Annotated in this window: 58 protein-coding genes and 3 pseudogenes (1 of these 61 running past the window's edge); 34 read left to right on the plus strand and 27 right to left on the minus strand. The window is 55.3% G+C overall.

Annotated elements, in window-relative coordinates; translation table 11 throughout:
• The first annotated feature begins 688 nt into the window (after positions 1-688).
• The 9 genes and pseudogenes from radC (at position 689) to HA43_RS09665 (ending at position 6,254) form a co-directional block, all read left to right on the plus strand.
• Positions 689-1,330: a RadC family protein gene (gene radC, locus HA43_RS09620; protein ID WP_244555224.1), complete on the plus strand. Its 642-nt coding sequence runs from the start codon at positions 689-691 to the stop codon at positions 1,328-1,330.
• A gap of 95 nt (positions 1,331-1,425) precedes the next feature.
• Positions 1,426-1,872: a conjugation system SOS inhibitor PsiB family protein gene (locus tag HA43_RS09625; RefSeq protein WP_094111542.1), complete on the plus strand. Its 447-nt coding sequence runs from the start codon at positions 1,426-1,428 to the stop codon at positions 1,870-1,872.
• Positions 1,869-2,621 carry a plasmid SOS inhibition protein A gene (locus tag HA43_RS09630; protein WP_094111543.1) on the plus strand — a complete coding sequence of 251 codons (753 nt, stop codon included), beginning with the start codon at positions 1,869-1,871 and terminating at the stop codon, positions 2,619-2,621. Before HA43_RS09625 ends, HA43_RS09630 begins: the two co-directional genes overlap by 4 nt.
• 53 nt (positions 2,622-2,674) lie before the next feature.
• Complete coding sequence (locus tag HA43_RS09635) at positions 2,675-3,019, plus strand: toxin (protein WP_094111544.1); 345 nt, start codon at positions 2,675-2,677, stop codon at positions 3,017-3,019.
• On the plus strand, positions 3,012-3,326 hold the full coding sequence (locus HA43_RS09640; RefSeq protein ID WP_094111545.1) for a helix-turn-helix domain-containing protein: 315 nt from the start codon (positions 3,012-3,014) through the stop codon (positions 3,324-3,326). The genes HA43_RS09635 and HA43_RS09640 overlap by 8 nt, the downstream gene beginning before the upstream one ends.
• Before the next feature lie 42 nt (positions 3,327-3,368).
• Entirely contained in the window at positions 3,369-3,803 is a 435-nt protein-coding gene (locus HA43_RS09645; protein ID WP_128083803.1) for a hypothetical protein, read from the plus strand.
• Between the two features lie 705 nt (positions 3,804-4,508).
• A pseudogene (locus HA43_RS19360) lies at positions 4,509-4,724 on the plus strand (DUF905 family protein); the annotation flags it as partial.
• Positions 4,725-5,245: 521 nt separating this feature from the next.
• The gene (locus HA43_RS09660; protein ID WP_094111548.1) at positions 5,246-5,818 is read left to right on the plus strand and encodes a hypothetical protein; all 573 of its coding nucleotides are present in this window, start codon (positions 5,246-5,248) and stop codon (positions 5,816-5,818) included.
• 31 nt (positions 5,819-5,849) lie between these two features.
• Entirely contained in the window at positions 5,850-6,254 is a 405-nt protein-coding gene (locus HA43_RS09665; protein ID WP_094111549.1) for a hypothetical protein, read from the plus strand.
• Between the two features lie 143 nt (positions 6,255-6,397).
• On the opposite strand, the gene HA43_RS09670 is transcribed toward HA43_RS09665, so the two are convergent.
• Complete coding sequence (locus tag HA43_RS09670) at positions 6,398-6,721, minus strand: DUF3368 domain-containing protein (protein WP_094111550.1); 324 nt, start codon at positions 6,719-6,721, stop codon at positions 6,398-6,400.
• Between the two features lie 241 nt (positions 6,722-6,962).
• Here HA43_RS09670 and mobA point away from each other — a divergent pair, with 241 nt between their 5' ends.
• From mobA to HA43_RS19210, 3 genes are read left to right on the plus strand one after another with little or no spacing between them, the layout of a single operon-like run.
• Entirely contained in the window at positions 6,963-7,304 is a 342-nt protein-coding gene (gene mobA, locus HA43_RS09675) for a plasmid mobilization protein MobA (RefSeq protein WP_094111551.1), read from the plus strand.
• Positions 7,304-8,068: a relaxase/mobilization nuclease domain-containing protein gene (locus HA43_RS19205; protein ID WP_244555225.1), complete on the plus strand. Its 765-nt coding sequence runs from the start codon at positions 7,304-7,306 to the stop codon at positions 8,066-8,068. Before mobA ends, HA43_RS19205 begins: the two co-directional genes overlap by 1 nt.
• Positions 8,065-9,264, plus strand: a complete 1,200-nt coding sequence (locus tag HA43_RS19210; protein WP_244555226.1) for an LPD7 domain-containing protein — start codon at positions 8,065-8,067, stop codon at positions 9,262-9,264. The genes HA43_RS19205 and HA43_RS19210 overlap by 4 nt, the downstream gene beginning before the upstream one ends.
• A 942-nt stretch (positions 9,265-10,206) precedes the next feature.
• Here the strand turns inward: HA43_RS19210 and HA43_RS09685 are convergent.
• From HA43_RS09685 to HA43_RS09695, 3 genes are all read right to left on the minus strand, one after another.
• Entirely contained in the window at positions 10,207-11,136 is a 930-nt protein-coding gene (locus HA43_RS09685; protein WP_084798743.1) for a DMT family transporter, read from the minus strand.
• Positions 11,136-11,723: a TetR/AcrR family transcriptional regulator gene (locus HA43_RS09690; RefSeq protein WP_065647982.1), complete on the minus strand. Its 588-nt coding sequence runs from the start codon at positions 11,721-11,723 to the stop codon at positions 11,136-11,138. Before HA43_RS09690 ends, HA43_RS09685 begins: the two co-directional genes overlap by 1 nt.
• A 178-nt stretch (positions 11,724-11,901) precedes the next feature.
• Positions 11,902-12,141: a biofilm development regulator YmgB/AriR family protein gene (locus HA43_RS09695; protein ID WP_094111552.1), complete on the minus strand. Its 240-nt coding sequence runs from the start codon at positions 12,139-12,141 to the stop codon at positions 11,902-11,904.
• A 433-nt stretch (positions 12,142-12,574) separates the two neighbouring features.
• On the opposite strand from HA43_RS09695, the gene ycgZ reads away from it, so the two are divergent.
• From ycgZ to HA43_RS09710, 3 genes are all read left to right on the plus strand, one after another.
• Positions 12,575-12,817, plus strand: a complete 243-nt coding sequence (gene ycgZ / locus HA43_RS09700; RefSeq protein ID WP_065647984.1) for a regulatory protein YcgZ — start codon at positions 12,575-12,577, stop codon at positions 12,815-12,817.
• A gap of 107 nt (positions 12,818-12,924) precedes the next feature.
• Entirely contained in the window at positions 12,925-13,191 is a 267-nt protein-coding gene (locus HA43_RS09705) for a hypothetical protein (protein WP_065647985.1), read from the plus strand.
• A 140-nt stretch (positions 13,192-13,331) separates the two neighbouring features.
• Positions 13,332-13,589 carry a biofilm/acid-resistance regulator YmgB/AriR gene (locus HA43_RS09710; protein ID WP_065648047.1) on the plus strand — a complete coding sequence of 86 codons (258 nt, stop codon included), beginning with the start codon at positions 13,332-13,334 and terminating at the stop codon, positions 13,587-13,589.
• Positions 13,590-13,843: 254 nt separating this feature from the next.
• Here the strand turns inward: HA43_RS09710 and HA43_RS09715 are convergent, their stop codons facing one another.
• From HA43_RS09715 to HA43_RS09725, 3 genes are all read right to left on the minus strand, one after another.
• Positions 13,844-14,101 (minus strand): hypothetical protein, encoded by a 258-nt coding sequence (locus HA43_RS09715; protein WP_065647986.1) that lies wholly within the window; start codon positions 14,099-14,101, stop codon positions 13,844-13,846.
• A gap of 62 nt (positions 14,102-14,163) precedes the next feature.
• Positions 14,164-14,409, minus strand: coding sequence for a hypothetical protein (locus HA43_RS09720; protein WP_040113408.1), 246 nt, complete (start codon positions 14,407-14,409; stop codon positions 14,164-14,166).
• Positions 14,410-14,765: 356 nt separating this feature from the next.
• On the minus strand, positions 14,766-15,002 hold the full coding sequence (locus tag HA43_RS09725; RefSeq protein ID WP_065647987.1) for a DUF2171 domain-containing protein: 237 nt from the start codon (positions 15,000-15,002) through the stop codon (positions 14,766-14,768).
• A 211-nt stretch (positions 15,003-15,213) separates the two neighbouring features.
• On the opposite strand from HA43_RS09725, the gene HA43_RS09730 reads away from it, so the two are divergent.
• From HA43_RS09730 to traT, 3 genes are all read left to right on the plus strand, one after another.
• Positions 15,214-16,014 (plus strand): glucose 1-dehydrogenase, encoded by an 801-nt coding sequence (locus tag HA43_RS09730; protein ID WP_065647988.1) that lies wholly within the window; start codon positions 15,214-15,216, stop codon positions 16,012-16,014.
• 111 nt (positions 16,015-16,125) lie between these two features.
• The gene (locus HA43_RS09735; protein ID WP_094111553.1) at positions 16,126-17,664 is read left to right on the plus strand and encodes a methyl-accepting chemotaxis protein; all 1,539 of its coding nucleotides are present in this window, start codon (positions 16,126-16,128) and stop codon (positions 17,662-17,664) included.
• A 315-nt stretch (positions 17,665-17,979) separates the two neighbouring features.
• Positions 17,980-18,711: a complement resistance protein TraT gene (gene traT, locus HA43_RS09740; RefSeq protein ID WP_065647990.1), complete on the plus strand. Its 732-nt coding sequence runs from the start codon at positions 17,980-17,982 to the stop codon at positions 18,709-18,711.
• Positions 18,712-19,134: 423 nt separating this feature from the next.
• Here traT and HA43_RS09745 read toward each other — a convergent pair whose 3' ends face one another.
• Both HA43_RS09745 and amyA read right to left on the minus strand, forming a co-directional pair.
• Entirely contained in the window at positions 19,135-19,818 is a 684-nt protein-coding gene (locus HA43_RS09745; RefSeq protein WP_094111554.1) for a haloacid dehalogenase type II, read from the minus strand.
• Between the two features lie 84 nt (positions 19,819-19,902).
• Positions 19,903-21,381: an alpha-amylase gene (amyA, locus tag HA43_RS09750; RefSeq protein WP_094111555.1), complete on the minus strand. Its 1,479-nt coding sequence runs from the start codon at positions 21,379-21,381 to the stop codon at positions 19,903-19,905.
• Between the two features lie 490 nt (positions 21,382-21,871).
• Here amyA and HA43_RS09755 point away from each other — a divergent pair, with 490 nt between their 5' ends.
• Positions 21,872-22,150 carry a DsrE family protein gene (locus HA43_RS09755; RefSeq protein ID WP_128083804.1) on the plus strand — a complete coding sequence of 93 codons (279 nt, stop codon included), beginning with the start codon at positions 21,872-21,874 and terminating at the stop codon, positions 22,148-22,150.
• A gap of 48 nt (positions 22,151-22,198) precedes the next feature.
• Here the strand turns inward: HA43_RS09755 and HA43_RS09760 are convergent, their stop codons facing one another.
• The 4 genes from HA43_RS09760 to HA43_RS09775 all read right to left on the minus strand — a co-directional run bounded on the left by HA43_RS09760 (position 22,199) and on the right by HA43_RS09775 (position 26,562).
• Complete coding sequence (locus HA43_RS09760) at positions 22,199-22,636, minus strand: ASCH domain-containing protein (protein ID WP_094111557.1); 438 nt, start codon at positions 22,634-22,636, stop codon at positions 22,199-22,201.
• Complete coding sequence (locus tag HA43_RS09765; RefSeq protein ID WP_094111558.1) at positions 22,629-23,114, minus strand: DinB family protein; 486 nt, start codon at positions 23,112-23,114, stop codon at positions 22,629-22,631. Before HA43_RS09765 ends, HA43_RS09760 begins: the two co-directional genes overlap by 8 nt.
• Positions 23,115-23,214: 100 nt before the next feature.
• Positions 23,215-25,209: a BCCT family transporter gene (locus HA43_RS09770; RefSeq protein WP_094111559.1), complete on the minus strand. Its 1,995-nt coding sequence runs from the start codon at positions 25,207-25,209 to the stop codon at positions 23,215-23,217.
• 78 nt (positions 25,210-25,287) lie between these two features.
• Positions 25,288-26,562 (minus strand): DUF2254 domain-containing protein, encoded by a 1,275-nt coding sequence (locus HA43_RS09775; protein WP_094111560.1) that lies wholly within the window; start codon positions 26,560-26,562, stop codon positions 25,288-25,290.
• Between the two features lie 210 nt (positions 26,563-26,772).
• Between HA43_RS09775 and HA43_RS09780 the strand changes: the two genes are divergently transcribed.
• A complete protein-coding gene (locus HA43_RS09780; RefSeq protein ID WP_094111561.1) occupies positions 26,773-27,465 on the plus strand; it encodes an aspartate/glutamate racemase family protein in 693 nt (230 codons plus the stop codon).
• Here HA43_RS09780 and HA43_RS09785 read toward each other — a convergent pair.
• Positions 27,448-28,044, minus strand: coding sequence for a TetR/AcrR family transcriptional regulator (locus HA43_RS09785; RefSeq protein ID WP_094111562.1), 597 nt, complete (start codon positions 28,042-28,044; stop codon positions 27,448-27,450). The genes HA43_RS09780 and HA43_RS09785 overlap by 18 nt on opposite strands.
• A gap of 103 nt (positions 28,045-28,147) precedes the next feature.
• Between HA43_RS09785 and HA43_RS09790 the strand changes: the two are divergent.
• The 3 genes and pseudogenes from HA43_RS09790 to HA43_RS09795 all read left to right on the plus strand — a co-directional run.
• A pseudogene (locus tag HA43_RS09790) lies at positions 28,148-28,621 on the plus strand (FIST N-terminal domain-containing protein); the annotation flags it as partial.
• A complete protein-coding gene (locus HA43_RS18875; protein WP_158086444.1) occupies positions 28,618-28,758 on the plus strand; it encodes a hypothetical protein in 141 nt (46 codons plus the stop codon). The pseudogene HA43_RS09790 and the gene HA43_RS18875, both read left to right, overlap by 4 nt.
• Before the next feature lie 143 nt (positions 28,759-28,901).
• On the plus strand, positions 28,902-29,795 hold the full coding sequence (locus tag HA43_RS09795) for an ABC transporter six-transmembrane domain-containing protein (protein ID WP_094111563.1): 894 nt from the start codon (positions 28,902-28,904) through the stop codon (positions 29,793-29,795).
• 4 nt (positions 29,796-29,799) lie between these two features.
• Here the strand turns inward: HA43_RS09795 and HA43_RS09800 are convergent, their stop codons facing one another.
• The gene (locus HA43_RS09800; RefSeq protein ID WP_094111564.1) at positions 29,800-30,681 is read right to left on the minus strand and encodes a LysR family transcriptional regulator; all 882 of its coding nucleotides are present in this window, start codon (positions 30,679-30,681) and stop codon (positions 29,800-29,802) included.
• 104 nt (positions 30,682-30,785) lie between these two features.
• Between HA43_RS09800 and budA the strand changes: the two genes are divergently transcribed.
• From budA to HA43_RS09815, 3 genes and pseudogenes are all read left to right on the plus strand, one after another.
• The gene (budA, locus tag HA43_RS09805) at positions 30,786-31,568 is read left to right on the plus strand and encodes an acetolactate decarboxylase (protein ID WP_094111565.1); all 783 of its coding nucleotides are present in this window, start codon (positions 30,786-30,788) and stop codon (positions 31,566-31,568) included.
• Positions 31,569-31,582: 14 nt separating this feature from the next.
• On the plus strand, positions 31,583-33,262 hold the full coding sequence (alsS, locus tag HA43_RS09810) for an acetolactate synthase AlsS (protein WP_094111566.1): 1,680 nt from the start codon (positions 31,583-31,585) through the stop codon (positions 33,260-33,262).
• Positions 33,263-33,283: 21 nt separating this feature from the next.
• Positions 33,284-34,056, plus strand: a pseudogene (locus HA43_RS09815) ((S)-acetoin forming diacetyl reductase).
• A 64-nt stretch (positions 34,057-34,120) separates the two neighbouring features.
• Here the strand turns inward: HA43_RS09815 and HA43_RS09820 are convergent.
• The 4 genes from HA43_RS09820 to HA43_RS09835 form a co-directional block, all read right to left on the minus strand.
• On the minus strand, positions 34,121-35,905 hold the full coding sequence (locus HA43_RS09820; RefSeq protein ID WP_244555227.1) for an EAL domain-containing protein: 1,785 nt from the start codon (positions 35,903-35,905) through the stop codon (positions 34,121-34,123).
• Positions 35,899-37,995, minus strand: a complete 2,097-nt coding sequence (locus HA43_RS09825; protein ID WP_094111578.1) for a putative bifunctional diguanylate cyclase/phosphodiesterase — start codon at positions 37,993-37,995, stop codon at positions 35,899-35,901. The genes HA43_RS09820 and HA43_RS09825 overlap by 7 nt, the downstream gene beginning before the upstream one ends.
• A 323-nt stretch (positions 37,996-38,318) precedes the next feature.
• Positions 38,319-38,702, minus strand: coding sequence for a lysozyme inhibitor LprI family protein (locus tag HA43_RS09830; protein ID WP_094111568.1), 384 nt, complete (start codon positions 38,700-38,702; stop codon positions 38,319-38,321).
• 70 nt (positions 38,703-38,772) lie between these two features.
• The gene (locus HA43_RS09835; RefSeq protein WP_094111569.1) at positions 38,773-39,801 is read right to left on the minus strand and encodes a tyrosine-type recombinase/integrase; all 1,029 of its coding nucleotides are present in this window, start codon (positions 39,799-39,801) and stop codon (positions 38,773-38,775) included.
• A gap of 587 nt (positions 39,802-40,388) precedes the next feature.
• On the opposite strand from HA43_RS09835, the gene relB reads away from it, so the two are divergent.
• From relB to HA43_RS09860, 5 genes are all read left to right on the plus strand, one after another.
• Entirely contained in the window at positions 40,389-40,628 is a 240-nt protein-coding gene (gene relB, locus HA43_RS09840; protein WP_065648009.1) for a type II toxin-antitoxin system antitoxin RelB, read from the plus strand.
• Positions 40,628-40,915 carry a type II toxin-antitoxin system mRNA interferase RelE gene (gene relE, locus HA43_RS09845; protein WP_040113359.1) on the plus strand — a complete coding sequence of 96 codons (288 nt, stop codon included), beginning with the start codon at positions 40,628-40,630 and terminating at the stop codon, positions 40,913-40,915. Before relB ends, relE begins: the two co-directional genes overlap by 1 nt.
• A gap of 127 nt (positions 40,916-41,042) precedes the next feature.
• The gene (locus HA43_RS09850; protein WP_065648010.1) at positions 41,043-41,348 is read left to right on the plus strand and encodes a hypothetical protein; all 306 of its coding nucleotides are present in this window, start codon (positions 41,043-41,045) and stop codon (positions 41,346-41,348) included.
• A gap of 813 nt (positions 41,349-42,161) precedes the next feature.
• Positions 42,162-42,524 carry a hypothetical protein gene (locus HA43_RS09855; protein ID WP_065648011.1) on the plus strand — a complete coding sequence of 121 codons (363 nt, stop codon included), beginning with the start codon at positions 42,162-42,164 and terminating at the stop codon, positions 42,522-42,524.
• A 49-nt stretch (positions 42,525-42,573) separates the two neighbouring features.
• Entirely contained in the window at positions 42,574-44,634 is a 2,061-nt protein-coding gene (locus HA43_RS09860; protein ID WP_211049734.1) for a pyrroloquinoline quinone-dependent dehydrogenase, read from the plus strand.
• 57 nt (positions 44,635-44,691) lie between these two features.
• On the opposite strand, the gene HA43_RS09865 is transcribed toward HA43_RS09860, so the two are convergent.
• The 8 genes from HA43_RS09865 to HA43_RS09900 form a co-directional block, all read right to left on the minus strand.
• Positions 44,692-45,135 (minus strand): DUF4174 domain-containing protein, encoded by a 444-nt coding sequence (locus tag HA43_RS09865; protein ID WP_065648013.1) that lies wholly within the window; start codon positions 45,133-45,135, stop codon positions 44,692-44,694.
• A 93-nt stretch (positions 45,136-45,228) separates the two neighbouring features.
• Positions 45,229-46,782 (minus strand): GGDEF domain-containing protein, encoded by a 1,554-nt coding sequence (locus tag HA43_RS09870; RefSeq protein ID WP_065648052.1) that lies wholly within the window; start codon positions 46,780-46,782, stop codon positions 45,229-45,231.
• Between the two features lie 179 nt (positions 46,783-46,961).
• A complete protein-coding gene (locus HA43_RS09875; protein WP_065648014.1) occupies positions 46,962-47,417 on the minus strand; it encodes a hypothetical protein in 456 nt (151 codons plus the stop codon).
• 30 nt (positions 47,418-47,447) lie between these two features.
• Complete coding sequence (locus tag HA43_RS09880) at positions 47,448-48,380, minus strand: HpcH/HpaI aldolase/citrate lyase family protein (RefSeq protein ID WP_094111570.1); 933 nt, start codon at positions 48,378-48,380, stop codon at positions 47,448-47,450.
• Between the two features lies 1 nt (position 48,381).
• A complete protein-coding gene (locus tag HA43_RS09885; protein ID WP_065648016.1) occupies positions 48,382-49,467 on the minus strand; it encodes a cysteine protease StiP family protein in 1,086 nt (361 codons plus the stop codon).
• Positions 49,454-50,245, minus strand: coding sequence for an HAD family hydrolase (locus HA43_RS09890; protein ID WP_094111571.1), 792 nt, complete (start codon positions 50,243-50,245; stop codon positions 49,454-49,456). The genes HA43_RS09885 and HA43_RS09890 overlap by 14 nt, the downstream gene beginning before the upstream one ends.
• Positions 50,238-51,371 (minus strand): phosphoribosyltransferase domain-containing protein, encoded by a 1,134-nt coding sequence (locus HA43_RS09895; RefSeq protein WP_369826835.1) that lies wholly within the window; start codon positions 51,369-51,371, stop codon positions 50,238-50,240. Before HA43_RS09895 ends, HA43_RS09890 begins: the two co-directional genes overlap by 8 nt.
• Positions 51,274-52,464 (minus strand): ATP-grasp domain-containing protein, encoded by a 1,191-nt coding sequence (locus tag HA43_RS09900; RefSeq protein ID WP_094111572.1) that lies wholly within the window; start codon positions 52,462-52,464, stop codon positions 51,274-51,276. The genes HA43_RS09895 and HA43_RS09900 overlap by 98 nt, the downstream gene beginning before the upstream one ends.
• A 307-nt stretch (positions 52,465-52,771) precedes the next feature.
• Between HA43_RS09900 and HA43_RS09905 the strand changes: the two genes are divergently transcribed.
• The 3 genes in view from HA43_RS09905 to HA43_RS09915 are tightly spaced (at most 12 nt apart) and all read left to right on the plus strand, a layout consistent with a single transcriptional unit that may run on beyond the window.
• Entirely contained in the window at positions 52,772-53,350 is a 579-nt protein-coding gene (locus HA43_RS09905) for a TerD family protein (RefSeq protein ID WP_094111573.1), read from the plus strand.
• On the plus strand, positions 53,350-54,510 hold the full coding sequence (locus tag HA43_RS09910; protein ID WP_065648020.1) for a TerD family protein: 1,161 nt from the start codon (positions 53,350-53,352) through the stop codon (positions 54,508-54,510). Before HA43_RS09905 ends, HA43_RS09910 begins: the two co-directional genes overlap by 1 nt.
• 12 nt (positions 54,511-54,522) lie before the next feature.
• On the plus strand, positions 54,523-54,887 hold the 5' portion of the coding sequence (locus HA43_RS09915; RefSeq protein WP_065648021.1) for a tellurite resistance TerB family protein. The gene runs 91 nt beyond the window's last position; only the first 365 of its 456 coding nucleotides appear in the window; it begins with the start codon at positions 54,523-54,525; its stop codon lies off the right edge, out of view.

Raw genomic sequence — 54,887 nt, forward strand, 5'->3', positions numbered from 1 at the left:
CCTGCGGGAGCCCCGCGCCGGCAGGCGCTGGGCTCCCGCACCCACTGGTGAGTCTGTCTCACAGCGCTGATGATGCAGTTAAGCCGGTTTTTATGCAGCGAACCAGGTTTTTGAGTCGGTTTTTTCACAAACCGGCTGCTGTTTTCGTTTGCTGATTCAGTCAGAGAGCAAACCAGAAAACTGACTTTGCGCCCCCTTCGGCTCCCCGGCAGGCCGGGTCGTCAAGCCCTATGTCGCTAAGCGGCAAGCCGCCAAGCGCCACCGAACCCCTGCGGGTTTCGGCCGCAAGCGGTTTCGGTCTGATGTCCAGGTTCAACGGCTGCTGCCGGCTTCGCCGTTGCTTTCACCGTCCCGGCAAACTACGCCGGGCCTTTAAAGCCAGCCCGCGGGGCGGTCTGAAACATCCCTTCTGACGCTCCTCTGCCTTCCGGCCAGACCTTGCGCGGAGGGCTGGTCGTAGCACCGCCGGCTCAGGCAAAAAGGGGTGAAATGCACGCCGCCAGAAACTTTTCGCCAGGGGACGCAAAAACTTTCAGTCGTCGCCCCTTTCTGCCCTCACTTCGTCGTTGCTCCTTTGCCCTTTGCCGCGAAAGGCCAGACCGGGAAGAAGAAACCCGCGTCAGAGAAAGTCTTTTTCGGGTCCGCAGCGCGAGCTGCAATTACTCAGCCGGATTTAAGGAGCCATGCCATGCAAAACACACTCGTAAACGTCACCCCGGATTCAATCGCCGCCCGTGCGGCCGTTGAGATGATGTCCAGTCAGAACGAGCAGAACGCTGCCGACACTGCGACCGAATCCCCCGGGCTTTGCCTGGAGAGCGTCAGTGATAACGTCCGTTTTTTCACCCGCCTTCAGATCCGTGATGCGCAGGGAAATTACGTTATGGCCACAGAGAGCCAGATCCTGGAAGAAGCCGCGCGTGCTATCGATCATCGCTATCCCACCGGGACATTTTTTTCCTCATCTGAAGTATCTGCGGCTTTTTTCAGCGCAAAACTTGCCTGGCGCGAACGGGAAATTTTTGCGGTCGCTTTTCTGAATAATCAGCATCAGCTGCTTGCCTACGAAGAATTGTTTCAGGGATCTGTTTCAAGCGTCGAAATTCATCCTCGGGAGGTGGTGTACAGGGCGCTACAGCTTAACGCGTCGGCGGTTGTCGTGAGCCACAATCACCCCTCGTTTAAGAATGAACCATCCCGGGCAGACATCACGATAACCGGACGCTTGCAAAAGGCCCTTGAGCTGGTCGCTGTGCGCCTGATTGACCATATCATTGTGGCCGGGAACGAAACTGTTTCACTGGCTGAGCGGGGGCAACTCAACGGGTAACCGTTGCACCCTGGCTGGCAGGTTTTCCCCTGCCAGCGCCTCTTCCGGCCCGATACCCGGGCCGGATCTATGCCCCTGAGACAGAGCTGAATCCCATGACTCAAGAAGAAAAATTTACGCTTAACACCCTGCAGGCTTTCACCGCCTGCGATTTTGAAGCCTACCGCGATCGGGGCGAAACCTTCCGTCAGCGCCTGACCGGGGCCGTTCTTTACGTGCTACAGCTGCCGGACTGCTGGCGCACTGACTGCGAGATGCGCGGCGAGTGGGGCGGGGCGTACCCGGTTCACCTGCGATTGACCCGCGCCGATGCGGCTGGACTTGCCGTCGAGCTGGTGAGTCCGTCGGCGACTTCGCCGCTGTGGAGTGTGGTACTTAACGATCTCCGCACCCGGTCCAGTGTACGGCTGTGCGTCAGCTACCGGTTTGAACCTGCGGTGATGCACGCCACGCTCAAAAAAATCACAGAGTACACGCGGGCGGGCTTCACTGGTGCCGGTGAGCTGGTCGCCGCGCTTCGGATGGGAGGGCACGCCGCATGATCCCGAAATCACACGCACTGGTTACCCTGCTGCCTGAGCGTCAGGCCGCGCTTCAGGCCATTGCACTGGTCGAGCACGCGCAACAGCGCGGCACCCGGCTTGCTCGTCATCCTTACGCCGCCGCGTTTATGAAGCAACTGAGTGGCAGGAGCCGCGTCAGTGTGCACGCACTGAACCGCATCCGGGGCATTTACCTGCGCCCGCGCGAAAAACGCGCGCCGCTGCCGGAGTGGGAAAGCGCCCTGGATGAGTTTCTCTGTTCGGCGGGTGAAGTGTGTCCGCTGCCATTGCCGGGCGAGCTGGCAACCGTTCTGTTTCCGGAGGCGGTTTTCCGCCGGGCAGAGCGTGCGAAACATGCTGCCGATAAGAGCGTTAACCACGTCACCCGGCGCGAACGGCAGGCGGCTGACTACCGGGAGCGCCAGCTGGAGAACCGAATCCGGCAGGCTGAAACAGAGCTGGCCTTCCGCACGCCGGACACGCTGCGCGGCTGGTTCGCCGCCTGGTGTGACAGCGTGCCGGAAAATGATCTGAAGAACATGATCGCCGCGTGGGCGCGCCGGTTTCCGTCGCTGAACGGTCTGGAAACCCTGCAGCCGTACGCCGGAGACGTTGCCTGTGAGGTGGCGGGCGAAATTCACCTGCGGTCCCTGCACATGGACAGGGCGCAGAAAGACATGAACCGCTGGCTCATTCCTAACAAGCTGGCGGCAATATCTGTACCGGGTTTCATCAGGGATAATCGTTGAATCGTCCCCAACTAAGGGATATAATATCCCTTAGTTGGGGACAGGGAAAAACCATGCACGCGACATTTATTGAGCTTTCCAGCTTTCAGAAATACCGGGCTGACTACCTGAACGACGATCAGTTCAGGCTGTTTCAGAATATGTTGCTGGCTGACCCCGAAAAGGGCGACGTGATCCCGGATACGGGTGGCCTGCGTAAAGTCCGGTTCAGGGACGAGCGCCGGAACAAAGGCACACGAGGCGGGATCAGGGTTATCTATTACTGGACGAACGAAAAAGGCCAGTTCATCCTGTTTACCATCTACGATAAGGATCAACGCGACGATCTGACCAAACAGCAGCGCGACGCCCTGGCGGAGGCGCTTAACGTGATTAAAAAGGGGCTGAGACATGACTGAACGTGACATTTTCAGTGAGCTGATGACGGGCATGCAGGAGCTGAGAGATCACCAGGACGGGAAAATCACGCTCAAGACTTACAAGGTCAGCAAGCGTGCACCTGTCACTATCGAGCCGCAGGAGCTGCGCGACGTGCGCGAAAAACTTAACCTGTCACAGGCGGTTTTCGCACACTATCTGCATACGGGCGAGACCACCTATCAGAACTGGGAGCAGGGCAGAGCCAAGCCTAACGCTCAGGCCGTCCTGCTGATCCGCATGGTTCAGCAGAACCCGGACACGCTGCGGACGCTCGCGCAGCTGTAACGCGGATCCATACGATATTCCCGGCATCTGCATAAGACGATATTGGCGCTGCCTGACCGCGCGGCGCGAGAGAAGACGATGATGAGTTTTTTAATGCTGGGTCCCCTGCTAAGCCTGGGTTATGCGCTGGTTTTTCAGTTCCTGGCGCCGGGCGAGACAGGCAGCCTGACATACTGGTGCGGCTACGCGATGTGCTTCGTGGTGGCGCGCTTGCTGGCCGCAAAGCACCCGCAGCCAGCGGGTGACTGGTTAGTGATGAAACTTCTTGCGATGATCGTTCCTGCAGGGGGCGTATTTCTGTGCGTCTGGGGCGGTATGAACCTGCTGGCTGACCCGGCGGCGGGCGGACAGGAAGACGCTGACATCATGCTGTACTCTGCATCCCACGGGCTGCTGCTGCCGCTTTTTTCCATGATAATGGGTGCGGCCATTGTGGCGGTTTCGCTGTACCGCATAAGATTGCGCGCGCAGGGATAACATTCGCGGCTATGCCGGTAAAAACCTGAGCTGACGCACCGGCTTTCTTCCGTCGCATGCGCTTACTCATATGAGACAGGCGTCTCTCTGTCCTGCTCTCTTTATTCCTGCTGTTGTGCTTCTGCCATTTCTCTCCTGAAATAATACACACCCGTACGTTACGGGCCATGGCCCCCTTCGGCTCCCCGGCAAGCCGGGTCGTCGAGCCCCACTCCGCTAACCGGCAAAGCCGGCAAGCTCCGCCGGACCGCAAAGGACCGCGTTCCGGGCCTGACGGCTAGGGTCTGATGGCAAAGGTCAACGGCAGCTGCCGGCTTCGCCGTCGCTTTCACCGTCCCGGCGAACCCCGCCGGGCCTTTAAGGCCAGCCCGCAGGGCGGTCTGAAACGTCCCTTCTGACGCTCCTCTGCTTTCCGGCCAGCCCTTGCGCGGAGGGCTGGTCGTAGCACCGCCGGTTCAGGCAGAAAGGGGTGAAATGCACGCCGCCAGAAACTTTTCGCCAGGGGCCGCAAAAACTTTCTGTCGTCGCCCCTTTATGCCCTCTCTTCGTCGTTGCTCCTTTGCCCTTTGCCGCGAAAGGCCAGACCGGGAAGAAGAAACCCGCGTCAGAGAAGGGCTTTTCGGGCACCGCGCGGCGGTCAGCCGGATCATTAATTTCAGACAGGAGCACATCATGACTTCAACCCAGAACGGCACCACCACTGAAATGCGCTGCGTAGCGGCGCTGGGTGACGGCGCATTTACGCGCGAGCAGGCCAGAAACATCGCGGCAGCCTTCACCAACGTCTTCATTGAAGACGATCAGGGCAGCCATCTTCGTCTGGTCGTGCGCGAGCCGTCAGGCAGCCTTATCTGGCGCGCTTTCAGCTTTGAGCATGACGCCGGTTACTGGCTGCGCAAATACATTAACAGCCGGGGCATGCGTCAGCCTTTGCATGATCAGCTGACGAAGCTGACTGATCTGAATGACGTTCCGATGACGCTCAAACAGCGCCGTGAATTTATGACGCATATCATCAGTAAATTAGCTGAGTCGGTGGCGCATCAGGTGCCGGAAAATTCAGTAGTGCTTCCGGCTGAGCTGTCAGAAGTCTGGGCGGAGGCGGGCCGTATTTCGCTGAAATATTTCGGGCTTCATGGTGAAAAGGCGTGGCTCAGGGCGAGCCAGTGGATGACCACTGAGCTGGAGCAGGGCGGCAACGCACAGGCGTAAAAAAAGCAGGGTAGCCCCTGCTTTATTCACGGCGGCCAGTTCGGGCTGGCTGCCTTATCAAAGACCAGATACATAGGATAGTAATATGATTTTCGACCCGCAAATCGTCGCACATGCGCTGCGTTTTGTAAATGCCTTACGCACCGGCCAGCTGGCGCACGTGCCCGCCATGCCTTTTGCCCTGTGGCAGCAGTTTATGACCACAGTAAACACCCTGATGGAGGCGCAGCATGAGCATCACAACGCCCCTGAATCTGCCTTTAGCGCTGGAAACTGTAACACAGAACGAGATCATCCGCGTGCTGGGTGAGTACACCTTTATCCGCCTGGATAACGGCGATGAAGCGTTTTATCACCACGGAAAGTGGATCACCGGCGCAGACGCGAGCTGCGGCGAGCCTTCCGTATTAGGGCTGGCGAAAAGCATGGCGCGGGCGGGATGTAAGTCTCTTCGTTCCCTCGAATTGCCTGTCCCGGATGATAAGGAGTGGGGCTGGGACGACGTGGTAAAGCAGCTGGTTTGTGCGTCTTATCCGCGTAATGTACGCGGAGAACTGATCGTCACGGTTAGCGAAAATACCCGATACGGTCGCGGCATGCACGTCTGCTCAGATCCGCTGCTGAGCGGGATTAACAGTAACCTCTGGTTTCCGCTGAACGCGGAAGAAGACTGGCACGCAGGCATAGAGCGAGTGCTGACCATGAACGGCGTTGCAGAGAACGTGGTGCGGCTGGAGCCATTGCGGGACGGTCCTGAATACACTGATTTTAAGGTGATTTACAACCGCAAAGTCTGCGCCTGATGCGCAGAGGGGCCGGAGTAAATCTGGCCCCATGACGTTGTTTTTCCTGTCGCATTCTGAACATCACAGCATTACAGAGGTCTTCACAATGAAATCTGAATCCATCAACTTACTGACCGCTTCAACTTCTAAAAATATATTCACAATCCTTGATTTACAGGCACTTTCACAACGGGCAGAAGCTTCTGAAAAGGTAAACGATAAAGCCCGGCGCATCAGCCTGGCTGCATCCGCACTGCTGAATTTTGCAGACCAAACGGGGATCGGAAACAGTACCGAACCGGCAGAGACTGCTGTCACCGATCTTCTGACAGACTTTATGCACTTATGTGCGCATTGCTGGCCGGAAGAAAATAAAATATCTTTTGACAGCGCACTGAAAACCGCCCGTATGCACTTTGCTACAGAATCCGATGAAACCGCACAGTGGGACTGAATAAAATGAAAATTACCATCATGGATATTTCGGAAGCTATGAACAGTTAACCCGAAGGGTAAGCCGATCTTCTGGCAAGGTTCAACGTCTGCCATTGATATTGAGAAATTCCGGCAGGTAATCGTAATACCGGCCGGATATTTTCATGAGAGAGGTTGGTTATCCTGCGATGTAGTTTTTTGCTGTGCCGGATCAGACTTACGCTGAAGTCGTTTTTTCTTGCCACTTCCCTCGTTTACCACAGCAGAAATTGCTTTCTCACTGAAACGAAAGTTCATGGCATCCAGTGCCGACTTGATATCCGCTACCGTATAACCTTTCTCTTTTGCCAGTACCAGAATGGTGTCTTTAAGATTTTCCAGTGCGCCCTCTCTCGTTATGCGCTGAGGCGTTAAATCGGGTAGATTTTCCAGCTTTCTGCGCGCCTCATCCAGTTCCTGCTGCGTGAAAACATTACGTGCCGCCATTTCAGTTTCCTTCTTATTGGTAAAGGGCCGATTTTGCTGGATTTTTATTACCATTTCCAGCCTATCATTCCGTATGACGCCGGTTTACTTCTGAACAGGCAAGTGGCAAAATACCTTTTACAGTTTAAAACATCGGACAGGAAATGTTTTGTGACCACCGCCAGCATGCTGGCAGTGATTCTCAAAACGACCTGCTCAGGGCTTCCGCCCCGAGACCCGGATAATGCGCAGAGGTTGGGTTATGTCGAAAAGCGAAAAGCGTCAGAGGGAAAAACTGGTTAAATGCCGCTGCAACGAAGCAGAGTATGAAGCCATCCTGAAAAAGGCTGCAGCAGCGGGACTTACAACGTCTGAGTACCTGCGCCGCACCGCTCTGAACCGCCGCATTACGGTGCGTACGGATATCCGGATGATGAACGAACTTCTCCGCCTGGGAGGTCTGCAAAAGCACCTCTATACCCAGATGAAGGACAACATGACAACCGAACTCAGCCAGCAGTTTTCCGGCGTACTGACCAGCATCACTCACGCCATCAATGCGCTTGATATGGCGCCGGTTCCTGCAGAGGACATTAAGGACTGATGAACGTCATCATCCCGCCAAAACGTCGCGACAAAAAGACCAGCTTCAGAAAGCTCGTTGAATACGTCAGCACGCGCGAAGAAAACAAAAATGCCGAACAGGTGAAGCCTGAATCTGCGCATACTTCGGATGCCGGTCCTGCAGCGACTCCCGGGTTTGGCCAGCTGGTTGACTACGTGGGCCGTAAGAACGCATCACCCGCTTCTGAAATTATCAGCATTTCACCTGAGGGCATTCAGCGCGTGCTTTCAGGTGAAGTGCTGTGCGAAACCAACTGCTTTTCGCTTGAAGCCGCAGCGTCAGAAATGAACATGACCGCGATGCAGAACCGCCACTGTAAGGATGCGGTTTATCACTTTATTCTCTCGTGGCAGAGCGACGAAAATCCTTCTCCTGACGCCGTCTTTACCTCAGTGCGCTACAGCATGGCGCAGCTGGGGATGGCAGATCATCAGTACGTTGCCGCGATTCATAAAGATACCGATAACGTTCACTGTCACGTGTCCGCTAACCGCGTTCATCCGGTCACGTTCCGCGCACAGAATATGTGGAACGATGCAGACACGCTGCAGAAAGCCTGCCGCGTGCTGGAGCGCGATTTAGGCTTCAACGTGGACAACGGCAGCTGGGAAATGAGCGGGGACGGCAGCCTGTACCGCACGCGTCGTGCGCTGCCTTCAGCGCCGCGCGGCGCAGCTAAAAGAGAAATCTTTTCCGATAAGGAAAGCCTTCACGCTACGCCGTTCGCGAGACGCGTCAGATGATCAGCGACCTGTCCGAAGAGGGCAGTCTCAGCTGGCCGCTGCTTCACAACGTCATGTATACACGCGGGCTTGGCGTGCGGGAACAGAACGGCGGCCTCGCCGTTTTCGATCTGCTCAATCCTGACAGCATCAGCGTGAAAGCATCAGACATTCATCCGGCTATCGGTCTGCAGGCGATGGAAGCAAAGCACGGCAGTTTCCTGCCCGCACCGCCCGCATCCGACCCGGAAAATCATGAGGCCGGCATGCTCATGGTTGATAAGTTTTATCTGCCGCAGCTGCACGTCCGTGACGGAGAGGCCCGCCGTGAACGTCGCGAAGCGAGAGCCGTTGCCCGCGACATCCTGCGCACGCGCTATGATGCTTATCGCGCCGGCTGGGAAAGACCCGACCTGCGCGCGGGCGAACGCTTCCGGCAGATATCCGCTCACTGCGTGGCTACGAAGGCGAACGTGCGTCAGGCCGTCCGGGATCCGCTGATGCGCAGGCTGATGTATCGGGTTGCTGAGTTTGAGAAGATGAAGGCAGCAGCAAAGCTGAGACTGCAGCTGCGTGAAGAGCGGCAGACGCTGAAAGAAACCGGACAGGCGCGTCACCTGACCTGGAAGTCGTGGGTTGAACAGGAAGCGCTTAACGGCGACGTCGCCGCAATCAGTCAGATGCGCGGATGGGCCTATCGTGAAAAGCGTGCAGCGTCGAAACGTCAATCTGCCTGGCCGGAGCCAAACGCTGTTATTCATTTCGGGCCGGCTGAAGACGTACCGACATTCAAATCCAGCGCGCATGACACAGCGTTATTACGAGACGGTACGGTGACCTATCTGCGCGACGGTAAACCTGCAGTAACCGACTTTGGCAACAGGGTTGAGGTTTACGCAGCCGCTGACGCAGCGTCTGACCGTCATAACAACGATCTGGCTGCCGAACTGATTGCCTGGCGCAGCGGTGAGAATACTGTTTTACAGGGGGACCCGGCTGCCGTTAACCGCGTGCTTTATGCCGGCGCGGTGAGAAACGTCACGAAACGGGACGAACATTCTTTCAGCGTCAGCGATCAGCAGCACATGGCAAACGTGCGCGCAACTGAGCGTCATCTGAGCGGTCAGGACGTCAGGGCGGAAGCAAGTCATACTGAATATCAGAGCAGGATGGACGATGCAGTCCGTCCGTTACCTAAAGATTTACCACGACCGTGAGGAGAGTAATAGCGAAGACATAACTCAAACTGAAGTACTTAGTCGCTGATTGCACAGGCTGAACCCCTCTACAACCAGCTAACCATTACAACCTGTTGAGGAGCTGCCATGGCTGCCGTGGATCCTATTCATTTGAAGCTGTTTACAAGTTATTTCCTAGCGTTATTAAAAATTAGGTTACTAAAATAAACCGGTATTGTGCAGGAGCTAATTTTTTTATGCTGGTAAGTCTAAGATGTAGCGCCAATATATTAATATTTCCCGATGCTTAATGGTGTTTTTAATATTTTCGATCTCTAATCAATTAGGGTGTTATCAAATGGCTTAATTTTTTTCTCGCCGATAAGTTTGAATTATTAGGGGGTTGGGTTTTTTGTTTTTTTGTCAACATCTTGCTGTTCTTGATATTTTTTTGATTTTTTTATTCGTCCCATCAGTTATAGGTTTTTTTTATTTTTTATTTATTTTCAATGTGCTGAATCCTAATATCCAAGCCTTGTTCCTATATACATTATTATAAAGTGGTTTGGTTTTTTTTAATTTCTTACTAATTTCAATGGTGTTAATAATAAACATGAAGATCAATAAAGCGCTTGGTTAGTTTTGTTGTTATATATTTTATTTGGCTTTATGTTTATTATGGTTTTTATTTTAACTTATTGAAATTCTGTAAAGCTAAGGGGGTGGCAGAAATTACCTTTAAAATGGAGTTATTAATTATGAATTCAATCATAGAAGTGCGTAGGTAAAAGGATGTTTTATTAACTCACGTGTTAAGTTGAAGGTGGTTTGAATTTATTTATGATTGGTGGCGGCATCATATCTAATTATAATGTTTTAAGTGCTGCCATTGCCATTATGAAATTTCCCCCTTTATGTTAGCGAAATTGAATTTATCAAGGCGATAGTTCATTCTCGCCTTGATACCTGTACCAGTTGTTATTAACTTAATAAACGGGGATCTTTGAGCAAATGCTTCTTTGCCGGCGCGGTAATAATGCCGAGGCAGACGACGATCAGACTGACACCTGCCCAGCCGGCAAAGGGCAGCCTTTCACCCACCAGCAGAACCGCCAGCAACGCCGCAATCACCGGTTCGAGCAGGGTGATGGTGGTGGCCATGCTGGCGGGGATACGCGCCAGGCCATAGCCGTAGCAGAGATAGCCGACAAACATCGGGATCAGGGCCATGTAGATCCCGACAGCCGCAGTGTTCCAGCTCGCCAGTAGCGGAGCACCCGTCATAAACAGTACGGGCATCAGCAGGATGCCGCCCGCACCAAACGTTGCTCCCATGGCCGCGCCGGATGCCACACCCGCCTGCATCAGGCGTCGCGCCGACCACGAATAGAACGCGTAGGTAAACCCTGCCAGCAGACCCAGAGCGATACCGCTCAGGGCGTGTTCGTTGCCGGCAGCCTCAGCCTCTCCGCTGCTCTGCGCCAGGCAGAGCAGTATCATTCCGGCGATCCCCGGCACTGCGCCGCACAGCCACTGCTTTGTCAGGCGCCCGCCGTCGAAGCGATACTCAATCAGAGCTGAAAGAAGCGGAGCCGAACCAATCGAAATCACCGTGCCAGTTGTGACGCCGGCATAACGCATTGAGGCATAGAAGGCAAGGGGATACACGGCAACCGCGAGCGCGCCGGTGACCAGAAAGTGCCACTGTGCGGCAATAAGCCGGCGCTGACGAAGAAGTGTGCCAGCCGCAATAAGCCCCTGTAATAAACCGCCGATGCCCATCGCTACGGCCCCAATCGCCAGCGGACTCAGCTCAGGGGCGAAGGTAGCCGCCGTGCCGGTGGTACCCCAGAGGATGGCGGCCACCAGCACGCCCGTTATGCCGCCCAGCCGTTGTCCCGATGAAAGCATCAGCACGCCTCCATCATCTGTTCAGCCATCGCGCGGGCCTGTGCCACACAGTGACTGCTCCCTTCCAGGCCTGCCCGGGAGATGCTGCCTTCCAGCAGGAAGGCGAAATGCTTTGCCACCAGGCCGGCATTTTTTTCCTCTCCGTGTATCAGCTCAGCCAGATGCGAAGCCAGAATCGCTTCAACTTCCTCTTTGTGTTCACGTACAGCCTGGCGTCCCGGTGCTCCGGCAGGCAACTCTGCAGCGGCATTCAGCAGCCCGCAGCCGCGAAAGCCGTGTTCATAAGCATACTCAGCGTGATCTTCATACGCTTTAAAGACGGCCAGAACCCGCTCCCGGGGCGTCGTAGCGATCTGACGCCGCTTTTCATACAGCGCCAGCCACTCTTCATGCCGCACCCTGAGATAAGCCGCTACCAGTTCATCTTTAGAGGCAAAGTTGTTGTACAGGCTTTTCTTTGCGACGCCAGCCCGTTTCACAATCGCATCAATGCCTGTGCCGCCTATTCCGTGGTTGTAAAAAAGAATGCGTGCGGCGTTGAGCAGCTTTTCATAAGCCGTTTCTGAATCAGCAGACTGTTGCGTCATTGTCAGCCCCAATGGCGTTGTGAGTAGGTAGACTAGTCTACCTACTCACAAGTGTATGGCAACCCCAGGAGGCATTCAGCGGAGTGAATGACTTTTTTATCCCGTTAACAAAGGGCAGGCGGAAAAAAGTGAATACAAAACAGCCCGCAAAAGCGGGCTGGCAGCATGATTAATGTTATTAACGGCCAAACAGCATAGCGAGCAGCTCGCGCAGATGCGCAGCCTCTACGGCATCCTCGGTGCTGTCCAGCCAGCCGATCAATTTAAGGCACACTGCAGTTCGGGTAAGACGTCGCTCCTGACGAAGGATTTCGACAGTGATCCTGCCCAGCATTTCAATCTGGCAGGGGTGCGTTACCCTGCTGAAGTAGCCAGTCAGCCCGATTGTATTTTCAGAAGGCAGTCCGTCCTGGCGCATTGAAATACCTGAAAGTTAATAGAGGGGTCGTGCGCAAAGTAAACGATGCGTAGCGATGTGTACAGCGTTGATTTGTAAGAGCGGCCGCAGACTGGTCTGGATCTAATAAATATCTATAAGTTACAGTCACCTATACAATTTATTTTTCTGATGATTAACAATTCATGCAGGGATAGCATCCTCTTTCTGAAGACAAAGCATTGCCTACAAGCTTTCTGCATCAGTTACTGCTTTTTTATCGAAGCTGCTGATATAGCTGTACAACTTACTTATCCTTATTTTCATTTATAACCCCATGATAAATAGTGCTTAGCATTTTTTGCAAAAAAATCAAGCCAGGGGATATACACAATCGCTGTACAAGTTTATCAATGTTGTATAACTTTACGCTCATTGAGCGATGAGTATATTTCAACCATTACAGAGGTTCCCCATGCGCCAGGACATTGCGAACTATCCAACTACAGCAAATGATATTGCCCATTACTTCAGCAAGGTTTCCGTACCGGGACAGCAGGAAACGTTGGGCCAGATTGTGGTAGAAATCCTGCGTGCGGGTAAAAATCTTAATCGCAAAGCGATCTGTTCAAAGCTCTTACGTCGTCTGGAGGTCGCAGCGAGTGTGGAAGAAGAGCGTCACTACCAGGCGCTTATCGGGCTGCTGTTTGATCGCTGAGACGCCTTCAACCGCGTGTTCAGTTTATCCTGCAGCACTTTCAGGGCTGTCCGGACTGGCAGCCAGATATCACTGCCGGAGCAGGCACGCAAATATAAGAAGCGGGTATGCAACGAAGTAACCTGGAAAGACTGACTGATATCGTTATCGGCGAAGCAGTAACATTACTGCTCGGTGATGCCGGCCGTATCAATTCAACCGCTCTGGTTGCTACTCTGAAGCGAATGGCAGCGCTGGAGTCACATCCTGAACGGCTGGCGGCACTGCAGTGTGCACTGGATGAAGTAGCAAAAGAGTTTCCGCGCGCGCGGCAGACTCAGGATATGCCGGTGATGGCGCTACAGTCGGTTCAGGCAGGCAGTAAAAAGCATTAAGAGATATATTCGCGCAAGCGAAGTGTGGCAATAAGCCCGCAGGATGCGGCCATCTGCGGATGGCCGTCTTTATTTCAGGCAGTTAGCCTGGTAACTCAGCCGCTGGTGCGGAATTAAACGGAAAGACTATGCAGCAAGAAATGCAGCACACCCAAACGACCGAAGCCGACATCATTCACCATTTTCGTCACGCTGGCGAGAAGCTGGCTGCTGAAACAGCCGTGCTGGATGCGGTCATCCGCGATATTGTTGTGCACGGCAAACGCGTCACCAGCAAAACCATTATCCTGTATCTTATCGCCGAGCTGGAAAGCACATCAGACATTGTACACCTTGATGTACTGCGTAATGCGCTGGAGATAGTGGTCGGACGCACACCGGACGACGAAGGTATTTAAGATTTTTATTCCTGCTGCACGCTCTGTGCGGCAGGAATGGCTGCTGAGGTCTCAAAACCACCCTTTGAAGCCCATACTGAGCAGCTCGCTGCAGCGATCAACGTAATAGCAATCCACACCTTCATCATCATTCTCTCCCTATCAGTAACGGCTTTAACGTTAAATAAGCCTGGCACGGATTACGCGATCTGCCTGGAGCAGATGAGACAAAAGGATAATTCCGATGTGAGTTTTTGCAGCTAAGGCCCGCTGCCTTAATGCACGTTATCTTCTGCCGTGTGAGATGCAGCGCTATCAGCCTCAACAGCTGTTGTTAACTGCATTTCGCGTCTGATGCCGTCAATAACATGTAATGCTGCGCGCAGATAGGTTTCATCAGCGTTGCTGCTGACTTTGTCATACAGCCGATCCAGCAGCATTTGCAGGGATATAGTAGTGCCAGCATCAAGCAGCTCCGTTACTGTTTCGCCGATAATTATTTCTGCCAGTTTTTCTTCTAGGTCACTTTTCATTACGCGGTCCGGCTGCAGGTTTCCCGGCGAGTCTATCACAGGGCATTGAGGCGTTGTCAGGCTCAGTCAGCCATCTCATTTTCATCAAGACGATAAAGATTGATATCGTTTCTTTCACGATAACGGGGCGGAAATACCATGGCGCCGTTACCATCCCCCAGATATTGCATACCCAAAGGCTCGATAATGGCATAGGGCTCTGCCAGTGCGCGGCGATAACGCAATATTTCGCGCGCCATTTCAACGGCTTCTGGGGAATTATTATCAGGGTTACCTGCTATATATTGCAGGCGTTCGTCGCTAAGCATCGCTGCCTCCTGTGTTGCTCTGACGCTTTACGGCTCTACCTACGTCGTGACTGGATGTCATCATAGCCAGAAGCGTGGCGGAAACCAAAGCCTGCGTTACGTTGTGATGCACACAGCAGGATGTTGTGAAGCGTAAAAGCAGCAGATCTATTAAATGAAAAGTCGGATTCTGCCATTGGACTTTTCAGAGGCCGGAGTAGCGGGAGAGGATTCTGTCAGGAGAGTCGAAGGATATTATCGATTGGATCGTGAGTTCTTTTCGTATCAGAAGCAATGCTTTTTGAATCAGCCGGTATTGGGCTCTTCACACGTGTAAAAACCAGACCGCAGCAGGGCTGCTGCGGTCCGACAACAGATTATGCGCTCTGCCACTCGGCTTCAACGTCATCCTTTGATTTGGAAAGAATGACTTTATTATCATCAACTTCTTTAACCCAGCTGAATGGGATGATGTGGTGCTTACCGCCCGCTTCCGGATCGCTTTTCGCCAGTTTGATTTTATCTTCGCCTTCGAAGTGATCGACAATGCCCACGTGCTCACCGTTGACGTCAACAACCTGTGCGTGATCCAGGATTTCTGATTTGCTTACCATATTGCCTCCGTTCTGTGAATGTAAATGCAGCAGTTCTGCTGCCGGACTGCTTAAGTCTGGTTATTAATCCGCAGATTTCCAGTAATTTACAGAATGAAATATTTAGGCGAACCGTGACGCGACCAATTCTGCTGCGCCGACTATGATTTCCTGTAGCCGCTGGCGGCACGCGCTGCCAGCCTCCTCTCTGTTCATAACGGGAATTAACAGCATGCAGATATCACTGGAGAAACAGGTTGCGCTGGTTACCGGCGCCAGTTCAGGGCTTGGCTACGCCTGCGCCGAAGCGCTGGCTGCGGCGGGTGCAGCGGTGGTAGTCAACTATAACAGCCAGCAGGAGCCTGCCGAGGCGCTGGCAGAAGCGATCCGGCAGCGCGGCGGTAAGGCGGTGGCGGTAGGGGGTGATGTCTCTGATGAAAAAGCCGTAGAGGCGCTGTTTGCTGAAACCATCAACCATTTTGGGCGGCTGGATATCCTGGTCGCGAACTCCGGACTGCAGCGCGATGCGCCAGCCAGCGAGATGACGCTGGAGGAGTGGAACAAAGTTATCCAGGTTAATCTCACCGGTCAGTTTCTCTGTGCCCGGGCAGCGCTGCGTCAGTTTCGCCAGCAGGAGAAACGTCTGGACGTGAGCCGCGCTGCCGGAAAAATCATTCATATGAGTTCGGTTCATCAGCTCATCCCTTGGGCTGGCCATATCAACTATGCCGCCTCTAAAGGGGGTGTCGATCTGCTGATGCGTAGCCTGGCGCAGGAGGTGGGTGAGGAGCGCATTCGCATTAATTCGATTGCGCCGGGGGCCATCAGAACCCCAATCAATACCGAAGCCACGGAGGGCGACGCGGAGAAAAAGCTGCTGCAGCTCATTCCCTATGGCCGGGTAGGCGATCCGGAAGATGTGGGTAATGCGGTGATATGGCTGGCCAGCGATTTATCCGACTACGTGCATGGCACCACGCTGTTTATTGATGGCGGGATGAGTCTCTATCCTGGCTTTCGCGATAACGGTTAAGCACTTACCAATTACGCTGTCGCAATCAGTCGATTGCGACACTTTCACGGCTAATGAGTTGCGTCGCCGGGCCGATATAACTAACTCTCCACCTTCAACCGGAAGTTAATTATGTCGCTGAAAAAATCCTCACTGCTGGTGTTCCTCACGATGCTGGTACTGTTTCTGGCCAGCGTGGCCATCAGCAGCTGGCTGCTGGTGCGCAGTAACGCCTCGCTGACCGCCGTTAACAAAGAGATCCGCGTAGTGCTCTCCGTTATCGATCCTATCAACCACAGCCGTACGCTGCGCGTCAGGGTGATGGAATATATGAAAGCGAGCGAGGGGGACGATACCGCATCAGCAGCGTCACTTGAGAGTGTTAAAGCGGTGGCTGTCAAAGCAGACGCGGCATTTCAGGCCTATATGGATGCCCCGCGTCTGGCCGGTGAGGCAGCAGAAGCAGAAGCTTACCGGCAGGCTTATCTCAGCTATCGCGATGAAGGGATCCGGCCGCTGGTGGCGGCCGCTGAAGCGCACGATCAGGCACGCTTTAAAGCGCAAATCCCGACCGTCGTCCGTCTCGATCGCCAGTATGAAATTATCCTCGATAAGGTACTGGCGCAGCATGAAGCTTATGCACGCCAGCTCAATGATGACGCACAACGTCACTTTCACTCCGGCCTGATGCTGCTGGTGCTGTTTGGTGCGCTGTTTGTCGGCATCATTGTTGTGATTTCACTGCTGATGCATCGCTTTGTGCTGCTGCCGCTCAGCATGGCAAAACAGCATTGCGATTTGATCGCCGCCGGCGAGCTTAACCGCCCTGTTCCGGCAAAGGGCGCGTCGCGCAGTGAAATTCAGAGTCTGATGGGCTCGCTGGAAGCGATGCGTCTCGCCCTGACACAAATCATTATGCAGGTACGTGACTCCGCGCATTCGGTCTCCACCGCCTCGGGCGAAATCGCAGCCGGAAACGTTGACCTGGCCTCGCGCACTGAGCAGCAGGCTGCGGCGCTGACGGAAACCGCGGCCAGCATGGAACAGCTGGGTGCTACGGTGAAGCAGAACACTGACAACGTCTTTGAAGCCTGCCGCCTGACAGGCGAGGCGGTGCAAAATGCGGAAATAGGTGAAAAAGTCTCGCGTGAGGTGATTGTGTCGATGGACCTGATCAACGCCAGCTCGAAAAAAATCGAAGAGATCATCTCGGTGATCAACGGGATCGCGTTTCAGACCAACATCCTTGCGCTGAACGCCGCTGTGGAAGCAGCGCGAGCGGGTGAGCAGGGCAGGGGGTTTGCAGTGGTTGCCGGAGAGGTCCGCAATCTGGCACAGCGCAGCGCGCTGGCAGCCAAAGAGATAGAGACGCTGATTGCAGAGTCGGTAGCGATTATCCACACCGGCTCGGAGCAGGTCAGCCGCACCGGGGAGGCGATGAGCGCTATCATCGCGTCGGTAAGCCGCGTTAACCTTTTGATGGAGCATATTTCCGTGGCGTCAGGTGAACAGAGTCGCGGCATCGGTCAGATTGAGAAAGCGGTGACTGAAATGGACTCTGTCACGCAGCAGAACGCTGCACTGGTACAGGAGTCAGCGGCTGCGTCAGCATCGCTTGAAGAGCAGGTACAGTATCTGACCCGTTCAGTTTCCACTTTCCATCTGGCATAAGCGCCCCGTGCCGGCTCTTTTTAAGGGGCTGGCAATCTCTCAGACCACAATACAGAACCTTTTGTGAACACTGCTTCACTATTAATGATTAAAAGAGCACATCTGAAAATTCATCTATAAAAAGCTACTATTTCAATGCATTAGAAATAGTGGTGCCTTTTTGACAAATTTATTTTCTTCAAAGCGTAAATTTATCTTACGCTTTGCCGATATTCCTCCCTGCCACCTTAGCGCAAACCGGTACGTTTGCGCCTGTTTTACAGGTGTGCTGCGGGCAAGAGTGCGCCGCAGTTAATTCTTCTCAGGGAGCAGTAAATGAACCATCGTAAACCCCTGGTGGCGGCCGTCGTCGCCTCCTGCATCGTTCTTTCCGGCTGCAGCGCCATGACTACCGCCATCAAAAAGCGCAATCTTGAAGTTAAAACGCAGATGAGCCAGACGGTATGGCTTGAGCCTTCCAGTCAGAAAACGGTCTATCTGCAGGTGCGTAATACCTCTGACAAAGATATGAGCGATCTGCAGTCGCTGCTGGCGCAGGACCTGCAGGCTAAAGGGTATACTGTCACATCCTCGCCCGATACCGCGTTCTACTGGATTCAGGCTAACGTGCTGAAAGCGGAAAAAATGGATCTGCGCCAGTCGCAGGGCTTCCTGGCGACCGGCTATGAAGGCGCGGTTACCGGTGCAGCGCTGGGTGCCGGCATTACGGCCTATAACGGTAACTCGGGTGGTGCGATGCTTGGCGTCGGTCTGGCCGCAGGCCTGGCAGGAATGGCAGCCGATGCGCTGATTGAAGATGTTAACTTCACCATGGTGACCGATCTGCAGATCTCCGAACGCAGTAAAAACGCCGTGACCACTGACAACATTGCCGCACTGCGTCAGGGCACATCGGGCATTAAGTTGCAGACCAGCAGCGAAGAGGGCAACCGCATGAAGTATCAGACGCGCGTGGTGTCCAACGCCAACAAGGTCAATCTCAAGTTTGAAGAAGCGAAGCCGGTGCTGGAAGCGCAGCTGGCGAAATCCGTGGCAGGCATCATGTAATCACGGGTGCCGCTGGTGCTTTCCGGCCGGCGGCAAATCACAACTGCATAACTCTGAATATATGCCCTGAATAGTTACAGCATCCCTTAACATGAAACACTAACCGGTGCTGGTCTGACGCATATTGCCCCTCTCTGACCTTTTCAACCTCAGGCGCAGATCTGAAACAGGGTTGCCCCTCCTGACCCGCCGCCGCGCCCGGCCCGCAGGGCCGGAATGAGTTGAACAGGTAAAAGAGTGCTGTAACTAAAATTCCAGCAGTACGGGTGAAATAGGACAAACGGCAGCCTGACAGCGCAAGGATAAAATATTTAGCGCCGGTTTTAATCCTTAATCAGAGCCACGGCCTTTCTGCCTCTCAGTCAGGCGAGCTTTAAACTCTGGATACGCTTTTGATAAGTTTCGATAATCATCATCGCCGTTTTACGCTTGTCTATCAACTGCAATGATCTGTTCTGCTATTGCCTGTAAATCATCACCGCAGATATCGGGCTGTTTGCCCAGCAATAGCGGCGCGTTACCGGAGCGGGTAAGCAGGGCACCTTTCCAGCCACAGGCCATAGCGCCAATAATATCCCAGGCGTGCGTGGCTATCATTCTGAGCGCAGCAGGAGGCTGATCCAGCGCCTGACTGACACTCTGATAAGCGGCAGCGGCAGGTTTGAAACAGCCGCTCAGCTCAACGGAGAACTGCTGTGAAAAAAATGGTGCCAGTCCGGATTGCGCCAGCACTTTTTTGCCCGCTTCTGCCGATGAGTTCGTGAACGTCACCATTTCAAAACCTGCAGTACGAAGTTTTTCCAGCGCGGGCAGCGCATCAGGATGAGCGGGTAATGCCGCCATCTCCTCCTGAAACCGCGTTATCTGTGCTGGAGTGAGCGCTGTATTGCGGATAGTGGCTACCATTTTCAACACGGCAACCGCCAGTTCACCAAATGGCACATAGCGACCGCTTAAGGTGAGCGTCTGGGAGTAGAGGATCTGTTCTGCAAACCACTGACGCATCACCTGCGTATCGCCAAACGTGTCCAGAAAAAAATCATCCAGAGACGTCAGATCGAGCAGCGTTTCATTGACATCAAATACCAGCAGGGTGCTCTCTTTCATTATTGTCTGCGTACCTTTTTTGCATAAAACGTATTGCTGCAGAGCACAACGTGCGGGCTGCCAGAGGCGCAGCCCGCACGGATATTACTCAATAACCCAGACGCTGACGCTGCCGCCGTTGCAGGTGAATACCGCTTCACCCTGTTCACTGGTGGTGATCGTCTCGTCGCGATTGCCAAGGAAATCGCGCCAGTTTTTGCCGGCGTAATTTTCTCCCAGCGTCAGCGTTTTCTCTCCGCTGTCGCCGTTGGACATCACGACCACGCAGCCTGGCTCATCTTCCGTGCCGCTGCGGCTGAATGCGATGCAGTTAGGGTGATCAAACCACAGCGTCTGCACCCCGTGTGCAAAACGCTGGCGCGCAATCATCAGCCGATCGAGCTTGTCGATCACCGGCATCTCAACGTGATGCGTTTCGCCATCGCTGCCGGTATCCTCGTAGCTGGCGCCGTAGAGATCCGGATAGAACACGCACGGCACACCGTTTTCACGCAGCAAAATCAGCGCATAGGCGAGCGGCTTGAACCAGGCCTCTACCGGCGCTTCAAGCGCCTGCAGCGGCTGTGTATCGTGGTTAGCAACGATAGTAACGGCGTGGAACGGATCGGCTTCTACCAGCGTACCGGAGAAAATCTGGCTCATGTCGTAACTGCTGCCCTGCTTAGAGGCTTCATGAAACTTCATATGCAGTGGCGCATCGAAGAGCAGCGTTTTGCCCTCAACCTGATTGATATACTGCTGCAGTTTATCCAGCTCAAACGACCAGTACTCCGCCACGATAAACAGCGGCTTTTCAGAGACCTCCTGTACATGGTCAATCCACTCTTTGTAGAACCAGGCCGGAATATGTTTAACCGCATCCAGGCGGAATCCGTCGCACTGGGTGGTTTCCATCATCCAGCGCGCCCAGTATTTGATCTCTTCCGTCGCCGAGCGGTTGCGGAAATCGATATTGGACCCCATCAGATAATCAAAGTTACCCAGTTCATTATCAACCTGATCGTTCCAGCCCTCGCCGGTATAGTCGTTCACAATCTTAAACACGCCATCTTCATCGGGATTTTCGATGTGATCAACGCCGCTGAAGCACTTGTAGTCCCAGATAAACTTTGAATACTTTCCGGCACGAACCGGGAAGGTGTAGCGCGTCCAGGCATCACACTCCACCACCTCTTCGTGGATTTGTGAGCGATCCTGCTCGTCGACCCGGTTGACCAGAATGCGTTCTTTCTCATCGGCGCCCATTTTGTGGTTAACCACCACATCCATCAGCACCGCAATCTGATGCTGATGGAGCGTATCAATCGCCGCATGGAGCTGCGCTTTGTCTCCATATTTAGTGGCAACGGTGCCTTTCTGATCAAACTCACCCAGGTCAAACAGATCGTAAGTGTCATAGCCGACTGAACTGCCGCCTGAAGCACCTTTGTAGGCTGGTGGCAGCCAGATCATATTGATACCAGATTCGCTCATATGCGCTGCCCGTTCGGCCAGCTCAGGCCAGAGCTGGCCGCCTTCGGGGTAATACCAGTGAAATGCCTGTAACAGGGTTGGATTTTTCATCGCCGGGCTCCGTTTATAGTCAAAAGAATTATGGAGCGGGAATGGAAAAGCGCGCGAATATTCAGCGGCCACCGCACTTTTTGCTGTTGCAACAGCAGGACCGGCATGGGATGTGCATTACTCTTAAAAACAGGCCAGCCGCTTTGCAGCGGCGTTTTTTAATTTATGCTGACCCCGCCATTTGCTAATGCGGAACGCACATGACCCGATATTTCTCTTTCTGTTCGCTTATTGTTCTCGCCTCTCTTTACGCAACGCAGGGAGTGCATGCGGATACGCCCGGGACGCCGCTCGTTGCCGGCTACGGTAAGCTTTATGACACTCCTGACGCGGCTTTTCAGCCCGACAGGACGCAGCACTACAAGCTGGTTTTTAAAGTGAGCGAGGCGGCCAGCAATGCCGCGGATATTAATCCCGGCCTGAATGAAGTGGCGCGCGTCATCAATCTTTACGGTCGTTCCGGCGTGCCGGCTAATCAGCTGGACGCGTGGTGGCAGTTAACGGCGGCGCCACGCCCGCTATGCTGGATGAGCAGCACTACCGGAAGCTGTTCGGCGCGGCTAATCCTAACCTGCAGCTGATAAAAGCGCTGAACGATGCGGGCGTAAAAGTGACGCTGTGCAGTCAGGCGCTGGCGTGGCATCATTACGATCCGCGCTGGGTCGCTTCATCCGTTATCACTACCCCCTCAGCGCTGACCACGATGACCGTGCTGCAGAACCAGGGCTACGCGCTACTGGATACGCAGGGGGCCGGAAAGGTTGAATAATCCCTGCTGATTGATGCTGGAGATGAATTATGCAGAGAAAATAGAGATTCAGGTACGCTCAATGCTGGCCTGACAGGCGACTACCTCAATCAGCTCAAACTCTGCAGCCACCAGCTCCATACGTTCATCAAAAACGCCACTGCTTTCAAAGAAGCGCTGGTGCTCCTGACGCCAGTAGCGGAGGCTCAGATCGCCTTCACCCTCTTTACGGGCAAACGCTTCGGTGACGTCGCAGAAGCGTATCAGCTGCAGACTGACGATGCGGACTACGCAAACCGGTTGATTGCGGCCGTCGAGGACGATGCTGTAGCGGCCGACAGATGGTGCTTCAGCATCATCCTGAAAAGCAGCCAGCGAACTGCAGGTAGCGGTTTTCCTGCCCTCTGTAATCAGTTTCGCCAGGGTATCTGCCAGGGCAGGGGAATCACCAAACGTCCAGCTCAGCGCCTGCGGGTATTTCGCTTTAAGTGCAGTTATCTTAGTCATTATGATCTCGCAAAAAGACCGCCAGCACATCCTTCGGTGGCGTAACGCCGCATTCTGATAAGAGCCAGCCCACAGCACCGCGATGGTAGGTGCCGTGAAACAGCATATGGTTGATCATCTCTTCAGCCTGCATTTCTCCGGCGCCACCATCCACAAAACGAAAGCGGATCGCCTGAGCGAGATCGGCTTCATTAAGCGTGGCGACATGCTTCAGGTACCAGCGAGTGGTCTCCGACAGAGCGTGCATCAGTTCTTCAACGGCAGGCGTTTCAGGGGTATTCAGTGCGGTGTAACCGTGTTGCTCACCGGTGAGGTTGGCTTTGAAAATAGCGTCCACGACATAGACGTGGTTCATCAGGCGCAATGCCAGATGACGTTTTTCCGCAAACTGTGCGGCATCAATGTCAGAAATTGCCTGCAGGGTGGCGGCATCTATCCATAATTTATAGCGGAGAAGGGTGGTCAGGGTGCTGCTCATGGTTTCATCCTGAAAAAGGCAGAGGCCCATCATAGCAGCAAAAAAAATGGCCGAACAACAAAAAAGAGGAGCCAGGCTCCTCTTTGGTCATGCAGTCACATTAACGCACAATGTGCAGGAAGTACAGGTGCTTCTCATACTGGTCGAGGATATCGTTAATGATCTGCTCCTGATTCCAGCCCATCACGTCATAATCCTGGCCGCCCTCTTTGAGATAGACCACCGCACGGTAATATTTCTGCTCTTCTGCCTTGTCGCTGGCTGACATACCCGCCAGCGCAAAAGCGGGCTGCAGATAGGGGCGCGCGCGAACTTCGTAAACGAAGTTAAGCTCCTGTCCCAGATCCACCTCAAATCGCACGCGATCGTCTTCATCGGCCCGGGTATGCGACGGGGTGTTTTGCTTTGCCAGCTCCTGCTCGACCATCTCCATCGCCGGGTAGATCACCTCAGTCATAAAGCGCTTTACCTGCGAGCGTTTCGGGAAATAGGCGATATTACGTAAACGACGCTGCCACGGGATCGGGTTACGTGCAGCCGTGGGCGCGATGGTGGCAATCTGTTTGCTCTCTCGCTTCCAGGCATCAATGCGAAGCGCTTTAAGCAACCCATACATCGACATCAGCAGGATGATGGCAAACGGCAGGGCGCTGGCGATGGTCACAACCTGCAGCGCTTTCATGCCGCCAGCTAACAGTAAGGTGATGGCCACGACGCCCATCAGCGCGGACCAGAAAATACGCTGCCAGACTGGCGTTTGATCGATGCCCCCTGAAGCAAGCGTATCGACAACCATCGCCCCGGAGTCAGCGGACGTGACAAAAAAGACCACTACCATGGCGACGGCAATGCAGGAGAGGGCAAAACTGAATGGAAAATGCTCCAGAAAATTAAATAGCGCGAGCGTTTGATCGCTCATCACTATCTGTGCCAGATCGGTGGCGCCCTGCTGCATAATCATCCAGATTGCGCTGTTACCAAAGAAGGTCATCCAGAGCAGCGTAAAGCCCGCCGGCACAAACAGTACGCCGGTGACAAATTCACGGATGGTACGACCGCGCGATACGCGGGCAATGAACATGCCGACAAAGGGTGACCAGGCCAGCCACCATCCCCAGTAGAACAGCGTCCAGCCGCCCAGCCACTTACTCGATTTAGGCTCATAGGCATACAGATTGAACGTTTTCGTTACCAGTTCGGAAAGATAGCCGCCGGTATTCTCCACAAACGACTTCAGCAGCAGCACCGTTGGCCCCAGCGTGCCGACCAGGATCAGCAGCAGCACCGCCAGACCGAGGTTTATTTCCGATAAAATACGGATACCTTTGTCCAGCCCGGAGACAACGGACAGTGTCGCCAGTGCAGTAATTACCACAATCAGAATCACCTGCATGGTAGCGCTGACCGGTAAACCAAACAGATGATTAAGGCCGGCGTTAACCTGCAGCACGCCGTAGCCCAGTGAGGTGGCCACACCCAGCACCGTACCAATCACCGCAAAAATATCTACGGCATGCCCCATCCAGCCATAAATGCGGTCACCGATAATCGGATAGAGCGCTGAGCGCAGCGTCAGCGGTAATCCATGACGATAGCTAAAGAACGCCAGGATCAGCGCCACAATCGCATATATCGACCAGGCGTGCAGGCCCCAGTGGAAGAATGTGATACGCAACGCTTCCCGCGCCGCATTGACGGTTTCCGGCTCGCCTGACGGCGGTGCCATATAGTGCATCACCGGCTCAGCTACGCCGAAAAACATCAGCCCTATTCCCATACCGGCAGAAAACAACATGGCAAACCAGGAGTGATAACTGAAGTCAGGTTCGGCGTGATCGGGCCCGAGTTTAATATCACCATAGCGCGATACCCCCAGGTAGATCACGGTCAGCAAAATCAGCGCAACGGCGAGAATATAAAACCAGCTGGCATTAGCAAACAGCGACGTCTGCAGGGCGGTGAGCTGGGTATCCGCCTGTTCAGGAAAGAGCGCGGCAAAGGCGACCAGGATAAAAATCAGGGCGGCTGAAGTGAAAAAGACCGGCGGGTTGATGTGGCTTCGCTTTTTTTGGATGTCCGTTTCTGATGTTGGCATAAGTATCCTGCATAACGTGAATGAAGACCAAATGTAACAATCAGTATGGAAGAGTAAAAGCGATACGCCAGCAGGTGCTTAAAAACCAGGCTGACCGCATGAGGTTTTTCCCGAACTCGCCCAGATGGCTGCACGCTCCACGGCGATTTTATCTGCTTCACAGCTCATGACCCTATTTGCGCGTGCCAGTGCAAGCCTGGAATGGCGCTGTGCATCAGCGGCGTAACGGTGCGGCGCGATCAGCGCCAGTGCCTGAAGCGATTTCTGCAGACGAATTTGTACCTCAGCCAGTCCTGCGCCATCGCGCCCGACAGCGGTGAACACATCATCAAACATATCGCTGATTTGGGCGGGCCGGATAAACAGGCGCGGCCAGGCGACTTCATCAGAAGCCGGAGGAACAGGATGGCCGAATAGCCTGACAGCACGGCCAATAATATCTATGGCAGTGCCGGGATCGTTAACGGCTGGGGAAAGTGCGCGTGAGGCGATTTCTGCGAGCACGCAGAGGCCAAAGCGCGGGTCCTGCTCATAAGAGCGCTGCTCACCAGAGGTAAATGCACTCTGCAGATGATCCTGATCTTCTGCAGATATCGGCTGGGTGCACCACAGCAGGGGCGATCCCGGATGAACAAAGCTGCCGGGCTGAGCCGCCAGATAGAGGCGCACCTGCTGCTGTTCAGCCCAGTCGCTGAGCCGTTGCAAATCGATATGCTGCAGGTATCCAATAGCTTCCGGCAGAAGCGGATGGGGCAGTGCCGCTGCGGGCAGCTCACCCTGCCAGGCTGAGCCACCCATGCTGGGGTTCTGTAATCGTTCAGTCAGCGCCGCGCGGGTTGCCTGCTCAACGCGCTGAGAGGTTTCGCCCAGGCTGCCAAAGTTAGCGAGATGCTGGATCCAGCGCAGCAGGGTGATCACAATCATGGCGATCACCAGCAGCGTCACAAAGAACAGCACCACCCGCCCCTGTGTGCCGTATGCGCCCATACCCAGCGCGATGATCCCCACCAGGCTGTAGAGAAACGAGCCGATGAACGTCGCCAGCACATTCTGCGTGGTGCGATCTTCCATCAGCAGACTGGTGGCACGCGGCGTCACGCTGCTGCTCGCGGAGTTATAGGCTGTCACCATGATATTCAGCGAAAACGTTGTGACTGCCAGCATACTGGAAGCGAGGATAGCCAGAATCTCATCCACGGCCTCACTGCCAATCAGACCCGATACGGAGGCAGGAATAAACGGTTTCACCGCGATAGCCACCAGCGCGGTTATCACCGCCAGTACCGCAAACAGCGAGCTGCGAAACCAGAGCTGTTTAGTCAGCTGGCGCAGTAACCATTGTGTTTTGGACATCGTATTCTCTGTGGTTATAGACCGATCGTCAGGCGCACCTCAGACGGCATCAGGAGGCTTGCCGCAGCACAGGCGGATAGCACTGATGATCCTGGAAAAAGTGAGCCCGCGGATGACATCGTCGCTTTGAGTGTGCGATAAAACACCATAGTCGATATATACGCAGCGTGCATAACTGTCCGGCAGCCCAGAGAAGGAAAATCACAAGCAATGAAAACCATCGGTATTCTGGGCGGAATGTCTGCTGCCTCAACGCAAACCTACTATCGTCAGCTATGCGAGCTGACGCGCCAGCAGCTGGGTGGCCTGCACTCGCCGGAGCTGCTGATTCGATCGCTCGACTTTGCGCGCATTGAGCAGCTGCAGGCGAGCGGGCAGTGGGCGGCGGCCGGGGAGATCCTCAACGCAGAGGCGCACGCGCTGGCACGCGGCGGCGCAGATTTTATCGTGCTGGCCACTAATACCATGCACAAACTGGCTGACGTCATGATGAAAGATGTCGCTGTTCCGCTACTGCATATCGCCGATGCTACCGCTGAGCGCATCGTGGCGTCGGGACTGCGCGCGCCGGGCCTGATCGCCACCGCCTTTACCATGGAGCAGCAGTTCTACCGTCAGCGGCTGGAAGCGGCCGGACTGCAGCCGCTTATCCCGGATAGCGGCGATCGCGCCAGCGTGCACCACATTATTTATGATGAGCTGTGCAAAGATATCACCACTACAGCCAGCCGCGAGGCGTTTGAGCAGGTGGCTGAACGGCTGGTCGCGCAGGGCGCGGATTGCATGATCCTCGGCTGTACCGAGGTCGGGATGCTGCTTAATCCGCGTAATGTGTCAGTTCCCGTCTTTGATACCACGCAGATCCACTGCGAAGCGGCGCTGGCGTTAGCGCTGGCCCCCTGAGGCCGGCTGCAGCGCCAGCCGGATGAACGCGGTGATATCCCTCATCGCCTGCCGATGCTTCTCTGCTGAGGGAGTGATGCTCAGCACCTCAGCGTAACCATTGAGCATAGCGCTGAGCTGGCGGGTCACCCGGGCTGCATCAGCGGTGTGAAAGCGCTGCTGCTCCACTCCCTGCTGAATCATGCCGCCAATCAGTGCGCTCCAGCTGGCGATATTCTTTTCAGCGAGTGCGGCCCAGGCGTCATTGTTCGCCGCCATCTGCCAGAGTGAATCGTAGAGCTTCCACGTTGCATCCACACTATCGGGCAGGTAGATCTCTGCCAGCCGGAGAAGCTGCTGCTCCGGCGCCAGTTCTTCAGCTTCGCGCGTGAACTGTGCGATCTCCTGCGCCATAAAGCGCTCAAGCGCCGCCAGCGAGAGCGCCTGCCAGTTACTGAAGTAGTGGTAGATATGGCTGCGCGACAGCCCAAGTTGCTCAGTGACGTCACGGGTCGTGACGCCGGCAATGCCTTTTTCAATAAACAGCGCCACAGCGGTATCAAGAATACGGTGCTTTAACTCGTCGGTATTTTTCTTCATCTGCGCTTTTGCATTCCGGCCACAATACAGGGCGCATGGTAGCAGATATGCCAGAGATTGCCGCGTTTAATCATTGGTGTGGTCTATAACAGCAATTGCTGAAGATTGTGCCGGGCAGGAGGGCAGCTGGCTCTGGCTGCCTGATTCACTGGTCGCTGAACATGAAACACATATCGTCGATTTGCATCTGGAAGATACGCACAGCGTTATCGACCGTATCAGCGCCATCCAGCGCGACCTGGCCGCCCTTCAGCTGCGTATGCCGCTCTCTGCCGATCGCACCTTTGCCATGATCTACTGCGACGGCTTATCTGCCTCAGAAGGCTTTTTTATGCAGGCCTGGTATAACAGCGGCCGCTTTCCCTGTCTGGCCATCGGTGGCTCTGCAGGCGGGCGCGTGACGTTTGATGGTACGTGGATAGGTGCGGGTGGACGGGTGCTGCAGGGGAAAGCGGTGGTGTTCTGCCGCATGGCGGCCGGTAAATCATTTGCGCCGTTCAAAAGCCAGAATTTTACGCCGCTGGATAAAAGCTGGCTGATCGCAGCCTGCACGCGGCGTCTGCTATCGCAGCCATGAGCCAGCAGACGCGCAGTGAACGGGCTGACATTTCACAACATCTGCAAAGCCTGCGCACGATGACGGCCGGTATGGATGCGATGCAGGCCGCCGTTGACGAACTGAACGTGCTGCAAAAGCTTTCGGCCGAACGTTAATCTGTCTTCCCCGGGCGCATGACTGGCTGCGCCCGATTCTTCCGGTTTCAGCCTGACAACAGATTGACTTTGAGCAACTGCTCAAATAGACTCGATCTCAATTTGAGCAGCCGCTCAAATATTTAATAACCTCAGATGAATCTATGAAAATCCTCAGTGCAAAACATCCTCAGCAGGCTCCGACAGGCGCGGCCGCCATGCTTAAAATGCTGGGAATGCGCCACAGTAAAAAACTGATTATTACACTCGGGCTGGTAGTTGCCGAAAACGCACTCTATCTGCTTTACCCGTTACTGGCGGGGTTTGCCGTCAACGCCATACTGGCGGGTAACGCGCTGCATGCGGTGCTTTATGCCGTGATGGTGCTGGTTATGTGGCTGATTGGTGCCGCACGACGCAGCATTGATACCCGTACCTTTGCCCGCATTTATGCAGAAATGGCCGTACCGGTGATCCTCGCTCAGCGTCGTGAAAACAATCGCGCTTCCATGGTGGCCGCCCGGGTGACGCTGTCACGTGAGTTTGTCGACTTTTTTGAAAAGCATCTGCCGGTGCTGATCACCTCAGTAGCCTCCATCGCTGGTGCGGCGGGTATGCTGCTGCTGATTGAGTTCTGGTCAGGCGTGGCGTGCCTCGGCATTCTGCTGTTTTTTGCGCTGTTTCTGAAAGGATTCACACGTAAGAATGAGCAGCTGTTTCTGCGCCTGAATAACCGGCTGGAAAAAGAGGTCGATCTGGTGAGTCACGCGCCCGCCTCACCGCTGGTACGGCACTATCGCGTCCTGGCCCGGCTGCGGATCTGCCTCTCCGATCGCGAAGCGTTCGGCTATCTGGCCATTGGCAGCGTAGCCGCGCTGCTGTTTGGCAGCACCATCCTGGTGATGAGCCTGAGAGGTGGCGTGGAGGCGGGGCACGTCTACTCTGTCATGACCTATATGTGGATGTTTGCCATGAGCCTTGATGACGCCCCTCAGCTGCTGGAAAAATATTCTCAGCTGAAGGATATCGGACGCCGGGTAAACAGCGGTCAGGTCTGATGCGTCACCCTTCGCTGACCAGGCTCAGCAGATGCAGCACGCTTTTGCTGGGGTGATTACGCCGCCAGGCAAACGCGATATCCGTAAACAGCGTATTGTTCTCAATCTCGCAAAACCGCAGCTGCGGATTGCTGATACAGCAGAGTGAAGCGGGCACCAGCGCAATGCCGCTGCCGGCCGCGACCATGCCCAGCGAAGAGGCGATCTGCGGGGCCTGCTGAAAGCGACTGGCGCAAAAGCCGGCGCGCAGGCAGGTACTGACAATCAGCTCATAGAGGCTGGGCGCCACCTCGCGTGGAAACATAATCAGCGTCTCTTCCGCCAGCTGCGTCAGTGCCAGGCTTGCCTGCTGGCTCAGCGCATGCCCGGCCGGCAGCGCAATCATCATACGTTCAGTCGCGATAACCCGCAGATTGAAAGCTTTGCTGCTTTCGCACGGCAGACGGATAAACGCAGCATCCAGCAGGCCGTCACGCAGATCCTGCATCAGCAGCGCCATATTCTCTTCGCGGGTGATAAGCTCCATCGCCGGATAGCGCGCCCTGAAGCGCCCGATAAGTTCAAACACCGGCGAACCAAACGCAACGGAGCTGGCAAAACCCAGCGACATCTGACCGCTCATTCCCCGCGCCACGCCGCGCGCTTTCTCCAGCGCGTGGTCTGCCAGCTGCACAATCTGCAGCGCATCAGGCAAAAATGCGCGTCCCGCTTCCGTCAGCTCAACGCCGCGCGTGAGGCGTTTCAGCAGCGGCGTCCCTATCTCATGCTCCAGACGCTGGATCTGCTGACTTAGCGGTGGCTGAGAAATACCGAGCATCTCAGCTGCACGGGTAAAGTGCAGCGTTTCGGCAACGGCAACAAAATAACGCAGATGGCGCAGTTCCATATCAAAAACGTCTCAAAGCTGGCAGCTTTCGCTATTGGATTCTGTGAGCAGGCTGGCTCATTCTGATATTAACACGGCTTAACTATCAGTTTGCGAGGCAGTAAATGTATGATTTTGTATCTGCTTGTTCATGTGAAGAACAGCTCAGGAAAACCGCTGATCAGCTGGCCAGTCAATCAGCAGAAAAGGTTATCTATCAGACCTCGCTGATGAGCGCACTGCTGCACGGCGTCTATGACGGTACGACAACCGTTGCCCGGCTGCTGGAGAAGGGCGATTTTGGTCTCGGCACCTTTAATCAGCTTGATGGCGAACTGATCGCCTTTGATCGCCAGGTCTGGCAGCTACGTGCTGACGGCAGCGCCCGTCCGGCCCATCCGGATCAGCAATCCCCGTTTGCGGTCATGACCTTTTTCACCCCGGAACACCAGCACCATTTCAGCGAAAAATGCAGTCGTGAAGAGGTACACCGCGTCATCGATAGCGTGATTACCTCGGATAATCATTTTTGCGCGCTGCGTATCAGCGGCGACTTTGTCTCGGTGCAGACGCGCACCGTGCCCTGCCAGTGCCGCCCCTATCGTTCAATGCCTGACGTACTGGGCAACCAGCCCACGTTTGATTTTCGTCAGCGCACCGGCGAACTGATCGGTTTTCGCACGCCGCAATATATGCAGGGCATCAATGTCGCGGGTTATCACGAGCATTTTATTACCGATGACCGGCAGGGCGGTGGCCACATTCTCGACTATGTGCTGGCGCAGGGCACGCTGACCTTTGGCGCAATCAGCAAACTGGTGATCGACTTACCGCAGGATCGCGACTTTCTGCAGGCCAATCTGACCCCTGACAACCTGGATGAAGCTATCCGCTCCGTTGAAAGTTAATAACCGAGGTAATGATGAAAGAAATTAAAACCCAAACGAGCTGGCGCAGCGGGGCAGATCTGGTCGTTGCGCAGCTGGAAACCCAGGGCGTAAAGCATGTGTTTGGCATTCCCGGTGCGAAAATCGACAAGGTATTCGATTCGCTGGTGGATTCGCGCATTGAACTGATCCCGGTGCGTCATGAGGCAAATGCCGCTTTCATGGCTGCAGCGGTCGGGCGGCTCACCGGCAACGCAGGCGTCGCGCTGGTCACCTCCGGGCCTGGCTGTTCCAACCTGGTAACCGGTATGGCAACCGCCACCAGCGAGGGCGATCCGGTGGTGGCGATTGGCGGCGCGGTAAAACGGTCGGACAGCGCAAAACAGGTTCACCAGAGCATGGATACGGTACCGATATTTCGCCCGGTCACCCGATTTGCCGTCGAAGTCACCGACGCGTCTGCCCTGGCAGAATGCGTGTCTAACGCGTTTCGTCACGCGGAAAACGGGCGCGGTGGCGGGGCGTTCCTTAGCCTGCCGCAGGATATCGTCGATCAGCCGGTGACCGGCAGCCTGCTGCAGCATAAGGCACGCGTTACGCTGGGCGCCGCGCCAGACTCGCTGGTGGATGCGGTAAGCCGCGAAATTGCCCGCGCAAAAAATCCGGTGATCCTGCTGGGACTAATGGCGAGTCAGCCGGAGAACAGCGCGGCCATCCATGAGCTGCTGAGCAGAAGCCATATTCCGGTGACCAGTACCTATCAGGCGGCGGGCGCGGTACGGCAGGAACATTTCTCGCGCTTTGCCGGGCGAATCGGCCTGTTTAATAATCAGGCGGGCGATCGTCTGCTGCAGCAGGCTGACCTGATCATCACCATCGGCTACAGCCCGGTAGAGTATGAGCCGGCGATGTGGAACCGCGGCAACGCGCTCCTGGTGCATATCGATGTGCTGCCCGCCGAGACCGATAACCGCTACCTGCCCGATGCGGAGCTGGTAGGGGACATTGCACAAACCGTACGCAACATTGCGGCACGTATTGACTCGCCGCTACAGCTCAGCACCGCTGCAGCAGCCATTCTTGATGACCGGCAGCATCAGCGGCAGCTGCTGGCACTGCAGGGCGCAAGCCTTGACCAGTTTGCGCTGCATCCGCTGCGTATCGTGCGTGCAATGCAGGACATCATTAACAGCGATGTCAGTCTGACAGTGGATATGGGCAGCTTTCATATCTGGATCGCCCGCTATCTTTACAGTTTCCGCGCACGGCAAATCATGATTTCTAACGGCCAGCAGACTATGGGCGTTGCGCTGCCGTGGGCGATTGGGGCCTGGCTGGTTGATCCTGCCCGTAAAGTGGTGTCGGTCTCCGGCGATGGCGGCTTCCTGCAATCCAGCATGGAGCTTGAGACGGCGGTGCGGCTTAACGCCAATATTCTGCACATTATCTGGGTGGATAACGCCTACAACATGGTGGCCATTCAGGAGGAGAAAAAATATCAGCGCGTTTCCGGGGTGAACTTCGGCCCGGTAGATTTCAAAGCCTACGCTGAGGCGTTTGGCGCTGCCGGCTTCTCCGTTAACAGCGCAGCAGAGCTGGAGCCAGTGCTGCGCCGGGCCATGGACGTGAACGGTCCGGCCGTGGTCGCCATTCCGGTTGACTACAGCGATAACCCGCTGCTGATGGGTCAGCTGCACCTCAGCCAGCTGCTTTAATAACCTGAAAAGGAGAATACGATGAAAACCAGAGTGGCATTTGTGACCGGGGCCGGTCAGGGCATTGGCGCGGCGATTGCGCGGCGGCTGGCACAGGACGGGTTTGCCGTAGCGGTCAGCGATTACAATGCGCAAACCGCGCAGCAGGTGGCTGACCAGATTGTCAGCGCTGGCGGCAGGGCTATCGCGCTGCAGGCTGACGTGGCAAAGCGCGACCAGGTCTTTCGCGCAACAGAGGAGGCACGTCAGGCGCTTGGCGGATTTGATGTCATTGTGAACAACGCCGGGGTCGCTCCCTCCACGCCGATTGCGGAGATCACCGAAGAGGTGGTGGATAAGGTTTATGACATCAATGTGAAAGGGGTGATCTGGGGCATTCAGGCGGCGGTCCAGCCTTTGCGGCAGAGGGGCACGGCGGCAAAATTATCAACGCCTGCTCGCAGGCGGGACACACCGGTAATCCGGAGCTGGCGGTCTACAGCTCCAGTAAATTTGCCGTGCGGGGCCTGACTCAAACCGCCGCGCGCGACCTCGCACCGGCAGGCATTACGGTAAACGCATTCTGTCCGGGAATTGTGAAAACGCCGATGTGGGAAGCTATCGATCGGCAAATTTCCGCAGCGGCAGGCCAGCCGGAGGGATATGGCACACAGGAATTTGCTAAACGCATCACGCTGGGGCGCCTGTCAGAACCGGAAGATGTTGCCGCCTGCGTGGCGTTCCTGGCTGGCCCCGACTCCGATTATATGACCGGGCAGTCGCTGCTGATTGATGGCGGTATGGTGTTCAGTTAAGACCTGAGAGGCGTCGCGCCGTGCGGCACTGACGGCGCGGCGCTCCCTTCTATGCGCGGCTCACTCAGCGACACTGTTCACGCAGCTTCCACAGCAGCCACGCATCCAGTTCCCGATCGGCCATGGGCCTGGCGTAAAAGTATCCCTGCGCCTGATCGCAGCCATACTCCGTCAGGGTATCGACGGTTTCCGCATTCTCGACACCTTCTGCCAGTACCACATAGTCCAGCTCTTTCAGCATGCTGATAATGCTGCGGGCGATGATACGCGATGCCATATCTGAAGAGAGATCGCTGATCAGAGAGCGATCGAGCTTGATGACATCCAGCGGCATACGCCGCAGATAACTGATATTGCTGTAGCCGGTGCCAAAATCATCCAGCGAAATACCAAAGCCGCGCTGTTTCAGCCGCATCAGCCCGGCCATTGCCATCGGGCTCTCAATAATGCGTTCGGTTTCCAGACACTCAATACCCAGCAGAGAAGTCGGCAGGCGGTGGCGCTGCATTTGCTCCTCCAGCATGGCGGCAAACTCTTCACGCGCAAAATCGTTGAGGCTGACATTAACCGTGACGGGCAGCTGCGTACAGTGATTGCGCAGTCGCGCCATGCGCGCAATTGTCTGATCAATGACCCACGTGGTCATCGCCTGCAGCAGCTCGGTCTGCTCCGCCAGCGGGACGAATGCCACCGGAGAGAGCTCGCCATGAACCGGATGACGCCAGCGGATTAGCGCCTCCAGACCAATCGGCGCGCCGGTTTGCAGACATATTTTTGGCTGATAAACCAGATAAAGTCCGCCTTCGCTGCGCAGCGCGGCGGCGAACTCATGCATCAGGGTATAATCACGGCTGTGCTGCACCTCTGCCGATGCGCTGTAGGCTACGGAAGGCAGGTTACGTCCGATAGCTTCATGCAGCGCGCTGACCGCACGGCGCAGAATTTCACTGCCGCTAAAGCAGCCAGCGGTAAAATCTGCCTGACCGGTATGGGTGGTCAGCGCAACGGAAAGCCCTTCGCCTAAATCAGCGCTTATTCCTTCCATCCGCCCGGCAATCCACTCCGCGCTCAGGCGGCTGCTGGTGCGGGTGAGCAGCGCGAAACGCCCGGTTGCAACCGTATAAAGCAGTTCGCCCAGCGACGGGCGCAGGCGCAGCGGCAGCAGCGTGGCAACATCTTTCAGCAGGCTTTCCACCGGGCCGACGCCCATTGAGCGCGCCAGCTCCCAGGCGCGCGGCATATCGACACACTCAATCAGCACCAGACGCCGGGGCGTGATATCGCCAGACGTGGCAAGATGCTGCAGATCGCGGATCAGCCGCTGCCGGTTTGGCAGGCCGGTAACCGGGTCGGTAAAGCCCGCTGCGTGCCACGCTTCCAGGAAGGAGATCACCAGATTTGCCAGCAGCCGCAGCGTCTCCAGCTGCTCCGTACCGAAGGGGTGCGGCTCAACATCGGTGACGCAGAGGGTACCAAAGATAACCCCTTCGCGGTTTTTCAGCGGCACGCCCGCGTAAAAGCGGATCCAGGGCGAGCCGGTGACAAAACGATGCGTGACAAAGCGGGCGTCAAGCCAGGTATCCGGGATGACCATCGGGCTGTCATCATCAACCACATAGCGGCAGAGCGACTCTTCGCGGGTGGTCTGCTTCAGCGTAAAATTGCGCGCCGCACGGATATACTGGTCACGCTCATCCAGTACTGAAACAAAACATCCCGGGATCCCCAGCACCTGGCTGGCCAGCCGGGCAAATTTACCCAGTACTTCGTCACGACACTCATCCGGTTCGCGCAGCGCCTGCAGGGCACGACGGTGCAGACTCTCATCATCCGCAGAATCAATTAGCACAGAGCCTCCGCGCTGCCGGGCAGCAGCTGCTGAAAGGCGTCCGGACTCAGCGGTTCGCCCAGGGCATGCCCCTGAATCGTATTGCATTCAGCCTGGTTCACCAGCATTCGCTGCGCGCTGTTTTCTACTCCTTCAGCCAGCACCCTGAGCTGCAGACTCTTCCCCAGCGCCGCCAGCGCCCCGAACATCATGCGGATACGGCTGTTTTCAGTCAGCTGCGCCGTCAGTGACTTATCCAGCTTCAGGCCGTTGACAAATTCATGCTGCAGCAAACTGATGGCACCCAGCGCGCGGCCATAGTGATCGATAATAAAACTGGCGCCGGTTTGTCTGATTGCGTTCAGGCGCGCCGGCACTTCCTGTACCAGCGCTGTCAGCATTGACTCATCCACTTCCAGATCGACAAAACCGGCGTCGCTGCCGGTGAGTTCCCGCAGCAGTTTGTCCAGCCGGATATCATCCAGCTGGCGGGGAAACAGGTTAATGCTGACGCGCAGCGCCGGATGCCGCTGCCGCCACAGGATGACCTGCTGCAGCGCGCTGCGCAGCACCCATTCACCCAGCGTTATTGAGAGCGAACTTTTCATCAGCATGCCAATAAATGCCTCAGGCAGCAGCAGGCCGCGCGTCGGATGCTGCCAGCGCAGCAGTGCTTCACAGCCCGTAAGCACATGGCTTGTTGCATCAAACTGTGGCTGATAATAGAGCACAAACTGGTGCTGCCGCACGGCGACTTCCAGCTCGCGCTCAAAGCGACGTCGCTGCTGCTCCGCCTCCAGAAACGCGGGGACGAACTCTACGCTGCAGCCTTTACCGGCTGCTTTTGCCTGATAGAGTGCGAGATCGGCAGCAGACATCATCGCTGAGGCATCGCGACCATGCTGCGGCCAGGAAGCGATACCCAGACTGGCACCCACCACGACCGGCGTCTCCTGATAACTGAAGGGACTCTGCACCGCCTCTACCAGCTGTTGTGCGATCTGCTGCGCGGCCTGGCTATCTCCAGGCAGCAGAATCACGAACTCATCCCCGCCAAGCCGGGCAGCCATGATTGCCTGAGCGCAGACCGTGCGGATTTGTCCGGCGACGTGACACAGCAGCGCATCGCCCGCCGCATGCCCCAGCATATCGTTGACCTCTTTAAAGCCATCGAGGTCGACCATCAGCAGCGTGAACGGAACGTCCGCCCGCGTCAGCTGCTCCAGCTGATCCATAAATGCACTGCGGCTGGCCAGCCGCGTGAGCATATCGAGTGACGCGAGTTCACACAGCCGCGCTTCACTTTCATGACGTTCGGTGACATCGCGGATGATCATGCCAACCAGGCGCTCCTGATCTTCCTGCCAGCCAGAGAACGAGACCTCTGCCGGAAACGCCTGCCCGCTGCGTCGCCTTGCCCATATTTGCACCCGGCGCGGCTGTGAGATAGCTGACCGATCGGCCATCATGCGCGCCAGCTCCTGACGATAGGCGGTCTGCGAGCGTTCTGACACCAGATCCGCGACATATTCACCCAGCATCTCCTGCGCACTGTAGCCAAACAGCCGGGTCGCGGCAGGGTTCCAGAATATGACACCCTGCCGGATATCGGTGCAGATAATGGCATCAGAGGAGGTTGAAGAGATCGCCTCCAGCCGCTGCTGACTGCTGTGCCGCAGCAGCTCCAGACGATGCACCTCCAGCTGGTCCATAACCAGCGAGGCGATAGCGGCCAGATGCCGGCGATCGGTAGCATTCAGCGCGGCGCGCGGCTGCGTATCGATCAGGCAGACGGTGCCAATGCGGTGGTCATCAGGGGTAGTGAGCGGAATACCGGCATAGAAGCGAATATGGGGATACCCCAGCACCAGCGGATTCTGGCTGAAACGCGCATCCAGACGGGTGTCCGGCACGCAGAGTACATCGTCCTGTTCAAGGGTAAAATGACAAAACGCGACGCTGCGTGAGGTTTCGCAGATTGAGAGTCCGTGACGCGATTTAAAAAACTGCCGGTCACTGTCAATCAGCGAAATAAACGCCACCGGTACGCGAAACAGCCGCGCTGCCAGCATGGTAAGGCGGTCCAGCGCGTCAGAAGGTGGCGTATTCATCAGCTGATACTGTGCCAGCGCCTCAAGGCGTGCCGCTTCGGCGTCAGGTGTGGGTTGCAACGGCGATCCCCTGTTGTGAATGCTGTGGCCGGCTTGACACAGCAGAGTGGGGACACGTTCAGTCAGACAGATAGCCTGTCGCCGGAAGAAAGGTCCTGCATAGCTGACTGAGCTAATTAACTCAGTCAGGCAATTTTTTTGTCAGTACGCTGCCGATAGCAGCAAACAGGAGATGTATAGCGTCATATGCCTGTTGCTACATTATCGGCATAACAGACCAGAACTTCAGGCGGAATCTGTTTTCAACCGTAAGTAACTATTTCTTAACGCGGGCAGCTGAGATCGCCCTCTTCGCAGTTAAGCAGCGACTGCAACTCTTTGATTCGCTGCTCCGTTTTGTTCTGCAGACATTGCGATATCAGCATCGGATGAATTGAGCCGCCGTGCGTGGAGGAGGTCATAAAATCGCAGTCGGCATCGCGCCAGGCGATCCAGCGCCGCTGCGCAGTCTGAAGCAGCGTTTTCTGATCGCCGCTCATCCGCTTCAGTACCTGGCGATAGCTGCTGTTCAGTGCTTTATCAGCGACATTGTACGCATTTGCCGCACACTCATTCATTTCCATCTGTGTTTCAGCCTTGTCGCACTCTGCTGCCATTATGCCAGCGGCAGGCAGCATCAACAGCGCACCAAGTATGAACTTTTTCATCACGTTCTCTCCGTTTTATAGTGTCCTGATAGTGGCTCTGCAAGTGTAGTCAGCCATAGCGCTGAAAGTCTTATTGTGAAAAGTGGTTATCCATAAAATTAACCATCGCGCCGTCATGTGCATCGATGTGACGAATATAGCGCATGACCGTTTCCGGCTTTTTCCACGTTCCTTCCTGCATGATCTGCGCCGTACTGTATTTTTTCGCCGCCATATCGATAGCGGCCCCGACGCGGGTACTGTGACCACTCCAGCCGCGATAGCGATTTTTATTGGGGGCGGCGTCGTTGCCCGGCCCCGCCTGCTGCCAGGCGCGAACAAATATATCCTCCAGCGCGCGCGTTGACAGCGGCTTTGCACTCGCGACTGCGGCGCGGTTAGTACGATGAACCGGGCCGAAAAGATAAGCATCTGGCTCATTAATTAAGCCGGAGAGTTGCAGCCACGTCGTAAGCCGTTCTGAAGAGAGCTCCCCCAGTGCTTTAATCAGGCCGCCGGTCATCACAATAGTTTTGGTCCAGCCCACATCAAGGATAATGCGTCCGTCAGCCGCGCGCGTAATATCTCTGACGCGTAACCGGCCCACTTCACTGATACGCAGCAGCGTGGCGTAAGCAACGTGCAAAAAAGCGAGATCGCGCACCTGCTGAAGACGCTCTGAACCTGACCAGAGTCTGTCCAGCGTCAGCAAATCTGTTATGCGAAACGGTACCGCCTGACCCGCGCGCTCCCCCTGAATCACCGCAGTACGGTTGATCTTTTTAATGGCACGAAACACCTGCGGGGCGCTGTTAGGCGGCATCAGACCCGCGTTACGGTGTAACATTGAGATCAGCGCCGCGTGCGTTGCGATAGTGGAAGAGGCTCTGCCGCTGCTCTGCAGCCAGAGCAGATAATCCCGGAGGCAGGCAGGAGACATGGGTAAAAATGAGCGGCCATGCTCACTGGCCCAGCGGCTGCAGCTGCGCATCACGCTCAGCAGCTGACGCCACGTGTTGTCAGAAAAAGCATCTTTATCGCTGACAAACTCTTTCAGCCGCTGCGTTATGTCGTCATCGGCCGCAGTAATGAAGCCTGCAGCCGGGATGATTTCACTCATAATCACTCTTTCTGCTCAGATTAACGGCAACGCTACGCGATTTTTGCAGGGGATTACCTCCCGATAACCTGCAGAATCGACGTAGCGACGCCTGAATTTTGACCGATCGGGACGAATTCACAGAACCCAATCGAATGTATCTTTTGACGCTTATCTTAACGTGAACGGCACAAAGAAGATAACCTCATATAATGGGTATTATATGAATTTATAAAAACATCTCTGTTGCGCCGATATGCAGATTTAATTTGTCCGGGATCATGCATCAGGAAACCCAATCAAAAAGCGTGACGGTTATACGCTATATTTATCCTGTCGATGTTAACGCTAAGCTGTAATGTTCCCTGGCGATTTTCTGGGGAATTTCTCATGATCAAAGAGACAGTTACTGTTTTTACTAAGGTTATTTTAGATATTCGAAGAGCCCTCTCTTCGCACCAGTTGAACTGACAATGTCCGCTTCTGGCACAAAGCGGATTGTGATCAGCGTTCTTACAGCTATTTTTCTGACGTCCATCGTGACTTGCCCTAAGCATGTTGTAGTGCAATAATTGTAATGACATTTGTAATTACAAGAGGTGTAAGACATGGGTAGCATAAACCTGCGTATTGACGATGAACTTAAAGCGCGTTCTTACGCCGCGCTTGAAAAAATGGGTATTACTCCCTCTGAAGCGCTTCGCCTCATGCTTGAATATATCGCTGAAAATGAACGTTTGCCGTTCAAACAGACACTCCTTAGTGATGAAGACGCTGAACTCGTGGAGATAGTGAAAGAGCGTCTTCGCAATCCTAAGCCAGTACGCGTGACGCTGGATGAGCTCTGATGGCGTATTTACTGGATTTTGACGAGCGGGCACTAAAGGAATGGCGAAAGCTGGGCTCGACGGTACGTGAACAGTTGAAAAAGAAGTTGGCTGAAGTACTTGAGTCACCCCGGATTGAAGCGAACAAGCTCCGTGGTATGCCTGACTGTTACAAGATTAAGCTCCGGTCTTCAGGCTATCGCCTTGTATACCAGGTTATAGACGAGAAAGTTGTTGTCTTCGTGATTTCTGTTGGGAAAAGAGAACGCTCGGAAGTATATAGCGAGGCGGTCAAACGCATTCTCTGAATCAAAGCATGAAATCTCTGTTTCGCACCGAAGGTGACACTTCTGTTTTGCGTTGACAATTATCCTGTCGACGTGCTTCAGGGCGTAGTGAAAAAACAATCACCGATGCGATAAGAAGGAGTCTGTTATGGCTGAACCGGCATTTAATGGCGGTGAGTTACTTGAGTCTTTTGCCAATTCCCTGATGCATTCAGGCTATTTAACCCCTGAACTGAAGGCAAAGTTAATGCAGGAACGGGTGATCTATTTGCCTGTGCCCGACAACGATCGCATGCTGTTTGAAGTCAGGATAGATAGCCGCGACAGGCTTCACGTCTGTACTGTGCCTGTGAAAGTGAAACCGGAAGCGGCGGATAAATGCAGAATCAGGGCTTTTCTGAACCGCTCCAGAGCGGATACAACTCGTCCGGCAGGCTATAAATTTCCAAAATAATGCCATACGATATGAGCATATAAAATCTCTGATAAAGATTTTTATGCTCATGCTTTACATTATAATTAATTTATAAATAATATGTTTTCATCTGCAGGCATAGCTATCACCAGCCCTGATATTTAAAATAAATATATTTAACAAGTGAAACCGTGCATATATTATGTGATGTGTTATTAAAGAAAGCGTAAAGATATGAAATTGTTGTGAACTCATTACATGACAAATAATAACAAGTAACATTCAAATGAAGTTAAATTTATGTCATTGATTTTAGGCGTTTTATATAATCGAATTATTTAAACATCGACGATCTGTCTTTTTCCTTAGCCGCCACCAAATACTCCTGCAATCATTTAACGCCGCTAATTTAGAGCCTTTTCTTCGGAAATAGCACCTGTCATTGCGTGCCTGACGCTGCCCCATAAGCAACAGCATATGATATGCACGACAGCAATGCTGTTAGCCATTTAATAAAAAACAATGACTGCTATCATGCCATAATTTCAGGCCGGTTATCTTTATTTACTCCTGAATCAAATCAGGGCAATTAAGGGCGCGCAGCTTGTAAGAAAAAAATTAAAATATCCTGCATGGTGTATCTTGCATTAATTAAGCTAAGCCTCAGCGCTAATTTATCTCCTGTTTACCTGAGCACTTTATTTTCCTTCATCTATACTCAATGCGTTAGATAAACCAGCTGCTGGCTCCCGATCCGGCAGCGGCGCTATCTTTTTTTGCAGGCTATTGTGCTCAGCGTTGCGCACGGCCTGTGGGTTTACATGACGTCTTTCAACAGGGGGATCTCCTGCTATGTTGCATTCTCAATCTTCACGGCTGGGCAGCATATTGCTGCTCATCGCAGCCGTTATTGGCTTTGGCGTAGCGCTCTGGGCCTGGCTCACGCCGCTGACCGGCGTAACCGGCACCATCGGTGCACTCGGTGTGGCTATTGCCAGCGTGGTACTGGCGCTGCTGACTCTGCTGTTGCGCGGCAGCACCGGCGGCGCGCGCGTTTTCTGGATCGTTGTGACGCTGGCGGTGCTGTTTGGTATCGGCTTCTCCGCTGCGCTGCTGCACCAGTACATCATTACTGCAGCCATGGTGGTCGGCCTGATTGGGCTTATCGCGCTGAGTAAACAAACAGGGCGCCATGCCCAACGCGTCAGAGTCTGAGGAGTCACCTGTGCAAAACACTAACTATTCGCCGCTGATGAAAGTCAGTATGACGGCACTTGCGCTGCTGGTGAGTTCATTTTCACTGCACGCAGAAGATAAAGCCACCGAAGCGTCGATGGGCGCGCGTCAAAAACTGGATGTGGATGCTGCCGATCAGCAGGATGCGGGAACCACAAAAACCACCGATGATGCATCCACCGGCAAGCTTGATGGACAGAAAGTGGAATCCGCTGCTAACCCGGCTACACCACTGGTGCCGGCAGGCGCAACCTGGGACAGCTTTCACGGTCAGCTGAACGCACAGAAATATAGCCCGCTGAAGCAGATCACGACGGAAAACGTCAGCAAACTGAAGAAGATCTGGGAGTTTCATACCGGTGATGTCTCAGACGGAAAAGGGGATACGCCTGCCACGGTCTGGTCCGCTACGCCAATTTTTGCCAATGAGACTATTTACGTCGGCACGCCGTTCGATCGGTTAATTGCGCTCGATCCGGGTACCGGTAAAGAGAAGTGGCATTACGATACCAAATCACCGCGTAAAGCACTGACGCAACCGGTCCTGAAAAACCGCGGCGTGTCATACTGGCAGGCTAAAAATCCGGTAGCAGGCGAAGCATGTCAGAAGATTGTTTATATGGGCACCGTTGACGCTAAGCTCTGGGCGCTGGATGCCGACTCCGGCAAACCGTGCGAAAACTTTGCCAATAAAGGCGTGTTAGACATCGATCAGTGGAATACCGTTAACGCGAAGTATCCGCTCTCTATTCTGCAGCCGCCTACGGTTGTGGGCGATCATTTAATGATTGGCTGGGCAGGTAAAGACTGGGCATATGCAGAAGCCCCTCCAGGCACGGTCTTTACCGTAAACGCCCAGACCGGCAAGCTGGAATGGACCTTTGAAGCGATTCCGGAAAACGTTCGCGCCCGCACCGGTACCGCCAACGTCTGGACTCACATGTCAGCAGATGAGGCCAACGGTCTGGTCTATCTGCCTGTTTCATCCCCATCGCCTAACTACTGGGGCGGCAACCGCACGGAGTCTATTCCGCTGGGTACCTCAACGACCGCGCTGGATATCAAAACCGGTAAAGTTGTCTGGTCGCGCCAGTGGGTGCATCACGATGTGTGGGATTACGATATCAACTCTGCGCCGACGCTGATGGACATTACCGTAAATGGTAAGCAGATCCCGGCGCTGGTTCAGGCCACCAAGCAGGGCTTCCTGTTTGTGGTAAATCGCCTGACCGGTGAAGATGTCTGGCCAATTGAAGAGCGCCCGGTGCCGCAGGGCGATGGTTCAGTACAGGGTGAAAAACTGGCCCCTACGCAGCCTTTCCCGACCAAACCCGCTCCGCTGCTGGATCAGTCGAAAAAGCCGGCTATCTGGAAGCTGGCTGACATCGTAGGAGCAGGTCAGTGTTCCCGCCTGTGGGACAAGCTGAGCTACGATGGCATGTATTCGCCGCCTACAACCAAAGGCGAAGGTGTGCTGACCTATCCTGACAGCGCTGGCGGCGTACAGTGGGGTGGCGTGGCGTTCGATCCGCAGAAGCAGATCGCTATCGTCAACACCTCGCACATTGTGCAGTATATCAAGCTCTACAGCCGTGAAGATTATGAGAAAGCGGATAACGGCTCGGGCAATGAAAGCGGTTTTGCACCTCAGGAAGGTGCCCCGTATGGTCTGCGTCTGATGGTCGCAAACAACTGGCTGGGCATGCCGTGCTGGCAGCCGCCGTTTGGCGAAATCGTGGCGATCGATATGCATACCGGTGACGTGAAGTGGCGTCGTCCGGTCGGTGCTTCGCAGCAGTACGGCTTCTTTATGCCAGAAAGCTGGGGCTCACCGACGATTGGTGGTCCGGCAGTCACCGCAGGCGGCGTGATCTTTATCGGTGCCTCAATGGATGCCAAAGTCCGCGCCTACTCCGTGGACACAGGTGAAGAGCTGTGGGCCGATCAGGTAGAAGCACCTGCCGTTGCTAACCCGTCTGTCTATGAGTATAAAGGGCGTCAGTATGTCGCCTTTGTGGCGGGTGGTAATACGATTCTGAAAGATCAGGTCGGCGATCAGGTTGTGGTTTACGCCCTTCCGGAAGAGTGATCCTGCATATGCAGCGGTAAACAGAGCGGGGCCTGAGTGCCCCGCTTTTTTATTACGCTAATTCTGGCCTGCCTGACGCATCGGCATACGGTCAATCAGTAAGAGCAGGGCCTCCGCGCTTACCGGCCGGGTCTCGCGCAGTTTCATGCCACCATCTTTACCCACCAGCACAATTTCAAATCCGGCAGGATTAAGCTGCGCACGCAGCGCGCCGCCGTCCGCCGGGCGGACATCGCTCAGCACCACGATATCACGCTCCCTGAGCGCATCCTGCTGCTGTTGCAACAGCGCCATTTGCCGTATGAAATCCGTATCGCGGTCAGAAGGGGCGAAGATCACAAGCAGCCGCTTATGCCAGCGATAATTCTCCAGCGAATTCTGCGCTGGCTGCAGCGTCTGAAACAGCGGTTCTGGCTGGCGGGCAGCCTGCGCCGCACCGTTCAGCGCCAGGGTAAACAGCACAACGTTGAGGGTGAAGCGTAATCGCGATGCAGAAGGCATAAGCCGGCCCCTTTTTGGCAATAACAGGCTAAGTCTGGACAGAGCATTAACCACTTGCCAGAATCTGACGGTTCTTTACCTGGCTCAGCGCTGTCAGACCAGCCCGCACGCCCGATCGCGGCCGCTGCGTTTCGCCTGGTAAAGCGCCTGGTCCGCTTCGCGTCTGAGCTGTTCCGCTTCTGACGCTTCCCCGGCAGAGACCAGTGAATAGTAGCCTGCGCTCACGGTTACCACGCCTGCGGCGACCAGGCTGCTCTCATGGGCAATCCCCAGCTCTCTTACGGCCTTAACCGCCTGTCCGGCGACAATTTGCGCTTCTGAAAAGTCGGTGTTCGGCAGAATGATGGCGAACTCTTCGCCACCGTAGCGCGCCACAACGTCGCCATGATAATGCACGCAGCTCTTCAGGGCCTGCGCCACATCCTGCAGGCATTCATCGCCGGCAACGTGACCGTAAGTATCGTTATAATGCTTGAAACAGTCGACATCGATCATGATCAGCGCCACCGGATCGCCGCTTTTATATGACTTCAGCAGCACCTGGTCGAGCAGGGCGTCAAACTGTCGCCGGTTGGCCAGCCCGGTCAGACCATCCACCAGTGCCAGCGACTGCAGCGTATGGTTAATGCTGGTAAGTTCATCCCGCACAAAGGTCAGCTCAATCTGATTTCTGACGTTAGTTCCTACCTGGCGAAGCACCAGAAGCCCCATGCCGGCAATGGCAAACAGAAGCGTCAGGTTGAGCAGCAGATTAATCAGATTACCGATAAGCCACGCTTTGCGTATTGCGGCAAGGTCATACCCGGCGGTAACAATCAGCGGATAGCGCTCCAGACGCGCATAGCCGTAAACGCGCACGATGCCATCAAGAGAGGAGCGCCAGGTCGCGTTGCCGCTGGACGCAGATTTGAGTTCAGTTTTAAACAGCGGGCTGGCGGAGAGCATTCTGCCAATATAGGCGTCCGGGAAAGGGCGAATATAGAGGGCCGATGCGTCAGCAAGAATGAGGCCCAGCGTATCTTTATTGCCCAGCGCATAGTAGCTGTAATACTGGCGGAAATAGTCCACGCGCACCGTGGCGAGCGCCACACCGGCAAAGTTCCCCTGACTGTCGTTCAGGCGTACTGAAACCGGGATAACCAGATCGCCGGTAGAGCGGCTGCGGATAACGCGGCTGATAAGCAGATTGGTGTCATTGTGATTGCGGTGCCATAAAAAGTAGGCGCGATCAGCATTGCTGGCATTGGTCGGCACAAAGTTACCGGATGAGGCGATCCAGTGTCCGTCAGTATCATAGACAAACAGGCCATGTAGCTGCGGCAGTTTACTCTGCTGCTCTTTGAGCTGGTGCAAAAACGCCGGCGTCGCCGCGTACTCATTGCCGCGCTGACGCAACTGCCTGACCGCATCGGCTAAGGTGATCTCAACCTGCAGAAACGAATCTTCAGCATGTTTGGCCAGCGATACAGAGAGATTGCGCGCATCATCTTTCTTCTCACTTATGATCTGCTGCCAGGAGTTCCACAGCGACCAGGCGTTGATTGCCACCACAAACAGGCTAATCAATACCAGAAACAGCATCATGCTTTTTCCCAGCGAAGTTTTTAGCAGTGAAGAGCCTGAAGCGTTAAGTGAGTTTTTTCGCATAGAGTCGGGTTCTGAGCAGGCGGCAGAAATCAGGCAGGCATCATACATCAGCCACAATCTGTTCAGAAGTGGTTATCAATCTGGCGGGTAACTTGCTGTTCGCTTTTTCCTGTTTTCAGGCTGATTCAGGCCGGCTGATAAACGCCGGACTGTTCAGCAAATGGCCTGATTCCCGTGCGTTAAGACTTCTTGCCTCCCTTACCCAGATTCTGTTCAACCAGCCACTCAATCACCTGACTGCGATTGAGATTATGGCGGTTAGCGTAAAGCTGAATTTTACGTAATACCGACAGGCGCAGGGAGAGAGAAACCGACTTTTTGGCCTCTTTGTCGAGTATCACTGACGCAGAGAGATTCTGTCCTGCACCCGCGCTGTCATGTAACGCGAGACTTTCACGCATCATTTTAACGATTTTAGGCGTCAGCGATCCGGCGCCGGTCATCTGATAGTTACCGGCGGATTTATTAAACCTGATCTCTGCCTGATAGCTGGTGCGGATTTCACGTAAATCGCGCACAAACGTCGGTTCAGAGCACGCCATTTGCTGCAGTAAAAGCGCCTTTTCTACGGGTTTACCCGTGCTCAGCAAGGCGACCAGCTGATACTGTCTGTACTGTTTTGCGCTCAGAGGCATAGCACACCGTTAAAAGAGTAAAGATAGCGATCACTGACGCTGGGCGTAAACCGCGCCGGTATACGCGCTGACAATACCGCAGTGTGCAGACCGCTCCAGCATAGCAGCAGCCCAGTTGCGATGCGTGGCAGGTTCGCACATTGCGCCCTGCGATTTAAATACTGCCTGTTCTGAATTCATGATGCGCAGCGCATCTTCGTAGTCGCTCTGCTCCGCCATCAGACCGCGCTGAATGATCTCCAGCTGCGCCGGATGGATAGCCGTTTTCCCGACCAGCCCGTGCGCCACATCCAGCGCCAGCTCACGCTCCAGCAGCGCCACATCTTCGATGCGTTCACACACCGGGGCCGTTAGCGCAAACCCGCGCGACGCAAAGGTCGCCACCAGCATTTTCACCACGTAACCCAGCGGCCCCTCATAGAGCGTAAGGTGGCGCGAGCGCCGCAGTCCCAGAGCCGACATCAGGTCGTTGCCGCCAATGCGCAGAGCCAAGATACGCTCGCGGCACGGGTGCTGTTCCAGCAGGCTTGCCAGCTGTTGCATCGCGGTACTGTCAAAAACATCGCGCGTTTCCAGCGTCGGCATCAGCAGCAGCGACGTTGGCGCCAGCAGACGCCACCAGGAGAGTACGTTAGCCTGATTAAACTTCGGTAAAACAAACCCGTCGATACCAGACAATTCGCTATCGTGCAGCAATGCGGCAGCCATGGCTTCATCGCGCGGCCGGATAAACACCAGCGGCGGGGTATGCGTGGGGGTTTGCTGCTGAAGCTGGCGCAGTAAAGTCTGCAGGTTATCCCGCGCCAGAGTCACATCCCGCTCGCTGACGGCGTCCTCCAGGCAGATCACCAGCGAACGCAGCTGGGGGATCTTTCCATGCAGGATCACGTCAGCCAGATCGCCGCGGGTGGCAGGCATATAGAGCGTGGCACCCAGCATCCAGGGGGAGAGTGGCAGGCTCATATCACGACACCTTCCTGATAATGGTTACGGCACGATACTGCCCCAACGTATCGCCCATCTCTTTTACCTGAATATCTTTTTGCGCGGCCAGATGCATCAGCAGGGCGACATCCGGATCGGTTTTACTGCGGACTAGGACGTGATCGGGCACGCGGCGCAGCACCGCGCGCGTGGCTTCGGCAATGCCGGGTTTGATACGGTTGCGGTTAAGAATATGATACTGCGCCGCCAGCTGGTTAATCACTGCCTGAGCAATCGCCTGCTGGTTGCGAAGGTGGGTGGCGTAAGGCACCGCTGCAGCAATCTGTGCCGTATCCAGCTGCTGCCGGAACCGGTCTACAGTGTCCACCATGCGCAAACTGCAGTCATACGCCAGCAGATGATCGCACAGCACGCAGCCGTGCAGGCCAGAGGCGCTCCACAGGGAACGTGACACCATGCCGGAAACCGGCGCGCCCATAATGCCAAACGGGATCAGCCAGTCGTCATCGGAGGCGGCAAGCCAGGCGCAGCCCGCCGGATCGGCCAGCACCGCCAGTCGCGGCAACGGCGGGTAGCCGGGCCGGTCGCGCAGGCTCTCAATCAGCTGGCCGGTGATGGCACCCTTACCGGTCCAGCCATCCACAAATACGATGCCCTCTGTGCCGTGCTTCGCCTCAATCAGGCTCAGCGCAGTTTCATCAATGCCGCGATCGCGGATAATGCTGATACCGTAGTGATACGATACCACGCCCATATCGCGCAGCGCGCGCTGCAGCATCACGCCAGGTGGCACGCCGGCCCGTACCAGGCTAACCAGAATCACAGGTTGCCCGGCGGCCTGAGCTATCAGCCCTTTAGCCAGCGTCACAACGTCACGTGCAAGCCGGGCGCTGCCCATCTCCAGCGCGCAGTTAAATATCTCCAGATGCGCCGCAGACGGCGCCGGCTCCTGGCTCAGCATCTCGGAATAGTGCTTCTGGCCGGACTGGATCAGGCGCTCTTTCTCATCGACCGGCGTCATCTCAAGCTGAACCGGATTCAGCAAAAACTGCACGTCCGAGGGCAGATAGGTGCCATGCAGCTGCTGTAATTCAGGGTTTTTCATGGGCGTCGGCCTTGTCAAAAATATGGCGGCGGATGGCGTCAGTAAACTGGCTGCGGGCGGGCATGCCAAACCAGTCACAGTGCTGCATAAAGCTGAAATCGCTGAGGCTATCGCCCAGCCCCATTACCGGGAATGGGCCACGCGTGTCGCGCAGCTGCTGCAACAGCCACGCCACCGCATGCCCCTTCTGAATGCAGTCAGGGATCCAGGCGATATTGTTGCCATTGGCATGGATATAAAAGCCCCGCGTATCGAGCTGCTGCTGCATCTGCGCATTGAACGCATAGAGTTCGGCAATCTGCGTGCTGTCGCGATGTTTCATCACAAAATAGATCGGGACACCATCATACTCGTAGTTCATGCGGCACCAGGCATTAAGGCCAGCGCGATCCAGCGCATCGCTCAGCTGCTGGCGATAGCTAACCAGCTGTGCCCGCATGGCTGACAGCTCGCTGGTAATACGATCCTGCCAGGCGCGGTTAAGGCTGCCGTCAGGTGACGCAATAACCGCGCCGTGCGTCATGACTTTCCAGGATGTAAAAGGCAGCGCCACGCGCGCCGTCTCTTCCGTACCGCGCGCGGTCACCGGGATCAGCTCTGCGCTCTGCAGCAGCCAGGAGACCAGCATCGACTGCTCCTGTGACATAAAGCTGCGCGGCTGCAGCTCGCGATCGTAGGCGCCCACTTCAACCGGGGTCTGCAGGGTTTCGGTCAGCATTTTTCTTTTCGTCTGGAACAGCGTGTCATCCAGATCGCACAGCACAACCGGCTTATTCATAAGCGATCACCTCAATGCGGGGGGCCGTCTGCTGTAATCCTGCCAGCAGGGTGGGACAGACAGCCTCCGCGGGCGTTTCAACACAGATAATCACCCGATCAAACTGCTGATGCGCCACGTTATAGACAAAATTTGGCATGCCAAGACCGTAGTTATCGCTGAAAGCGAGTATGGAGCTAATCGCCAGACCTTCTGAGATCGGCGAGCGCGTCAGTGAACCAAAGCGCACGCAGGCACCCTGCTGCTCCAGACGCTCTGCCAGCAGAAAAGGTGGCCAGATAAATTCTCCCGATCCCAGTACCAGAATACGTTCGCCCGGCTCAGAGTGCATATCGTCTGCAAAGCGGCAGTGAGCGTCCGCCATCCCCAGCCGTCCCCAGTCCTGACGGGCGGAGAGGGCCACTGCGCCCTGCGCCGTCACGTTTACCGCAGGCATTACCGGTACCGGTGCCCCTGCGCGTGGGGTCCAGTGCCACCGGCCCGCAACCAGTGAAACCGGCTCCACCGGCAGCGGACAGTGATGACGCACGGCATCACCGCTCCAGTCGGTGAGCGTGACGGTGACCACACGCGTCACCGCCTGCAGACCCGCTTCGCGCAGCGCCTGCAGCAGATTCAGAAACGTATTGCCCGTGGTCGCTTCATCATCAATCAGTACCAGCGTACGCGCCTGCAGCGCACGGCGGCGCAGCGTAGCGTCAGCCGGAAGATAGATAAGGTGATCGGTGGCGTGACTGTGATCCTCTTTAAATTCACACAGCAAATCACCTTCTACCGGATGACGGGTGCTGGTGAGGAACACCGGCTCAGCGATCTGCTCTCTGGCCGCGCGGAATACGCCAGCGGCGAGACCCACGGCGGTTTCGGCCATACCGATAAACAGCACCGGCCCCGGAAGGTCATGCGGCAGTTTTGCTGCCAGCGTCTCATAACTGGCGCGCATGATGGCCGGACTGACCGGGATATGACGTCCCAGTATTTTGCTGACAAAAAGGAATGCCCGTTTGGGATTGCGGCGTGCGGCAATATCAAACAGCGTCTCCAGTGGCGTCTCGCTCGTCGTTTCTACACGCAGCGTGCCGCCAGGCAGCTCGCGCTGATAGATCTGTAAGGCAGCGGTCATCAGCGGCACTCCTCATCCGGGCTGGCAGACCATGTGACAGGGTCACACTGTGCAGAGGCTGAACGGCATTGGTCGGGATGACCTGCACCGGATTAAACGCGGCACGCTGCGCAATGGCGTCCGCTGCGGAAATCAGTTCCAGCTGACGCAGTGCAAACAGGCCGGGCAGGTTAATCCCGCTGAACGCGGTATAACCGATACCGCCAGAAGGACGCAGGTTAGCCTCCAGCAGCACCGGATGCCCTTCAGCATCGTTGCGGGTCTGGACATTAATCAGGCCATCCACATGCAGCGTCTCTGCACAGGCAACTGCCAGGCGCCAGGCGGGCGTCTCCTGTTCAAAAACCTGTACTGAGCCCTCTTTGCGCCGGGCGACGGCTGCAATGACCCGGCCATTCTCCACCAGCATATCTACCGAGCGTTCCGGACCTGCAAGCCAGGGCATGACAATCTGCAGCGGCAGCGACTCACCGGCCTGCTGTGCACGACGCAGGCTCTCAATAAGCACGTCAGGATGGATCTGGCGGCTGTCCGGGTTGTTAAAAAAGCTCAGGGTATGCGCATCGCGTCGCAGCACCCAGAACCCCATGCCATAGATGCCGTGCACCGGTTTGATACAGGGTCGATGGCCCTGCGCCTCAACCTGCGCTATCGCAGCCGCTACCTCATCCGGCGTGCGCACTTCAATTGAAGGTACGGCAGGCAGACCGTGCGCGCTCATCTCCGCGCTAAAACGGGTTTTGTTATCAGCGAGCGTAAAGGTGGCGCGCTCGCGAGCGCCTGTTACCAGCCTGACATCCAGCGCTTCAATAGCCGTTCGCTGCTGCTCCAGCAACGCTCCGCGTTTGCCGGCGTGGATGGCACGTACCCGGTGCTGCTGACAGACATGCCGGATAAAAGCGAATAGGGCACCGTCATCCTCAGGTTCCAGATAAGCAACATCTGCTTCCGCCAGAATTTCCGGGCGGGAGGAGCGGTGAGAGGCAATCAGCACGAAATCATGCCGGCCCGCACGTCGCGCCTGCGCCACCAGCGCAAGAATATCTTTTTGGGAAGAAACCCCTTCCATAAACCAGATAGCATCCGGCTGACTCATCGTGTTGTATTCCTTATTTTTGCAGCGCAGGGCCTGCTGGCGCCGTCAGGTGAACGCCAGAACATTCAGGCAATCATATTATGATTGAATAAACTAATAAAGCACCTCGCTTCATTTACAGATTAATGACAGTTACCGCCTTACCAATAAAAATAGATAATTCTTTATAAAACATTACATTCACAACTGAAAGTAATCATATGATGATTGTTTTCTTGCGCAGGATAAAACTCATGTTATGATTGCTGAGCTGTTAAATTGATCGGCGTTTTTACTGCAGCAGCTAACCACTCATTAAGGAGAAGTGATGGTATCTTTAAGTAAGAATCAGACAATTTCGCTGGCGAAATCCAGCAGTGCGATTTCTCAAATTCAGTTCGGACTCGGCTGGGATCCTGCCAAAAAGAAAGGACTCTTTGGCAAACTTCTCGGCGGGGGCGATAGCATTGATCTTGATGCCAGCTGCGTGCTGCTTGACGCGCACGGTGGCGTGGTGGACACCGTCTGGTTCCGCCAGCTTCGTTCAAATGATGGTTCAATAGTCCACAGCGGCGATAACCGTACTGGCGAAGGCGACGGCGATGATGAGGTGATCAAAGCCGATCTGTCGCGTCTGCCAGCCAGCATTGAAAGCCTGGTGCTGACGGTAAACAGCTTTACCGGGCAAACCTTCAACGATGTAGCGAATGCCTTCTGTCGCGTTGTTGATCAGCAGGGCAAAGAGCTGGCGAAATTTACCCTGACCGAGCAGGGCTCGCATACGGCGGTCGTAATAGCTTCACTGCGCCGCAGCGGCGGCGAGTGGAACTTTACTGCGCACGGCAACGCTTCGCGTGCCCGCACCATTCAGGACATGATCCCCGATATTCAGGCGGTACTCTACTGATGAACCTGACGCCAGGGGGCAATGCCCCCGTACCTAATCAATCGCTGGTGGTGCGTGTCTCCTCTGGCGTACCGGTCGATATCTCAGCGTTTCGTCTCTATGACAACGGCAAAGTGCGCGGCGATTCGGACATGGTGTTTTATGGCCAGCGCGAAAATGATGACAGTACAGTGCGTCTTTCCGCGTCCGGCAACGAAACCATGTTTACCGTTAATCTGGCAACGCTGAAAAGCGATGTGCAGAAAATAGCCTTTACCGCCACCTGTGATGCCGGCAAAACCGTTGCGTCACTGGCGCGTCTCGCCATTCAGGTCGAAGCCGGCGGAAGCGTGCTGGTGCAGTGTGATGTTGATACCACCGGACGCAGTGAGGCTGCGCTGATCCTGGGCGAGCTTTATCGTCGTAACGGCGAATGGAAGTTCCGCTTTGTCTCTCAGGGCTTTAACGGCGGCCTGCAGCCGCTGGCTGAACACTTTGGTATAGAAGTGGATGAGAGCAGCGCTGCGCCCGCACCGGCTCCGGCACCAGCACCACAGCCCGTCGTAAATCTGAGCAAAGTCAGTCTGACAAAAGAGAAGCCCTCCATCAGCCTGACGAAAAAGGATGACTATGGTCAGATCCGCGTCAACCTGAACTGGAACCAGCGCGCTGCCGGCAACAGCGGCGGCGGTTTCCTGAAGGGCATCTTTAACAATAACAAAGGTGTTGACCTTGATCTGGCTGCGTTTGTGGAGCTGAAAGATGGCTATCGCACTATCGTACAGGCGCTGGGCAACAAATTTGGCAGCTTCCGCAGCGAACCCTTCGTTGAGCTGAAGGGCGATGACCGTACCGGCGCCGTCAGCGACGGTGAGTGGATCCATATCAACGGCAGCGAATGGAAGCAGATCAAAGAAGTCCTGATCTTTACCTTTATCTATGAAGGTGTGCCGAGCTGGGAAAACACTGACGGCATGGTGACCATTCAGGTTCCGGGACAGCCGCCGGTGGAAACCGCGCTTACTGAAGGCAACAACCGGCAAAACATGTGTGCGATTGCCCGTCTGATTAACGACAACGGCGCAATCCGCGTAGAGCGTATCAACCGCTATTTCAGCGGCCATCAGGAACTCGATCAGGCGTTTGGCTGGGGCTTTAACTGGCGCGCCGGTTCCAAGTAATCAGGAGTAATTATGAGCTTTTTTAACTCTCTTAAAGACAAATTTAACGCCGGCCGCGACGAGCTGACAAAACAGGTAAGCCGCTACAAAAACCGCGCCTTTCTCGAAGGCACCGTGGCCGTCTGTGCCCGTATTGCTGTTGCCAGCGACGGCGTCAGCAGCGAAGAGAAGCAGAAAATGATGGGGTTCCTGCGGGCGTCGCCGGAGCTGAGTATTTTCGACACCAATGAGGTGATCCAGTTTTTTGAAAAGCTGGTGACCTCATTCTCTTTCGATATGGAAGTGGGCAAGGGTGAAACAATGAAATATATCCTCGCCTTAAAAAATAAACCGGAACAGGCGCAGCTTGCGGTCCGGGTGGGTATTGCCGTGGCCAA

Source organism: Pantoea eucrina, assembly GCF_002095385.1.
Lineage (GTDB): Bacteria > Pseudomonadota > Gammaproteobacteria > Enterobacterales > Enterobacteriaceae > Pantoea > Pantoea eucrina.

What these genes read in the sequence shown, in the direction of transcription:
- mobA (WP_094111551.1), top strand. Translation starts at nt 6,963, where the DNA reads ATGTCGAAAAGCGAAAAGCGTCAGAGGGAAAAACTGGTTAAATGCCGC.
- HA43_RS09775 (WP_094111560.1), bottom strand. Translation starts at nt 26,562, where the DNA reads ATGTCCAAAACACAATGGTTACTGCGCCAGCTGACTAAACAGCTCTGG.
- HA43_RS09795 (WP_094111563.1), top strand. Translation starts at nt 28,902, where the DNA reads ATGAAAATCCTCAGTGCAAAACATCCTCAGCAGGCTCCGACAGGCGCG.
- HA43_RS09880 (WP_094111570.1), bottom strand. Translation starts at nt 48,380, where the DNA reads ATGAGCCTGCCACTCTCCCCCTGGATGCTGGGTGCCACGCTCTATATG.
- HA43_RS09665 (WP_094111549.1), top strand. Translation starts at nt 5,850, where the DNA reads ATGACGTTGTTTTTCCTGTCGCATTCTGAACATCACAGCATTACAGAG.
- HA43_RS09780 (WP_094111561.1), top strand. Translation starts at nt 26,773, where the DNA reads ATGAAAACCATCGGTATTCTGGGCGGAATGTCTGCTGCCTCAACGCAA.
- HA43_RS09830 (WP_094111568.1), bottom strand. Translation starts at nt 38,702, where the DNA reads ATGAAAAAGTTCATACTTGGTGCGCTGTTGATGCTGCCTGCCGCTGGC.
- HA43_RS09800 (WP_094111564.1), bottom strand. Translation starts at nt 30,681, where the DNA reads ATGGAACTGCGCCATCTGCGTTATTTTGTTGCCGTTGCCGAAACGCTG.
- HA43_RS09910 (WP_065648020.1), top strand. Translation starts at nt 53,350, where the DNA reads ATGAACCTGACGCCAGGGGGCAATGCCCCCGTACCTAATCAATCGCTG.
- HA43_RS09730 (WP_065647988.1), top strand. Translation starts at nt 15,214, where the DNA reads ATGCAGATATCACTGGAGAAACAGGTTGCGCTGGTTACCGGCGCCAGT.
- HA43_RS09785 (WP_094111562.1), bottom strand. Translation starts at nt 28,044, where the DNA reads ATGAAGAAAAATACCGACGAGTTAAAGCACCGTATTCTTGATACCGCT.
- HA43_RS09630 (WP_094111543.1), top strand. Translation starts at nt 1,869, where the DNA reads ATGATCCCGAAATCACACGCACTGGTTACCCTGCTGCCTGAGCGTCAG.
- HA43_RS09825 (WP_094111578.1), bottom strand. Translation starts at nt 37,995, where the DNA reads ATGAATACGCCACCTTCTGACGCGCTGGACCGCCTTACCATGCTGGCA.
- HA43_RS09855 (WP_065648011.1), top strand. Translation starts at nt 42,162, where the DNA reads ATGTTGCATTCTCAATCTTCACGGCTGGGCAGCATATTGCTGCTCATC.
- HA43_RS09725 (WP_065647987.1), bottom strand. Translation starts at nt 15,002, where the DNA reads ATGGTAAGCAAATCAGAAATCCTGGATCACGCACAGGTTGTTGACGTC.
- radC (WP_244555224.1), top strand. Translation starts at nt 689, where the DNA reads ATGCAAAACACACTCGTAAACGTCACCCCGGATTCAATCGCCGCCCGT.
- HA43_RS09735 (WP_094111553.1), top strand. Translation starts at nt 16,126, where the DNA reads ATGTCGCTGAAAAAATCCTCACTGCTGGTGTTCCTCACGATGCTGGTA.
- HA43_RS09770 (WP_094111559.1), bottom strand. Translation starts at nt 25,209, where the DNA reads ATGCCAACATCAGAAACGGACATCCAAAAAAAGCGAAGCCACATCAAC.
- HA43_RS09905 (WP_094111573.1), top strand. Translation starts at nt 52,772, where the DNA reads ATGGTATCTTTAAGTAAGAATCAGACAATTTCGCTGGCGAAATCCAGC.
- HA43_RS09660 (WP_094111548.1), top strand. Translation starts at nt 5,246, where the DNA reads ATGAGCATCACAACGCCCCTGAATCTGCCTTTAGCGCTGGAAACTGTA.
- HA43_RS09875 (WP_065648014.1), bottom strand. Translation starts at nt 47,417, where the DNA reads ATGCCTCTGAGCGCAAAACAGTACAGACAGTATCAGCTGGTCGCCTTG.
- HA43_RS09850 (WP_065648010.1), top strand. Translation starts at nt 41,043, where the DNA reads ATGGCTGAACCGGCATTTAATGGCGGTGAGTTACTTGAGTCTTTTGCC.
- HA43_RS09890 (WP_094111571.1), bottom strand. Translation starts at nt 50,245, where the DNA reads ATGAATAAGCCGGTTGTGCTGTGCGATCTGGATGACACGCTGTTCCAG.
- HA43_RS09865 (WP_065648013.1), bottom strand. Translation starts at nt 45,135, where the DNA reads ATGCCTTCTGCATCGCGATTACGCTTCACCCTCAACGTTGTGCTGTTT.
- HA43_RS09715 (WP_065647986.1), bottom strand. Translation starts at nt 14,101, where the DNA reads ATGAAAAGTGACCTAGAAGAAAAACTGGCAGAAATAATTATCGGCGAA.
- HA43_RS09635 (WP_094111544.1), top strand. Translation starts at nt 2,675, where the DNA reads ATGCACGCGACATTTATTGAGCTTTCCAGCTTTCAGAAATACCGGGCT.
- HA43_RS09640 (WP_094111545.1), top strand. Translation starts at nt 3,012, where the DNA reads ATGACTGAACGTGACATTTTCAGTGAGCTGATGACGGGCATGCAGGAG.
- HA43_RS09690 (WP_065647982.1), bottom strand. Translation starts at nt 11,723, where the DNA reads ATGACGCAACAGTCTGCTGATTCAGAAACGGCTTATGAAAAGCTGCTC.
- HA43_RS09705 (WP_065647985.1), top strand. Translation starts at nt 12,925, where the DNA reads ATGCAACGAAGTAACCTGGAAAGACTGACTGATATCGTTATCGGCGAA.
- relB (WP_065648009.1), top strand. Translation starts at nt 40,389, where the DNA reads ATGGGTAGCATAAACCTGCGTATTGACGATGAACTTAAAGCGCGTTCT.
- HA43_RS09860 (WP_211049734.1), top strand. Translation starts at nt 42,574, where the DNA reads ATGACGGCACTTGCGCTGCTGGTGAGTTCATTTTCACTGCACGCAGAA.
- HA43_RS09670 (WP_094111550.1), bottom strand. Translation starts at nt 6,721, where the DNA reads ATGGCGGCACGTAATGTTTTCACGCAGCAGGAACTGGATGAGGCGCGC.
- relE (WP_040113359.1), top strand. Translation starts at nt 40,628, where the DNA reads ATGGCGTATTTACTGGATTTTGACGAGCGGGCACTAAAGGAATGGCGA.
- HA43_RS09745 (WP_094111554.1), bottom strand. Translation starts at nt 19,818, where the DNA reads ATGAAAGAGAGCACCCTGCTGGTATTTGATGTCAATGAAACGCTGCTC.
- HA43_RS09720 (WP_040113408.1), bottom strand. Translation starts at nt 14,409, where the DNA reads ATGCTTAGCGACGAACGCCTGCAATATATAGCAGGTAACCCTGATAAT.
- traT (WP_065647990.1), top strand. Translation starts at nt 17,980, where the DNA reads ATGAACCATCGTAAACCCCTGGTGGCGGCCGTCGTCGCCTCCTGCATC.
- HA43_RS09710 (WP_065648047.1), top strand. Translation starts at nt 13,332, where the DNA reads ATGCAGCACACCCAAACGACCGAAGCCGACATCATTCACCATTTTCGT.
- HA43_RS09685 (WP_084798743.1), bottom strand. Translation starts at nt 11,136, where the DNA reads ATGCTTTCATCGGGACAACGGCTGGGCGGCATAACGGGCGTGCTGGTG.
- HA43_RS09625 (WP_094111542.1), top strand. Translation starts at nt 1,426, where the DNA reads ATGACTCAAGAAGAAAAATTTACGCTTAACACCCTGCAGGCTTTCACC.
- ycgZ (WP_065647984.1), top strand. Translation starts at nt 12,575, where the DNA reads ATGCGCCAGGACATTGCGAACTATCCAACTACAGCAAATGATATTGCC.
- HA43_RS09765 (WP_094111558.1), bottom strand. Translation starts at nt 23,114, where the DNA reads ATGAGCAGCACCCTGACCACCCTTCTCCGCTATAAATTATGGATAGAT.
- HA43_RS09885 (WP_065648016.1), bottom strand. Translation starts at nt 49,467, where the DNA reads ATGAAAAACCCTGAATTACAGCAGCTGCATGGCACCTATCTGCCCTCG.
- HA43_RS19205 (WP_244555225.1), top strand. Translation starts at nt 7,304, where the DNA reads ATGAACGTCATCATCCCGCCAAAACGTCGCGACAAAAAGACCAGCTTC.
- HA43_RS09835 (WP_094111569.1), bottom strand. Translation starts at nt 39,801, where the DNA reads ATGAGTGAAATCATCCCGGCTGCAGGCTTCATTACTGCGGCCGATGAC.
- HA43_RS09695 (WP_094111552.1), bottom strand. Translation starts at nt 12,141, where the DNA reads ATGCGCCAGGACGGACTGCCTTCTGAAAATACAATCGGGCTGACTGGC.
- HA43_RS09870 (WP_065648052.1), bottom strand. Translation starts at nt 46,782, where the DNA reads ATGCGAAAAAACTCACTTAACGCTTCAGGCTCTTCACTGCTAAAAACT.
- alsS (WP_094111566.1), top strand. Translation starts at nt 31,583, where the DNA reads ATGAAAGAAATTAAAACCCAAACGAGCTGGCGCAGCGGGGCAGATCTG.
- HA43_RS19210 (WP_244555226.1), top strand. Translation starts at nt 8,065, where the DNA reads ATGATCAGCGACCTGTCCGAAGAGGGCAGTCTCAGCTGGCCGCTGCTT.
- HA43_RS09760 (WP_094111557.1), bottom strand. Translation starts at nt 22,636, where the DNA reads ATGACTAAGATAACTGCACTTAAAGCGAAATACCCGCAGGCGCTGAGC.
- HA43_RS09900 (WP_094111572.1), bottom strand. Translation starts at nt 52,464, where the DNA reads ATGAGTCAGCCGGATGCTATCTGGTTTATGGAAGGGGTTTCTTCCCAA.
- budA (WP_094111565.1), top strand. Translation starts at nt 30,786, where the DNA reads ATGTATGATTTTGTATCTGCTTGTTCATGTGAAGAACAGCTCAGGAAA.
- amyA (WP_094111555.1), bottom strand. Translation starts at nt 21,381, where the DNA reads ATGAAAAATCCAACCCTGTTACAGGCATTTCACTGGTATTACCCCGAA.
- HA43_RS18875 (WP_158086444.1), top strand. Translation starts at nt 28,618, where the DNA reads ATGAGCCAGCAGACGCGCAGTGAACGGGCTGACATTTCACAACATCTG.